At 65.9% G+C, this 55,534-nt stretch carries 54 protein-coding genes and 1 pseudogene (1 of these 55 cut by a window edge); 31 read left to right on the top strand and 24 right to left on the bottom strand.

Going from position 1 to position 55,534, the window contains the following annotated elements:
- The 3 genes in view from Q0R16_RS12765 to Q0R16_RS12755 are tightly spaced (at most 48 nt apart) and all read left to right on the top strand, a layout consistent with a single transcriptional unit that may run on beyond the window.
- Positions 1 to 409, top strand: partial view of a class II glutamine amidotransferase gene (locus Q0R16_RS12765; protein ID WP_295636539.1) — the end only. The gene continues 506 nt to the left of window position 1, outside the view; 409 of the gene's 915 nt are visible here — the last part of the coding sequence; its start codon lies off the left edge, out of view; it ends in the stop codon at positions 407 to 409.
- A gap of 48 nt (positions 410 to 457) precedes the next feature.
- Positions 458 to 826 (top strand): hypothetical protein, encoded by a 369-nt coding sequence (locus tag Q0R16_RS12760; protein ID WP_295636536.1) that lies wholly within the window; start codon positions 458 to 460, stop codon positions 824 to 826.
- A gap of 22 nt (positions 827 to 848) precedes the next feature.
- Positions 849 to 1,046 carry a hypothetical protein gene (locus tag Q0R16_RS12755; RefSeq protein WP_295636534.1) on the top strand — a complete coding sequence of 66 codons (198 nt, stop codon included), beginning with the start codon at positions 849 to 851 and terminating at the stop codon, positions 1,044 to 1,046.
- Between the two features lie 73 nt (positions 1,047 to 1,119).
- On the opposite strand, the gene Q0R16_RS12750 is transcribed toward Q0R16_RS12755, so the two are convergent.
- On the bottom strand, positions 1,120 to 1,776 hold the full coding sequence (locus tag Q0R16_RS12750) for an alpha/beta hydrolase (protein ID WP_295636531.1): 657 nt from the start codon (positions 1,774 to 1,776) through the stop codon (positions 1,120 to 1,122).
- Between the two features lie 159 nt (positions 1,777 to 1,935).
- Here Q0R16_RS12750 and Q0R16_RS12745 point away from each other — a divergent pair, with 159 nt between their 5' ends.
- From Q0R16_RS12745 to Q0R16_RS12735, 3 genes are read left to right on the top strand one after another with little or no spacing between them, the layout of a single operon-like run.
- Complete coding sequence (locus Q0R16_RS12745) at positions 1,936 to 2,991, top strand: aminotransferase class V-fold PLP-dependent enzyme (protein WP_295636527.1); 1,056 nt, start codon at positions 1,936 to 1,938, stop codon at positions 2,989 to 2,991.
- Positions 2,988 to 4,082, top strand: coding sequence for a cysteine desulfurase family protein (locus Q0R16_RS12740; RefSeq protein WP_295636525.1), 1,095 nt, complete (start codon positions 2,988 to 2,990; stop codon positions 4,080 to 4,082). The genes Q0R16_RS12745 and Q0R16_RS12740 overlap by 4 nt, the downstream gene beginning before the upstream one ends.
- The gene (locus Q0R16_RS12735) at positions 4,082 to 4,414 is read left to right on the top strand and encodes a 2Fe-2S iron-sulfur cluster-binding protein (protein ID WP_295636522.1); all 333 of its coding nucleotides are present in this window, start codon (positions 4,082 to 4,084) and stop codon (positions 4,412 to 4,414) included. Before Q0R16_RS12740 ends, Q0R16_RS12735 begins: the two co-directional genes overlap by 1 nt.
- Before the next feature lie 58 nt (positions 4,415 to 4,472).
- Here the strand turns inward: Q0R16_RS12735 and Q0R16_RS12730 are convergent, their stop codons facing one another.
- Complete coding sequence (locus Q0R16_RS12730; protein ID WP_295636519.1) at positions 4,473 to 5,012, bottom strand: type 1 glutamine amidotransferase domain-containing protein; 540 nt, start codon at positions 5,010 to 5,012, stop codon at positions 4,473 to 4,475.
- 112 nt (positions 5,013 to 5,124) lie between these two features.
- On the opposite strand from Q0R16_RS12730, the gene parC reads away from it, so the two are divergent.
- Positions 5,125 to 7,422 (top strand): DNA topoisomerase IV subunit A, encoded by a 2,298-nt coding sequence (gene parC / locus Q0R16_RS12725; protein WP_295636516.1) that lies wholly within the window; start codon positions 5,125 to 5,127, stop codon positions 7,420 to 7,422.
- Positions 7,423 to 7,441: 19 nt separating this feature from the next.
- Positions 7,442 to 8,215 carry an SDR family NAD(P)-dependent oxidoreductase gene (locus tag Q0R16_RS12720; RefSeq protein WP_295636513.1) on the top strand — a complete coding sequence of 258 codons (774 nt, stop codon included), beginning with the start codon at positions 7,442 to 7,444 and terminating at the stop codon, positions 8,213 to 8,215.
- A 40-nt stretch (positions 8,216 to 8,255) separates the two neighbouring features.
- Here Q0R16_RS12720 and Q0R16_RS12715 read toward each other — a convergent pair whose 3' ends face one another.
- Both Q0R16_RS12715 and Q0R16_RS12710 read right to left on the bottom strand, forming a co-directional pair.
- Positions 8,256 to 8,735: a hypothetical protein gene (locus tag Q0R16_RS12715; protein ID WP_295636511.1), complete on the bottom strand. Its 480-nt coding sequence runs from the start codon at positions 8,733 to 8,735 to the stop codon at positions 8,256 to 8,258.
- On the bottom strand, positions 8,732 to 10,831 hold the full coding sequence (locus Q0R16_RS12710; RefSeq protein ID WP_295636509.1) for a protein-disulfide reductase DsbD domain-containing protein: 2,100 nt from the start codon (positions 10,829 to 10,831) through the stop codon (positions 8,732 to 8,734). Before Q0R16_RS12710 ends, Q0R16_RS12715 begins: the two co-directional genes overlap by 4 nt.
- A gap of 126 nt (positions 10,832 to 10,957) precedes the next feature.
- On the opposite strand from Q0R16_RS12710, the gene Q0R16_RS12705 reads away from it, so the two are divergent.
- Entirely contained in the window at positions 10,958 to 12,631 is a 1,674-nt protein-coding gene (locus Q0R16_RS12705; RefSeq protein WP_366857649.1) for an alkaline phosphatase family protein, read from the top strand.
- Positions 12,628 to 13,863 (top strand): UbiH/UbiF/VisC/COQ6 family ubiquinone biosynthesis hydroxylase, encoded by a 1,236-nt coding sequence (locus Q0R16_RS12700; protein ID WP_295636506.1) that lies wholly within the window; start codon positions 12,628 to 12,630, stop codon positions 13,861 to 13,863. The genes Q0R16_RS12705 and Q0R16_RS12700 overlap by 4 nt, the downstream gene beginning before the upstream one ends.
- A 104-nt stretch (positions 13,864 to 13,967) precedes the next feature.
- Here Q0R16_RS12700 and rlmJ read toward each other — a convergent pair whose 3' ends face one another.
- Complete coding sequence (rlmJ, locus tag Q0R16_RS12695) at positions 13,968 to 14,792, bottom strand: 23S rRNA (adenine(2030)-N(6))-methyltransferase RlmJ (RefSeq protein ID WP_295636503.1); 825 nt, start codon at positions 14,790 to 14,792, stop codon at positions 13,968 to 13,970.
- Between the two features lie 207 nt (positions 14,793 to 14,999).
- Here rlmJ and Q0R16_RS19600 point away from each other — a divergent pair.
- A pseudogene (locus Q0R16_RS19600) lies at positions 15,000 to 15,110 on the top strand (short-chain dehydrogenase); the annotation flags it as partial.
- Here Q0R16_RS19600 and Q0R16_RS12690 read toward each other — a convergent pair.
- From Q0R16_RS12690 to hemC, 3 genes are read right to left on the bottom strand one after another with little or no spacing between them, the layout of a single operon-like run.
- Positions 15,111 to 16,034, bottom strand: coding sequence for a hypothetical protein (locus Q0R16_RS12690; protein WP_295636500.1), 924 nt, complete (start codon positions 16,032 to 16,034; stop codon positions 15,111 to 15,113). It lies immediately after the preceding pseudogene.
- Between the two features lie 25 nt (positions 16,035 to 16,059).
- Positions 16,060 to 16,800: a uroporphyrinogen-III synthase gene (locus Q0R16_RS12685; protein WP_295636497.1), complete on the bottom strand. Its 741-nt coding sequence runs from the start codon at positions 16,798 to 16,800 to the stop codon at positions 16,060 to 16,062.
- Positions 16,797 to 17,738, bottom strand: a complete 942-nt coding sequence (gene hemC, locus Q0R16_RS12680; protein ID WP_295636494.1) for a hydroxymethylbilane synthase — start codon at positions 17,736 to 17,738, stop codon at positions 16,797 to 16,799. Before hemC ends, Q0R16_RS12685 begins: the two co-directional genes overlap by 4 nt.
- A 58-nt stretch (positions 17,739 to 17,796) precedes the next feature.
- On the opposite strand from hemC, the gene tsaD reads away from it, so the two are divergent.
- The 7 genes from tsaD to Q0R16_RS12645 all read left to right on the top strand — a co-directional run bounded on the left by tsaD (position 17,797) and on the right by Q0R16_RS12645 (position 25,033).
- The gene (tsaD, locus tag Q0R16_RS12675; protein WP_295636583.1) at positions 17,797 to 18,846 is read left to right on the top strand and encodes a tRNA (adenosine(37)-N6)-threonylcarbamoyltransferase complex transferase subunit TsaD; all 1,050 of its coding nucleotides are present in this window, start codon (positions 17,797 to 17,799) and stop codon (positions 18,844 to 18,846) included.
- Complete coding sequence (locus Q0R16_RS12670) at positions 18,846 to 19,832, top strand: NAD(P)H-dependent glycerol-3-phosphate dehydrogenase (protein ID WP_295636491.1); 987 nt, start codon at positions 18,846 to 18,848, stop codon at positions 19,830 to 19,832. Before tsaD ends, Q0R16_RS12670 begins: the two co-directional genes overlap by 1 nt.
- 8 nt (positions 19,833 to 19,840) lie before the next feature.
- Positions 19,841 to 21,373, top strand: a complete 1,533-nt coding sequence (locus Q0R16_RS12665; protein ID WP_295636488.1) for an oligosaccharide flippase family protein — start codon at positions 19,841 to 19,843, stop codon at positions 21,371 to 21,373.
- 116 nt (positions 21,374 to 21,489) lie between these two features.
- Positions 21,490 to 21,807, top strand: coding sequence for a DUF2251 domain-containing protein (locus tag Q0R16_RS12660; protein WP_295636486.1), 318 nt, complete (start codon positions 21,490 to 21,492; stop codon positions 21,805 to 21,807).
- A 160-nt stretch (positions 21,808 to 21,967) separates the two neighbouring features.
- On the top strand, positions 21,968 to 24,154 hold the full coding sequence (gene uvrB / locus Q0R16_RS12655) for an excinuclease ABC subunit UvrB (RefSeq protein WP_295636483.1): 2,187 nt from the start codon (positions 21,968 to 21,970) through the stop codon (positions 24,152 to 24,154).
- Between the two features lie 403 nt (positions 24,155 to 24,557).
- Entirely contained in the window at positions 24,558 to 24,812 is a 255-nt protein-coding gene (locus Q0R16_RS12650; RefSeq protein WP_295636480.1) for a type II toxin-antitoxin system HicA family toxin, read from the top strand.
- Positions 24,812 to 25,033 (top strand): type II toxin-antitoxin system HicB family antitoxin, encoded by a 222-nt coding sequence (locus Q0R16_RS12645; RefSeq protein WP_295636478.1) that lies wholly within the window; start codon positions 24,812 to 24,814, stop codon positions 25,031 to 25,033. The genes Q0R16_RS12650 and Q0R16_RS12645 overlap by 1 nt, the downstream gene beginning before the upstream one ends.
- Positions 25,034 to 25,039: 6 nt before the next feature.
- On the opposite strand, the gene Q0R16_RS12640 is transcribed toward Q0R16_RS12645, so the two are convergent.
- The 10 genes from Q0R16_RS12640 to Q0R16_RS12595 form a co-directional block, all read right to left on the bottom strand.
- A complete protein-coding gene (locus tag Q0R16_RS12640) occupies positions 25,040 to 26,125 on the bottom strand; it encodes an FAD-dependent monooxygenase (protein WP_295636475.1) in 1,086 nt (361 codons plus the stop codon).
- Positions 26,122 to 27,204, bottom strand: a complete 1,083-nt coding sequence (locus Q0R16_RS12635; protein WP_295636472.1) for a type III polyketide synthase — start codon at positions 27,202 to 27,204, stop codon at positions 26,122 to 26,124. Before Q0R16_RS12635 ends, Q0R16_RS12640 begins: the two co-directional genes overlap by 4 nt.
- A gap of 68 nt (positions 27,205 to 27,272) precedes the next feature.
- On the bottom strand, positions 27,273 to 27,968 hold the full coding sequence (locus Q0R16_RS12630) for a methyltransferase domain-containing protein (protein ID WP_295636469.1): 696 nt from the start codon (positions 27,966 to 27,968) through the stop codon (positions 27,273 to 27,275).
- 7 nt (positions 27,969 to 27,975) lie between these two features.
- A complete protein-coding gene (locus Q0R16_RS12625) occupies positions 27,976 to 28,605 on the bottom strand; it encodes a MarC family protein (RefSeq protein WP_295636466.1) in 630 nt (209 codons plus the stop codon).
- Positions 28,606 to 28,636: 31 nt separating this feature from the next.
- On the bottom strand, positions 28,637 to 29,338 hold the full coding sequence (locus Q0R16_RS12620; RefSeq protein ID WP_295636463.1) for a hypothetical protein: 702 nt from the start codon (positions 29,336 to 29,338) through the stop codon (positions 28,637 to 28,639).
- 44 nt (positions 29,339 to 29,382) lie between these two features.
- The gene (gene folD, locus Q0R16_RS12615) at positions 29,383 to 30,297 is read right to left on the bottom strand and encodes a bifunctional methylenetetrahydrofolate dehydrogenase/methenyltetrahydrofolate cyclohydrolase FolD (RefSeq protein WP_295636461.1); all 915 of its coding nucleotides are present in this window, start codon (positions 30,295 to 30,297) and stop codon (positions 29,383 to 29,385) included.
- Positions 30,294 to 30,587: a YggT family protein gene (locus Q0R16_RS12610; RefSeq protein ID WP_295636457.1), complete on the bottom strand. Its 294-nt coding sequence runs from the start codon at positions 30,585 to 30,587 to the stop codon at positions 30,294 to 30,296. The genes folD and Q0R16_RS12610 overlap by 4 nt, the downstream gene beginning before the upstream one ends.
- 127 nt (positions 30,588 to 30,714) lie before the next feature.
- A complete protein-coding gene (locus tag Q0R16_RS12605; RefSeq protein WP_295636454.1) occupies positions 30,715 to 31,278 on the bottom strand; it encodes a hypothetical protein in 564 nt (187 codons plus the stop codon).
- Positions 31,268 to 32,218 carry an acetylglutamate kinase gene (gene argB / locus Q0R16_RS12600; protein ID WP_295636451.1) on the bottom strand — a complete coding sequence of 317 codons (951 nt, stop codon included), beginning with the start codon at positions 32,216 to 32,218 and terminating at the stop codon, positions 31,268 to 31,270. The genes Q0R16_RS12605 and argB overlap by 11 nt, the downstream gene beginning before the upstream one ends.
- Before the next feature lie 45 nt (positions 32,219 to 32,263).
- On the bottom strand, positions 32,264 to 32,944 hold the full coding sequence (locus Q0R16_RS12595; RefSeq protein ID WP_295636448.1) for a queuosine precursor transporter: 681 nt from the start codon (positions 32,942 to 32,944) through the stop codon (positions 32,264 to 32,266).
- 97 nt (positions 32,945 to 33,041) lie between these two features.
- On the opposite strand from Q0R16_RS12595, the gene Q0R16_RS12590 reads away from it, so the two are divergent.
- Together Q0R16_RS12590 and Q0R16_RS12585 are read left to right on the top strand one after the other, a co-directional pair.
- Positions 33,042 to 34,310 (top strand): nucleoside transporter C-terminal domain-containing protein, encoded by a 1,269-nt coding sequence (locus Q0R16_RS12590; protein WP_295636445.1) that lies wholly within the window; start codon positions 33,042 to 33,044, stop codon positions 34,308 to 34,310.
- A complete protein-coding gene (locus Q0R16_RS12585) occupies positions 34,307 to 34,951 on the top strand; it encodes a DUF2185 domain-containing protein (protein WP_295636441.1) in 645 nt (214 codons plus the stop codon). Before Q0R16_RS12590 ends, Q0R16_RS12585 begins: the two co-directional genes overlap by 4 nt.
- On the opposite strand, the gene mutS is transcribed toward Q0R16_RS12585, so the two are convergent.
- Entirely contained in the window at positions 34,948 to 37,524 is a 2,577-nt protein-coding gene (gene mutS, locus Q0R16_RS12580) for a DNA mismatch repair protein MutS (protein ID WP_295636580.1), read from the bottom strand. The genes Q0R16_RS12585 and mutS overlap by 4 nt on opposite strands.
- A 143-nt stretch (positions 37,525 to 37,667) precedes the next feature.
- Here mutS and Q0R16_RS12575 point away from each other — a divergent pair, with 143 nt between their 5' ends.
- From Q0R16_RS12575 to Q0R16_RS12565, 3 genes are all read left to right on the top strand, one after another.
- Positions 37,668 to 39,302, top strand: a complete 1,635-nt coding sequence (locus Q0R16_RS12575; RefSeq protein WP_295636438.1) for a hypothetical protein — start codon at positions 37,668 to 37,670, stop codon at positions 39,300 to 39,302.
- Between the two features lie 47 nt (positions 39,303 to 39,349).
- Complete coding sequence (locus Q0R16_RS12570; protein WP_295636435.1) at positions 39,350 to 40,972, top strand: hypothetical protein; 1,623 nt, start codon at positions 39,350 to 39,352, stop codon at positions 40,970 to 40,972.
- Between the two features lie 109 nt (positions 40,973 to 41,081).
- Positions 41,082 to 43,346, top strand: a complete 2,265-nt coding sequence (locus tag Q0R16_RS12565) for an NADP-dependent malic enzyme (RefSeq protein ID WP_295636432.1) — start codon at positions 41,082 to 41,084, stop codon at positions 43,344 to 43,346.
- A 121-nt stretch (positions 43,347 to 43,467) separates the two neighbouring features.
- Here the strand turns inward: Q0R16_RS12565 and Q0R16_RS12560 are convergent, their stop codons facing one another.
- From Q0R16_RS12560 to Q0R16_RS12550, 3 genes are read right to left on the bottom strand one after another with little or no spacing between them, the layout of a single operon-like run.
- Positions 43,468 to 44,649, bottom strand: a complete 1,182-nt coding sequence (locus tag Q0R16_RS12560; RefSeq protein ID WP_295636429.1) for an alpha/beta hydrolase — start codon at positions 44,647 to 44,649, stop codon at positions 43,468 to 43,470.
- A gap of 28 nt (positions 44,650 to 44,677) precedes the next feature.
- Entirely contained in the window at positions 44,678 to 45,685 is a 1,008-nt protein-coding gene (thiS, locus tag Q0R16_RS12555) for a sulfur carrier protein ThiS (RefSeq protein ID WP_295636426.1), read from the bottom strand.
- A 39-nt stretch (positions 45,686 to 45,724) separates the two neighbouring features.
- Complete coding sequence (locus Q0R16_RS12550) at positions 45,725 to 46,108, bottom strand: MerC domain-containing protein (protein ID WP_295636423.1); 384 nt, start codon at positions 46,106 to 46,108, stop codon at positions 45,725 to 45,727.
- A 106-nt stretch (positions 46,109 to 46,214) separates the two neighbouring features.
- Between Q0R16_RS12550 and Q0R16_RS12545 the strand changes: the two genes are divergently transcribed.
- The 3 genes from Q0R16_RS12545 (at position 46,215) to rpsI (ending at position 48,457) form a co-directional block, all read left to right on the top strand.
- Positions 46,215 to 47,270 carry a COX15/CtaA family protein gene (locus tag Q0R16_RS12545; protein ID WP_295636420.1) on the top strand — a complete coding sequence of 352 codons (1,056 nt, stop codon included), beginning with the start codon at positions 46,215 to 46,217 and terminating at the stop codon, positions 47,268 to 47,270.
- Positions 47,271 to 47,399: 129 nt separating this feature from the next.
- Entirely contained in the window at positions 47,400 to 47,879 is a 480-nt protein-coding gene (gene rplM / locus Q0R16_RS12540; RefSeq protein ID WP_295636417.1) for a 50S ribosomal protein L13, read from the top strand.
- Entirely contained in the window at positions 47,879 to 48,457 is a 579-nt protein-coding gene (gene rpsI / locus Q0R16_RS12535; RefSeq protein ID WP_295636414.1) for a 30S ribosomal protein S9, read from the top strand. The genes rplM and rpsI overlap by 1 nt, the downstream gene beginning before the upstream one ends.
- A gap of 1,016 nt (positions 48,458 to 49,473) precedes the next feature.
- Here the strand turns inward: rpsI and Q0R16_RS12530 are convergent.
- Complete coding sequence (locus Q0R16_RS12530; protein ID WP_295636411.1) at positions 49,474 to 50,322, bottom strand: metallophosphoesterase; 849 nt, start codon at positions 50,320 to 50,322, stop codon at positions 49,474 to 49,476.
- Between the two features lie 339 nt (positions 50,323 to 50,661).
- On the opposite strand from Q0R16_RS12530, the gene Q0R16_RS12525 reads away from it, so the two are divergent.
- Positions 50,662 to 50,961: a UrcA family protein gene (locus Q0R16_RS12525; protein ID WP_295636408.1), complete on the top strand. Its 300-nt coding sequence runs from the start codon at positions 50,662 to 50,664 to the stop codon at positions 50,959 to 50,961.
- 95 nt (positions 50,962 to 51,056) lie between these two features.
- Here Q0R16_RS12525 and Q0R16_RS12520 read toward each other — a convergent pair whose 3' ends face one another.
- Positions 51,057 to 51,572, bottom strand: coding sequence for a helix-turn-helix domain-containing protein (locus Q0R16_RS12520; RefSeq protein ID WP_295636405.1), 516 nt, complete (start codon positions 51,570 to 51,572; stop codon positions 51,057 to 51,059).
- Positions 51,573 to 51,744: 172 nt separating this feature from the next.
- On the opposite strand from Q0R16_RS12520, the gene Q0R16_RS12515 reads away from it, so the two are divergent.
- The 4 genes from Q0R16_RS12515 to Q0R16_RS12500 form a co-directional block, all read left to right on the top strand.
- Positions 51,745 to 52,143 (top strand): hypothetical protein, encoded by a 399-nt coding sequence (locus Q0R16_RS12515; RefSeq protein WP_295636402.1) that lies wholly within the window; start codon positions 51,745 to 51,747, stop codon positions 52,141 to 52,143.
- A 230-nt stretch (positions 52,144 to 52,373) separates the two neighbouring features.
- A complete protein-coding gene (locus Q0R16_RS12510) occupies positions 52,374 to 53,150 on the top strand; it encodes a hypothetical protein (RefSeq protein ID WP_295636400.1) in 777 nt (258 codons plus the stop codon).
- Positions 53,151 to 53,201: 51 nt separating this feature from the next.
- Positions 53,202 to 53,600 carry a peptide-methionine (R)-S-oxide reductase MsrB gene (msrB, locus tag Q0R16_RS12505; RefSeq protein WP_295636397.1) on the top strand — a complete coding sequence of 133 codons (399 nt, stop codon included), beginning with the start codon at positions 53,202 to 53,204 and terminating at the stop codon, positions 53,598 to 53,600.
- A gap of 116 nt (positions 53,601 to 53,716) precedes the next feature.
- A partial coding sequence (locus tag Q0R16_RS12500; protein ID WP_295636394.1) for a transglycosylase domain-containing protein occupies positions 53,717 to 55,534 on the top strand: 1,818 nt, incomplete at its 3' end.

The raw sequence follows: 55,534 nt of genomic DNA, 5'->3' as shown, positions 1-55,534 counted from the left end.
CGCGCCCGAGGAGATCCTGGCCGCCATCACCCGCGCTTTGGCGATCGTGCGCGAAGTTCGGCGCGCGCACGGCATCGATCGCTCGTCGTCGACCAACCTCATTTTCTGCGATGGCGTAAACCTGGTTGCGGTGCGGTTCACGTTCGATTTCGGCAAGTCGGGCCAGGCGCAGATGCAGGGCACCAACGAATTCCTCAGCATGTGGTACAGCTTCGGCAGCGACTACGGGCTCCACGACAACGAATGGAAGCTGACTGGCGGCGCCGCGCGCGCAGACAGCGTGATCGTCGCCTCCGAACCGCTCACCAGCGATTTCGCCACGTGGATCGAAGTGCCTGAATACAGTGCGTTACTCGTGCGCAGCGACGGAGCCCGCCGCATGGCCGAAATCCACGCGCTGGAAGTGTAACAATAACGCGTCTATGCTGATCGCGGGATCGTAGATGGAGACAATCGAATGAGCATTTTCGACAGCATTCTGGGCCAACTCGGTGGCGGTGATGGCGCACCGATCGATGTGGCGAACATGGCGACAAAGCTTGGTATCAGCCCCGAAACCGCAGAACAGGCCGTATCCGCACTCGCCGTCGCACACCCGCAGGAAGGCGACACGGTCGAAACCGCCGCTGCCTCGACCGGGATCGACCCCGCCGTGCTGCAGCAGATCGTCGGTCACATCGGCGGCGAAGGCTCGCTCGGCCAGTTCGCGACGATGATCGAAGGCAATCCTCAGGCGATGGAAATGGCCGCGGGCCTGCTCAACAAGATCCCCGGCGCTGGCAGCCTGCTGGGCATGGCTTCGGGCTTCTTCGGCAAGAAGGACTGAGCAGAGCACGCGAAATCAGGCCATGCTGGATTTCGCACTCTCGCTGATGATGCTGACCGCGCTGGCGCTGTGCGCCGGCGCGGTTTTCTTATGGCGGCGCGGTGAACGCCAGCGGCCCGCGCTGATGGTGTTCATGGCGCTGATCCTGGGCGCGAACATCGCGATCTGGAGCCTGCCCGATGCGGGTGGTGAAGCGCCCGTGGTAGCGGCAGGGAAGTAAATACGTCCGGCGGCAAGGGTTACCACCCATGCCGCCGGACTCAGGACCTTCCGCTACTTGATCGGCGAATAAGTCATTTGATTGGGGAGTCAGGGGCCAACCGCATATCCAGGTACGTATCAACCGAGCGCATCATCTCGTCGAGTTCGTTCTCGAAGAAGTGGTTGGCGCGGGGGATTTCGTCGTGGTGGATGGTGATGTGCTTTTGCGTGCGCAGCTTGTCGACCAGCTTCTGGACCGCGCCGGGGGTGACCACGGTATCGGCGGCGCCCTGGACCATGATGCCCGAGGCCGGGCAGGGGGCGAGGAAGCTGAAATCGTACATGTTGGCCGGCGGGGCGACCGAGATGAAGCCACGGATTTCGGGGCGGCGCATCAGCAATTGCATGCCGATCAGCGCGCCGAAGCTGTAGCCGGCGATCCAGGTGGTCTGTGCTTCGGGGTGGATCGACTGCACCCAGTCGAGCGCCGAGGCGGCATCGGACAATTCACCCACGCCGTTGTCGAAGCTGCCCTGGCTGCGGCCGACGCCGCGGAAATTGAAGCGCAAGGTGGCAAAGCCGCGTGCAGTGAACGTCTTGTACATCGCTTGCGTGATGCGATCGTTCATCGTGCCGCCCGCTTGCGGGTGCGGGTGGAGGATCATCGCCACGGGCGCGCGCGGGCGCGAACTTGGCTGGAAACGGCCTTCGAGGCGGCCTTCGGGACCGGGGAAAATAACGGCTGGCATACGTTCTAGGACCTTTGGCTTCGCGAAGGTTCGCCGAAAATGCGCAACGGGCGTTGCGACTGGTCGATCCCCGCCATGGTCCCGTATCAGGGACACTATCGGAAAGCTGTGCGCTATATAGAAAGCGATGGCCCGAAAGCAACAATTGCGAGAGTCCGCTTGTCATCCGACCTACCAGCCCGCCCGCACGCGGCAATTTACCTCGACCATGCCGCCACCGTGCCGATCCTGCCCGAGGTGCGCGCGGTGGTGGCCGAGGCGATGGCATGTTGGGCCAATCCGTCGAGCGTCCACGCCGCCGGCCGTGCGGCGCGCGCAGCGCTCGAGGATGCGCGCGGCCGGGTGGCGGCAGCGCTGGGGTGGAGCGGCGCGGTGATCTTCACCGGCAGCGCGACCGAGGCGTTGGCGCTGGGGTGGGGCGCCGGCAAGGGCGCGCATCAATTCGCGTCGGCGGTCGAGCACACCGCGGTGTTGCGCCATGCGGGCGAGTCGATCATCGCGGTCGATAGTGAGGGGCTGGTCGATCCGGATGGCTTACCGCGTGCCGATCTGGTCGCCGTGCAGCATGTCAACAACGAGACCGGAATTATCCAGCCTCTCGATCGCATTGCGGCGGGGGTGCAGGCGGGGGGCGGGCTGTTGCTGGCCGATTGCGCGCAAAGCGCGGGCAAGGTGCCGCTGCCACCGGCCGACCTGATCGCGATCGCCGGGCACAAGCTGGGCGCGCCGCCGGGGATCGGTGCGCTGCTGGTGCGTGACCTTGCGCTGCTCGCGCCGAGCGGCGGGCAAGAGCGCGGCTATCGGCCGGGCACCGAGAATTTGCCGTACATCCTCGGGCTGGTGACCGCGCTGGAGGCGGATCACGATTGGCTGGCGGGCGCCGCGACGTTGCGCGGCTGGCTTGAGGGCCAATTGCGCGAGCTGGGGTTGGAGGTGATCGCCGCCGACGTTGCGCGCGTGCCGACGCTGGGCGCGTACCGGCTACCGGGCACCGCCGCTACTACGCTGCTGATCCGTTGCGATGCGGCGGGTATCGCGATTTCCGCGGGCAGCGCTTGTGCTTCGGGCAGCATCAGCCCCAGCCACGTGATGCGCGCGATGGGCCTGGGCGCAGCGACCGCGCGCGAGGTGTTCCGCGTGTCGATCGGGCGCGAGACCACGCGTGCCGATCTGGAGGCGCTGCTTGCAGTCGTGCGCAGCGTTGTGACACGATGATCTACCTCGATTATCAGGCGACGACCCCGCTTGCGCCCGAAGCGCGCGATGCGATGCTGCCGTGGCTGGGCGGACCTGACACATCAGGTTTTGCCAATCCGCACAGCCCCCATCGGCCCGGTCGTGCGGCAGCAGCGGCTGTCGAGGTTGCGCGCGATCAGGTTGCGGCGCTGCTGCCGCCGGGCGGGCGGGTGATCTTCACCAGTGGCGCGACCGAGGCGATCAACCTGGCGATCATCGGCAGCGGCGCGAAAAGGCTGGCGGTTTCGGCGATCGAACACGCGGCAGTGCTGGATACGGCGCGGTTCATCGATCCCGATTGCACGGTGCTGCCGGTCGATGGCGCGGGGCTGGTTTCGGCCGATGTGCCGATCCCCGCAGGCACCCGCCTGGTCGCGGTGATGCAGGTCAACAACGAGATCGGCACGGTGCAACCGGTGGCGGAACTGGCGGCGCGCGCGCGGGCGATGGGCGCGCTGTTCCTGTGCGATGCGGTGCAGGGCGCGGGCAAGATCGCGGCTCCTGCCAAAAGCCTTGAAGGCGCAGACCTGATCGCGATTTCGGCGCACAAGCTTTACGGGCCGAAGGGCGTGGGCGCGCTGTGGGTGCGCGATGGGGTGGCCTTGCACCCCGTCCAGCACGGTGGCGGGCAGGAAGGCGGCTTGCGCTCGGGTACGCTCAGCCCCGCACTGTGCGCCGGGTTCGGCGCGGCGGCAGCACTGTGCACAAGCCTTGGGACAAGCGATGCGGCGCATGTGGAAAAGCTGTGGGCATTGGCGCGCGCTCTATTCGCCGGGTGGACGCTCAACGGCGATTCGGCCCATCGCTGGCACGGCAATTTGAACGTGCGGCTCAAGGGGCTGGACGTGGGCCGGTTGATGTCCGATTGTCGTAACATCGCCTTCTCGGCGGGTTCGGCCTGCGCCAGCGGGTCGGGACGCCCGAGCCACGTGTTGCAAGCGCTGGGGCTCGACGGGAAAGAAGCGAAGGCATCGATCCGTTTGGGGTTCGGGCGCTATACGAAGGAGAGTGACCTGGAGGCGGCGGCCGCGGCGATCAACGCCGCGGCGCGGGCGCAGGGAGTGTTGTGATGGTGGACGTGGTGTTCCTGACGGCGAATGGTCAGAAGGTGGCGGCACAGGCCGCGCCGGGCACGCGGCTGCTCGAAGTGGGGCAGGCGGCCGGGCTGGCGCTGGAGGGTACGTGCGAGGGGCAGATGGCCTGCTCCACCTGCCACGTGGTCGTCAGCGCCGAATGGTTCGGGAAGCTGGTGCCGGCCAGCGACGACGAGGAAGACATGCTCGACCTCGCTGCCGGCGTTACCCGCACCAGCCGCCTATCGTGCCAGATATTGCTGGACGACGCATTGGACGGGCTGGAAGTGCGCATTCCGGCTGAAGCGCACGACATGCAGCAGGTCTAGCTTTTCCGGGATGTGGGAGCAGATCGCCCCCACATTCAACCCCTCAAACTTTCATTCTTCAGGCATCAACCTCCGCATCCTGCAGCATCTCGATCAACGCCTTGGAAAATGCCGGGATATCATCGGGCATGCGGCTGGTGATGAGGTTGCCGTCGATTGCGACTTCCTCGTCCACCACATCGGCGCCGGCGTTAGCGAGGTCGGTGCGGACAGACGGCCAGCTCGTTACCGTGCGGCCGTCGACGATGTCTGCTTCCACCAGCAGCCAGGGGCCGTGGCAGATCGCGGCGATCGGCTTGCCGGCGTCGTCGAAGTCTTCGACCAGGTCGATCGCTTTCGCCTGCATGCGCATGATGTCGGGGTTCATCTGGCCGCCGGGGATCAGCAACGCATCGAACTGGTCGGCCTCGACTTCGTCCAAAGTCTTGTCGACGGGCACGCTTTCGCCCCAGTTGCCGTGGTTCCAGCCCTTGATCACGCCGGGCTTGATGCTGGCGACAACGGTTTCGAAGCCCGCGGCTTCCAACGCCTTCTTGGGTTCGATCAGCTCGCTTTGCTCGAATCCGTCGGTGGCGATGATGAGAATGCGCTTGGTCATGAAAAATCTCCGCGATAGGCGGGACGTCCCGCTGTCGGGGGGACAATGATCGGGGGATGTTGCCGTTCCGCGTGTTTGCGACAGTCCATCGCGTTGCTAGGGCGGATCGGCCATGGTGAAAACAAAGCCCCCCAGTGACAGCGGTCCCGATCCCTTCGACGCGATCGTCGACGCCCCATTCGATGCGGCCCTCAGCGAGCGCTATCTCGTCTATGCGCTCAGCACGATCACCGCGCGCTCGCTGCCCGATCTGCGCGATGGGCTGAAGCCGGTCCACCGCCGGCTGCTGTGGGCGATGCGGCAATTGAAGCTCGATCCCACCGGCGCCTACAAGAAATCGGCGCGCGTGGTGGGTGACGTGATCGGCAAGTACCACCCGCATGGCGACCAGTCGGTTTACGACGCGATGGTGCGGTTGGCGCAGGATTTCGCGCTGCGCTATCCGCTGGTTCAGGGCCAGGGCAATTTCGGCAATATCGACGGCGATAACGCCGCCGCCTACCGCTACACCGAAGCACGGCTGACGCGCACCGCGATGCGGATGATGGCCGGGCTCGATGAAGGCACGGTCGATTACATCCCCACCTACAACGGCGAGGACGAGGAGCCCGAGATCTTCCCCGGGCTGTTCCCCAACCTGCTCGCCAACGGCTCGACCGGCATCGCGGTGGGCATGGCCACCTCGATCCCAAGCCACAACGTGGCCGAGATCGTCGACGCGACGCTGATGTTGATCGACAACCCGCATGCCGAACACGCCGAGCTGATGCAGGTGTTTCACGGCCCCGACTTGCCCACCGGCGGCGTGATCGTGGACAGCCCGGCGGCGATTTCGCACGCTTATGAAACCGGCAAGGGCGCGGTCCGGGTGCGTGCGCGGTTCTCCACCGGCCGCGACGAGAATGGCGTTTGGGAAGACACCGGCATCGAAAAGCTGACTAGCGGGCAGTGGCAACTGGTCGTTTCCGAAATTCCCTACATGGTGCCCAAGGGCAAGCTGATCGAGCAGATCGCCGCGCTGATCGGTGACAAGAAGCTGCCGATCCTCGAGGACGTGCGCGACGAAAGCGACGAGACGATCCGGCTGGTTCTGGTGCCCAAGAGCCGCAACGTCGATCCCGATCTGCTCAAGGAAAGCCTTTACCGGCTGAGCGATCTGGAAAGCCGGTTCAGCCTCAACCTCAACGTGCTCGATGCGCGGCGCACGCCCGGCGTGCTGGGGCTGAAGTTGCTGTTGCAGGAATGGATCATCAGCCAGATCGACATCCTGCTGCGCCGCACCCGGCATAGGCTCGAAAAGATCGCCGCGCGGCTCGAACTGGTCGGCGGCTACATCATCGCCTACCTCAACCTCGACCGGATCATCGCGATCATCCGCACCGAGGACGAACCGCGCCCGGTAATGATGGCCGAATTCGAGCTGACTCACGTGCAGGCCGAAGCGATCCTCAACATGCGGCTGCGCAGCTTGCGCAAGCTGGAGGAAATGGAACTGCGGCGCGAGCAGAAGGACCTGCTGGCCGAACAGGAGAACCTGCAAACGCTGCTTGACAGCCCGGCCAAGCAGCGCACTCGCCTGAAGCGCGACTTGGCCTCCTTGCGCAAGGAATACGCCGAAGATACGCCGCTCGGGCGCCGCCGCACCACCATCGCCGAAGCCGCGCCCACGCGCGAATTCAACATGGACGCGATGATCGAGAAGGAACCGGTCACGGTGATCCTTTCGGCCAAGGGCTGGGCGCGCGCGGCCAAGGGACACATGGCGCTCGACACCGATTTCAAGTTCAAGGAAGGCGATGGCCCGGCCTTCGCGCTCCACGCGCAAACCACCGACAAGCTGCTGATCGCGCTCGACAATGGCCGCTTCTACACGATCGGCGCCGACAAGCTGCCCGGCGCGCGTGGCTTCGGCGAACCGATCCGCACGATGCTCGATATCGATCCCGCCGCGCAAGTGGTGGCGGTCACGGTCTATCGCCCCAAGGCGCAACTGCTGCTCGCGGCCTCAACCGGGCGCGGGTTCGCGGCCGAGGCCGACGAACTGCTCGCCGAAACCCGCAAGGGTCGCGGCGTGGTCACCACCAAGCCCGGCGTGAAGCTGACAGTTGTCCGCGAAATCGCGCCCGAGCACGATCACGTCGCGGTGATGGGCGACAACCGAAAACTGGTTGTCTTCGCCTTGAGTGAGTTGCCGATCCTTGCGAAGGGCCAGGGCGTCACGCTGCAACGCTACAAGGACGGCGGCATGGCCGATGCAGTGACGTTCCGGCTTGAAGATGGACTGTCCTGGGCGATGGGCGGCGACAGCGGGCGCACGCGCACCGAGAAGGACATGATGATGTGGAAGGTCGCGCGCGGGGCTGCGGGACGGCTGCCGCCGAACGGGTTTCCGCGGGACAACAAGTTTTAAAGCATGAGAGGATGCCGCGATGACCACTCCCCGCTACTCACTCGCTGGCCGCGTGGCTCTGATCACCGGGGCCTCCTCCGGTCTCGGTGACCACTTCGCGCGGCTTTACGCAGCGGCGGGCGCCACGGTGGTGATCGGCGCACGGCGGATCGAGCGGATCGAGGCGCTGGCGCGCGAGATCGAGGCCGCCGGCGGCAAGGCGCTGGCGGTGGCCATGGACGTGACCGACGAGGCCTCGGTCCAGGCCGCGTTCGATGCCGCTGCTGGCGGGCCGGGTGTGCCCGATGTGGTCGTGGCGAACGCTGGCCTCGCTGAAGCGGGGCGTTCGATCGATCTCGACATCGCGCGGGTTCGCACCGTGATCGACACCAACTTCACCGGCGCCTACCTCACCGCGCGCGAGGGCGCCCGGCGGATGATCGCGGCGGGAACCAAGCACACCGGTGCGGGCCGTGTGATCCTGATCGGCTCGATCACTTCGATGATGACCGGCCAGGGCGATGCCGCCTACGCCGCCACCAAGGCCGCGATCGCGCACCTCGGCCGCCAGTTCGCGCGCGAATGGGTGCGGCAGGGGATCAACGTCAACGTCATCCACCCCGGCTACATCCGCACCGAAATCGACGGCGAATGGTTCGACAGCGAAGGCGGCGCCAAACAGGTCGCAAGCTGGCCCCGCCGCCGCATGACCGAAATCACCGCGCTGGATGACCTGATGCTGTTCTTCGCGTCGGACGCCTCGGCCCAAGTGACGGGCACGGATATCGCGGTGGATGATGGGCAGAGTTTGTAGGCAGATTTTCCGCGTTCTCGAAAATTTGCGGGGCGCATCGCTATTCTGGTGATGCATCGTCAATTCGCCCACGCTTTTGGAAGATTCGTAGCGCGTCCGTCGCTCCGTCAATCAAGCGCTGCCACACGGGCGTTCCAATGAGAGTTTCGATTGTGTCTGGCATAACGTCGGGAGTTTCGTCAGCGACGGAGTTCCAAATACCATGAAAACGCTCAATAGCGCTTTGCTCAGCAAGACTGAACTCGGGTTCCGAATACCAGTCGAAGTCAGCGTCCGGGACGTGGTCCTCCCACAGATTAATCATCTCGTTTGGAATGTGGGCGATTGGAACGCGCCGCTCAAATTCGCGCTGCTGATCCGGTGACGAAGCCAGTTCTAAGTAGTCGATGATGTTGTTGCGGATTCGCAGCTTAAGCTCCCGAGGCGATATCGATCTAACCATGAACGCCTCGCCTTCAACACTTTCCAAACACCCGGGATGCAAGGGCGATGGCCCTTGCCCGCCGGAGGCCACTTTCACCCCTTCGCCAGCCCCGCCAGCCCCGCCAGCAGATCGGGTGTCAGCACTTGCGGCAACTGCTTCGGCTCGCCGCCGCCGTTCGGGTACCACAAGTACAGCGGCACGCCGCCGGCCCCCTGGCTGGTGAGGAAGCGGGTGATCGCGGCGTCGCGGCGGGTCCAGTCGCCGATCAGGACGGTGACGCCGGCCTTGGCGAAGGCGTCGCGGGTGGCTTCGCGGTCGATCGAGGTCTGTTCGTTGACCTTGCACGACAGGCACCAGTCGGCGGTGAAGTAGAGGAACACCGGCTTGCCCGAGGCGCGCGCCTGCGCGAGCGCGGCTTCGCTGAACGGCCTGGCGCCGATCAGGCTGGCTTCGGCGGCGGGTGGGGTGGCGATTTGCGCGGCGCCGTAAGTGGCAAGCGCCAGCGGCAGCACCATCAGCAGGTAGCGCGAGCCGAGGAGCCCGCGCTTCTGTTCGCGGCGCATCGCGTAGAACCCGGCGAGCATCGCCAGCGCCAACGCTATGCCGATCGCAACGAATGTCGGCCCACCGCTCCGCCACGCCAGCCACAGCAGCGCCAGCACGGTCAGCCCCATCGGCACCGCCATGGCCTTGCGGAATTTGTCCATCCAGCCGCCCGGCTTCGGCAGCATCCGGCGCAGCGCGGGGATGAAGCCGATCGCCAGGAACGGCAGCGCGAGGCCGAAGCCGAGCGCGCCGAACACCGCCAGCGCCGCGTACCACGGCAACAGCAGCGCCGCGCCGACGGCCGCCGCCATGAACGGCCCGGTGCAGGGGGTGGCGGCGAAGGCGGCCAGAAGCCCGGTGCCGAACGCGCCCATATGCCCGCCGCCGCGCTCGAACGAAAGCCCGGGCAGCTCGAACAACCCGGCGAAGTTGGCGGTGATCGCCACCGCGAGCAGCAGCAGCGCCAGCACGACGCCGGGTTGCTGGAGCTGGAACGCCCAGCCCACCTCCTCGCCCGCGGCGCGCAGGCCCAGCATCGTCGCGCCCAAGGCCACGCAGGCCAGGATCACGCCCGCCGCATAAGCCAGCCCTTCCGCACGCGCGGTCGCTTCGTCGCCGCCCCGTGCCAGCGCCAGCGCCTTGAGGCTGAGGATCGGGAACACGCAGGGCATCACGTTGAGGATGAGGCCGCCCAGCATGGCGAACAGCACCGCCCACCAGAAGCTGCCCTTGGCCGGAGCGGTTTGGGTGCTGACCGGGGTGCCGCCATCGGGCACCGCGCCGGGGTTGGCGGTGAGTTCGACACCGCCCGCGCCCCCGCCGAGCGACAGCACCGCACTGACCGCTTGCGGCATGGCGCTTGGCGGCACTTTTGCGCGGGGCACTTCGGCAATCAGCAGGTCGTCCTTGCGCGAAAAGGACTGTGGTGCGGCGTAATCGACCAGCCCTTCGCTGGAAAGGAACAGCTGCGGTGCTTCCACCTTGGCAGCGCGCGGAAAGGGGATGGCGATGCGCAGCGTCGTCGGCGTCCACGCGAAGGCGGCGGGCCGGTCGAGCGGGGCGGGCAGCGCGGCGCGCCAGGCGTTGAAGCGCGGATCGGCGGTGCCTGTGCCGATCGTGATCGTGGCGTTGAGCGCCGCGCGTTCGGGCACGCAGATCTGGAGCGTACAGGCGAGCCAGTTCGCCTGCGCCGAGATTGCGAGCCTGCTGCCCGGCGCGGCATTGGCGGGCACGGTCAGCGGCACCAGCACCGCATAATCGTGCTCGTAGACGTGGTTCATCAGGCCGGAGATCAGCAGCGTCTGCGGCACCGGGAAGCGCATCGCCCCGGTCTTCGCGCCGTTGGGCAAGGTCCAGTCGAGCGTCAGCGCCAGCCCTGCATCGCCCGGGTTCGACCAATAACCATGCCAGCCGGCCTCGGGCTGCATCAGCACCGCCAGCGTGACTGTGCCGCCGGGCGCCACCGACCCCTCGGCCAGCAAAGTGGCGTGGATGTGCGACGGGCCGGCGCCACCGCCGGGCGGGCCGAATGCGCCTTGCGGTGGGGCCGGTTGGGCGTGGAGCGGCGCGGCCATCAGCGCGAGCAAGCCCGCGATCAGGGCGAGCAGGCGAAGGGCAGGGCGATACGGGATCAATGCGCGGATCATGACGGTTTATGGACGCTCCAGACCCCTTGCGCACCCCGGGCCTTGGTGCAATGCCGGCTTGGAGGCCGGTCTAGGTTCGCACGCGTCGCAAGTCCAGACCGCTGCCCAATTTCGGAGATTGATCCTTTGATTCGCAAGAACCGGCTCGCCGCTTTGTTCGCCTCTCTGGCCGTGCCGCTGGTGGCTTGTGCATCGGCTCTCCCTGCTCAAGCCAAGCCAGCACCTGCACCGCTGCCCGCACCCAAGCTGGTGCTGGCAATCGCGGTCGACCAGTTTTCGGCCGACTTGTTCGCGCAATACCGCGAACATTACACCGGCGGCTTCGCGCGGCTCCTGAAAGGCGCGGTCTATCCATCGGGCTTCCAGTCGCACGCGGCAACCGAAACCTGCCCCGGGCACTCGACCATCCTCACCGGCGTTCATCCGGGCCGCGCGGGCATCGTGGCCAACAACTGGTACGACCTTTCGGCCAGTCGCGCGGAAAAGCGCATCTATTGCGCCGAGGACGAGAAAGACCCCGCCAGCACATCGGGCAAGCCGGTGGTTTCGGCCGTCCACTTGCGCGTGCCCACACTGGGCGAGCGGATGAAGATGCAGTGGCCGGCCAGCCGCAACGTGGCGGTTTCGGCCAAGGACCGCGCGGTGATGATGATGGGCGGACACCAGATCGACGCGGCTTATTGGTGGCTGGGCGACAAGTTCGTCACGCTCAAGGGCCGCGCGCCGGTGCCGGTGGCGGTTGCCGAAAACGCCATGGTGGGCGCGCTGCTCAAGAAGGGCGCACCCGCCTTCACGCCGCCAGCCTATTGCGCCGCGCACGATCGCGCATTGAAGGCGGGCGAAGTCGAGATCGGCACCGGCCGCTTTGCTCTGAAGGCCGGGCAGAATGACGCCTTCCGCGTCTCTCCGCGCATCGATGCCGCCACGGCAGACCTCGCCGTGGCGCTCGCCAGCGACATGAAGCTGGGCAAGGGCGCTGCGCTCGATGTCCTTTCGGTCAGCTTTTCGGCCACCGACTACATCGGCCATGCATACGGCACGCAAGGCGTGGAGATGTGCATCCAGATGGCGCAGCTCGATGCCACATTGGGCAGCCTGTTTGCCCGGCTCGACAAGCAAGGGATCGATTACGTGGCGGTGCTGACCGCAGACCATGGCGGGCTGGATACGCCCGAACGGCTCGACGAACAGTCCTTGCCCGACGCCACCCGCGTTGACGTGGGGCTGACCCCGGGCAAGCTGTCCGCAGCGCTGGCGGCAAAGCTCGGCTTACCTGCCGCCGCGGGCCTGGTTTCGTCCGACGGGCCTTTCGGGGATTACTACGTCAGCCGCGCATTGCCAGATGCGGTCCGCGCCAAGGCCATCATCGAACTCGCCGCGCTACTCGGTTCGAGCACGCAGGTTGCCGCGGTGTTCACGCACGAGGAACTGGCGCGCACGCCACTGCCTGCCGGATCGCCGCAGGACTGGACGTTGAAGGACCGCGCGCGCGCCTCGTTCGATCCCGAACGGTCGGGCGACGTGGTGTCGCTGCTGCGCCGCGTGGTCGTGCCGATCCCGCGCGCTGCCCCCGGCTATACCGCCACGCACGGATCCCCGTGGGATTACGATCGCCGCGTGCCGATGCTGTTCTGGCGCAAGGGCATGACCGGGTTCGAACAACCGGCGCCGGTCGAGACGGTCGACATCGCGCCGACGCTGGCCGCGCTGATCGGGCTCAAGGTGGCAGAGGCTTCATTCGACGGGCGTTGCCTCGATCTTGATGCGGGGCCGGGCAACACCTGCCCGGTGGCAAAATGAGCGTACCAGCATCCCCGCGCGATGCCGTCATCCTGGGCGGCGGGCTGGTCGGCATGACGCTGGCGATCGCGCTGGCCAGGCAGGGCATGACCACTCACGTCGTCGACGCCGCAGACCCGTCGGACACCACCGCTGCCGATTTCGATGGCCGCGCCTCGGCGATTTCGACCGCGAGCTGGAACCTCTACACCAACCTTGGCATGGCCGATGCGCTGGTGGCCAAGGGCTCCCCGATCGACGCGATCGCGGTGACCGACGGCATGAAGCCTGGCCGCATCGACTTCCGCCCGACCGCCGAGGAAGGCTCGCTCGGCCGGATGTTCGCCAACCGCGATTTGCGCCTCGCGATGTACGCGGTGGCGGCCGGGTGCCCCGAAATCACCTTCCACACCCGCGCCAAAGTGGTCTCGCGCGAACGCGATGCGCATGGCGTGAAGGTCACCCTGGCCGACGGGCAAGTGCTGGCGGGCGCGCTGCTGGTCGGCGCCGAAGGCCGCGCCTCGCCCACCCGCGACGAGGCCGGGTTCACGCCCGCGAAGTGGTCTTACGGCCACCGCGCGATCATTTCGGGGCTGACGCACGAAAAACCGCACGGCAACACCGCGTGGGAGATCTTCTACCCGGCCGGGCCATTCGCGCTGCTGCCTTTGCTCGATGATCCTGACTCCGGGCCAGACGGCAAGCACCGTTCGGCGCTGGTGTGGACCGTGGCGGAAACGAACGCGGCGGGCGTGCTCGCACTATCCGACCGCGCGTTCCTGGCCGAAGTCGAAAAGCGCATGGGCGACATTTTCGGCAAGCTCGCGATCGGTGCGGGGCGATCATCCTACCCGCTCAACTTTCACCATACCGCGCGCGTCACGTCTGACCGGCTGGTGCTGGTGGGCGATGCCGCGCACGGTATGCACCCGATTGCGGGCCAGGGCCTCAACCTGGGCTTGCGCGATGTGGCCGCGTTTGCCGAAGTCCTGGCCGAAGGCGCGCGGCTGGGCCTCGATCCGGGCGATGCGCAAACGCTCGCCCGCTACGAACGCTGGCGCGCCAGCGACACGCTGATGGTCGCCACCGCCACCGACGTGCTGACCCGGCTGTTCGGCCTGCCCGGCAAGCTGCCCTCGGCCGTCCGCCGGCTGGGCATGGGCGGCGTGCAGCGCCTGCCCACGCTCAAACGCTGGTTCATGGACGAAGCGCGCGGAATGAGCGGGGACTTGCCGGAATTGCTGCGCGGATAAGGCAGATGCCTTCGCGTTCGGCAGCGATCGAATCTGGCGAGATGCCTTGTTTGCAACCTGCAGCGCGACAATTCCTGCTTGGCGAAAAGGGGGGCAATGAGGGGTTATAACCAATCGGTCGTGATCTCGCCGCTATGCCCCTCCGGCGCCAGCGCGGCGCGCAGGGCTTCCAGCAGAGGCGGCAAGACCTGCGTGAAGGCGTAGGGCGGGTTGACGATATAAAGGCCCGCGCCATTGTAGATGCCGGGCTGATCGCCATCGTACAACCAATGCTCCACCCGCAGCAATTTCGGGATGCCGAGCTTGCGCAACTGCTCGCTCCACTGCCCATGTGTGGCGCGGTCTTTCAGCGGATACCAGATCACCGTCACGCCATGCGCCCATTTGCGGTGAGCGGCGGCGAGAGTGGCGGTGATACGTGCGCGTTCATCGGGCTGCTCGTACGGCGGGTCGACCAGCACCACGCCGCGAGACGTTCTGGGCGGAAGCATCGCCAGCCAAAGCTCGTAGGCGTCGCGCTCATGCACGGCAGCGGTTGTGCCGCGCATCGCGCCGCGCAGGGTATAGGCGTCCTGGGGATGCTTTTCGTTGAGGATCAGGAGGTCCTGCGGGCGCAGAAGCTGCGCCAGGATCCGCGGTGACCCGGGATAGAACTGCAGTTCGGCCCCGACATTCACCGCCTGGACGACGGCGCGGTAGTCGTTCAGCAAGGGGTTCGGGTTGGTCAAGGCTTGCAGCACGCCCTGCGTGGACTCGCCGGTGCGTTGGGCCTGCTCGCCGTCAAGGTCGTACAGCCCGCAGCCGGCATGGGTGTCGACCAGGGTCAACGCGCCCGGTTTGTGCTGCTGGGCCCGCACGAGGGCGATCAGCAGGCAGTGCTTCACGACATCGGCGCTGTTGCCCGCATGGAAGATATGGCGATAATTCATTGCGATTCAAAACCCTGACGATCCGCCTTCATGCGAGTTTCCGAGCGCGATTGCCGATTGCGAGGCCATCGAAGTCCCCAATCCGGTGCCCATAGATAATCGGGCGAAAACCCGCAAAGCCCTTCTGAACGAGGCTTCGAGCCCGCGTTGCGATCGTCACCGATATCGACGAAGCTGCAGGCGCAGAAGCCGCCGTCAAGATCGGGTGTCGGTTCCACAAGCTCGATGCTCGCGTCGGACGAGGCGACTTACGTGACGGGCAGCGAATTCAGCATCGATGGCGGGTTGCTGGCCGGATCGGCCGCGTCGCCCGGTTGATCAGTAACTCGATCCCGACGCGGGGGGTGTGGGAGCGGGTGCTGCCGATGGTTGCGGCGTGCCGGCTGCCACGCGCGGCGGCGGTCCGGCGGGTTGCGTGGCGCGAGCGAGCGGGGATGCCGAGATCACCGCGCTGGCCTCGATCATGTCGAGCGCGCGGGTGGCGATCTGGTAATCGCGTGCCTGCCCCAGCCAGGTGCGCGCGGCGGCGCGGCCGGGGAGCTGGTTGACTTCGCCAACCGCCATGTCGACGCGGCCGTTGACCAGGTACAGCCGCGCGCGTTGCAGCCGCGCTTCGGGATCGGGCGCCAGCCGGTCGTTGCGGCGGATCGTGAACAAGTCGCTGGTTTCGCGGCGCACCCACGACCAGCCGCTTTCGGCCGGTGCGCCCTTGAGCGTGGGGGCGAGGCGTTCGAGTTCGGCGGACAAATAGCTGAGCGTGACCGGGCGCGCGGCGGCGGCAATCACGCGCTCGACCGCGTCGGGCTGCGCAACCGCGAAGCGCAAGCGCAACTGATTGGCGAGGTAGCCCAGCGGCTCGCCGCGCTCGACCGCGCGGCGCGCGGCCGCGGCGACCATGATCGATTCGGCGTGGGTGGCGTTGCCCGCGGCGGCATCGGCCGCGCGGCTGAGCGTTTCGATCCGCTGTTCGAGCGCGGCGATGCGTTCGTTGTCCTGCGCCAGCCCGGCGGCGGTGCGTGCGGCAAGATCGGCCTGTTCGGCCAGCGGGTTCGTTGCGCTGGCGAGGGCGGCGGGTAGAGGGGATTCGGCGCGGTTGGCGAAGGACAGGTCGAGATGCCAATACCCCATGCGCAGCGTCATCACCGCCACGCCCAGCGCGATCACCAGCACCAGCGCGGCAACGAGTGCGCTGAACGCACGACTGCGCCGGGGGCGGCCGTCCGCCGCTCCGTTCGTGCTCACATCGATACCTGGCATGACGTCTCGCTCAGCGCTTATTCCCGCGATCGGCCCCGCGACCCAAACCTGTCTGGCACATTTGCCTGGCCAGCGCCAGCAGCGCGAAATCGCTGCGTTGCGGTGCCACGGCCACTGAAGCCCATCCCGTATCGACCATTTCGGCAATGCGCGGTGCGAGGCAAGCGAGCATGATCGCGCTGCGGTCGATGCGGTTGCGGCGGCATTCCGCAGCGAAATGCCGCGCGGCTTCGCCCGAATGGAGCAACACCAGCGCGGGCGGGGCGAGCAGGTGCACGAGGTCTGGCGGGAAGGCGCGCGTGGCCATGCGATAGACCACGCGGGTGTCGATTTCGACGCCCGGAGCGGGGTGGAGCGGCACATGCGCCTCACCCGCGAGCCGCACGTACTGGCCGGGGGGAAGCTGGCCGACGAGCACGTCGAGCCCGCCTTCACCGGTGCCCGCCACCGCGAAGCCGGCGGCGCGCGCGGCCTGTGCGGTGCTCTCGCCGACCGCGTGAACGGGGAGCGTGTGCAGAGCCTCCAGGCCCGGTCCGCCGAGCCGGAACAACGCGGCACTTCCGGCGAGCAGTGCGGTGTACGGCTTGGGGTCGGGCGGCGTCCAATCGACCGGCTGGCTTTCGAACAGTGCGAAACCGTGGATCGCAAGGCCGAGCGCGCGACCTTGCGCCAGCGTTGCCGACAGGCCGGGTTCGGGCCGGATCGTGACAACCGGCAGCGGCAGCGGCGCCGCGTCCGGTGTGGCTGTCATTGCGCAGGTCCGGCGAAATGCCGGCGGATCGCGTCCGAGGCGCGTTCCAGCAATTGCGCAGCGAGTGCGGCCGGGCCGGTGGTGTCGGTTGCGGCGAAGGTCGCGGCGGCTTCGACGCGTTCGGCACCATCGGAGCTGTAGATCGCGGCGCGCATGTGCAGGCCGGCACCCTCGGCGCGCGTCAGCACCGCGATCGGGCTGTGGCAATTGCCGCCCAACGCTTCGAGAAGCCCGCGTTCGGCGCGGATCGCGGCGTGGCTGGGGGCATGGTCGATCGCGGAAAGCCAAGCGACCACATCGGCGCGCGCGGCCAGGCACTCGATGCCGATCGCGCCTTGTGCAGGCGCCGGCAGCCAGGCTTCGGCATCGAGCGGGGTGCCGACGTGGCTCTGGCCCAGGCGTTCAAGCCCGGCGGCGGCGAGCAGCGTGACATCGGCCTCGCCCGTGGCCAGCTTGCCCAGCCGGGTGGCGACGTTGCCGCGAAACATCACGATCTCGAGATCGGGCCGCAAGTTGCGCATCTGCGCGGCGCGGCGCGGGGCGCTGGTGCCGACACGTGCGCCTTGCGGGATCGCGGCCACGCTGCCCGCGCCCACCAGCACGTCGCGCACATCGGCGCGAGGCAGGATCGCGGCGATCATGAAGGCTTGCGGGCGCTGGGTTTCGACGTCCTTCATCGAATGGACCGCGAAATCGATGCGGCGTTCGTGAAGCGCGGCGTCGAGTTCCTTGGTCCACAGCGCTTTGCCGCCGATTTCGGCGAGCGGGCGATCCTGCACGATGTCGCCGCTGGCCAGCACGGTAACGACCTCGATCGCTTCGGGCGGCCAGCCGTGCGCGGCGCAGAGCCGGTTGCGGGTTTCTTCGGCTTGCGCCAGCGCCAGCGGAGAGCGGCGGGTGCCCAGCCGCAAAGGATGATCGGGGTGTGGTGCGTTCATGGTCGGCTTGCGATAACCGGCAATGTCGTTCAGGGAAACCCCCGACTATGTGGACATTATGGCGCTGATCCTCGGCATTGAATCGAGCTGTGATGAAACCGCCGCCGCGGTGATCGACAGCGACGGGGCGTCGCTGGCGACGCGTGTGGTCGCGCAGATCATTGCCTCGCAGGATGAAGCGCACCGGCCCTACGGCGGCGTGGTGCCCGAAATCGCCGCGCGCGCGCATGTCGAAGTGCTCAGTCCGCTGATCGGGCGGGTGCTGGCGCAGGCGGGGTTGCGGCTGGACCAGATGGACGCAATCGCCGCCACTGCCGGACCTGGCCTGATCGGCGGGGTGATGGTCGGGCTGGTGACGGGCAAGGCACTGGCGATGGCGGCGGGCAAGCCGCTGATCGGGGTGAACCATCTGGAAGGCCACGCGCTGTCGCCGCGGCTGGCCGATCCGACATTGGACTATCCGTACCTGCTGCTGCTGGTTTCGGGCGGGCATTGCCAGATCCTGGAGGTGCGCGGCGTCGGCCAATATCGCCGGCTGGCGACGACGATCGACGATGCGCTGGGTGAGGCCTTCGACAAGACCGCCAAGATCCTGGGCCTGGGCTATCCGGGCGGCCCGGCAGTGGAGCGGCTGGCGCGCGAGGGTGATGCGAAAGCCGTGCCGTTGCCGCGACCGCTGCTGGGCTCGGCCGAACCGCATTTCTCCTTCGCGGGGCTGAAAAGCGCGGTGATGCGCGCCAAGCTGGCGGGTGTGCACCGCGATGCGGACATCGCCGCCGCGTTCCAGCAGGCGGCGATCGACTGCGTGATCGACCGCTTGCGGGGGGCTATTGTGCGCACTTCTGGCATGACAGCGCTGGTGGTTGCAGGCGGGGTGGCAGCAAACCAGGCGTTGCGCGGTGCTCTCGAAACATCGGCGAACGAAGCTGGGCTGCGGCTGGTGGCGCCGCCGCTCATGCTGTGCACCGACAACGCGGCGATGATCGGCTGGGCCGGCGCCGAACGCCTTGCACTGGGGCTGATCGACCCGCTCGACATGGCCGCTCGCCCGCGCTGGCCGCTCGACGCCGCCGCCGAAGCGGTGCGCGGCGCGGGGGTCAAGGGTTGATGGGCCGCGCCGCGATTGGTGTTGTGGGCGCTGGAGCGTGGGGGACCGCGCTGGCGCAGATGCTGGCATCGGATGGGCGCGACGTGGTGCTGTGGGCCCGCGAGACGGAACTGGTCGAAGCGGTCAACACCTCGCATCGCAACCCGCTGTTCCTCCCATCCGCAACGCTGTCTCAGTCGATCCGCGCAACCGGTGATCTTTCCGAACTGGCTGCGCTACCAATCCTGCTGATCGTCACGCCCGCGCAGCACCTGGGCGTAACCTTGCGCGCGCTGCCCGGTTTTGCCGGGGATCTGGTGCTATGCGCCAAGGGCATCGAGGCCGGCACCGGGCGGCTGATGGCCGATGTCGCGCGTGATGCCGCACCGTCCGCGCAGCTTGCCGTGCTGTCCGGGCCGACATTTGCGCACGAAGTCGCGGCGGGATTGCCCACGGCAGTTACGCTGGCGTGCGGACATGGCGAGGCCCAATGGCAGCGGCTGTCAGCCGCCATCGCGCGGCCGCAATTTCGCCCGTATTATTCCGACGACATGATCGGCACCGAGATCGGCGGCGCGGTCAAGAACGTGCTGGCGATCGCCTGCGGGGTGGTCGACGGGCTGCGGCTGGGCCAGAACGCGCGCGCTGCGCTGATCGGGCGGGGCTTTGCCGAGATGCAGCGCTTCGGGCTGGCGCTTGGCGCGATGCCCGAGACTTTGGCGGGGCTTTCGGGGCTGGGTGACCTGGTGCTGACCTGCTCCTCCACCGCCAGCCGCAACTATTCGCTGGGCAAGGCGCTGGGCGAGGGCGCGAGCGCGGCCTCGGTCATGGCCGATCGCACCACCGTGGCCGAAGGCGCGTTCACCGCGCCGGTGTTGGCAGAGATCGCCCGCCAGCGCGGCGTGTCGATGCCGATCGTCGATGCGGTACGGGCGCTGCTGGCAGGCACGATGCCCGCCGGCGAGATGGTCACGGCGTTGCTTTCGCGCCCGTTGCGCGCAGAGTAACGGCACCCATGACGATCATCGCCCCCGCCAATGAACAGACCGATATCGCCGCGCTTGCGCGTGGCGGACGAACCAATGTGTTCGGCTTCCTGCTGCGCCTGGCCGCGCGGTTGCCGTTCCTGTTCATTGCCGGGCGGCTTTACGGCGCCGCCGCGCTCGGGCGGTTTGCTGCGGCGATCATCGTCGTCGAATTCGCCGCGCAGTTCGCCACGCTGGGGCTGAAGCGCGGGTTGGCGCAGGAATTGTCGCGCCGGACCCGGCCGAGCGCCAACATCGTCGCCGATGCGCTGCTGCTGTCGGTCAGCGGCGCGGGCGTGCTGGCGTTCGTGCTGTGGCTGTTCCCCGAGCCGATGTTTCCACATGGCGGATCGACCCTGCTCGAACACCTGCTGCCGATCACGATCCTGCCGATGGCGATCGGCGACATCGCGCTGGCAGCGCTGGCCTATCGCTTCGACGTGGGCGCCACGGTGCGCGCGCGCGCGGTGGTGGAGCCGTGGACGCTGTCGATCGCGGCCGGCGCCTTGTACTACGTCAATTCCACCGATGGGCTGGCGATCGCCTACATGCTGTCGATCTTCGGCGCGACCGCGACCGCGCTGGTACCGCTGGTGAAAAGCTATGGCCTACCCAAACAGTGGCGGCCCGATGTGCTGGGCTTGGGCCGGCTGACGCTCGCCAACCTGCCGCTGGCGGGCGCCGATGCGGTCGAATGGGGCACGCGCAAGCTCGATATCGCGATTCTGGCGCAGTTCGCGCCCGCAGAGGCGGTGGGCGTCTATTATGTGGCGCAGCAGATCGCCAGCCTGCCGCAGAAGCTCAAGAGCAGCTTCGAGCCGATCCTGGGGCCTGTCATCACGCGCAACCTGGCCGAGAACAACCTGCCGGCAATCGCGCGGCAATTGTGCCAGGTGGGCTTCTGGATCACCGCCGCGCAAGCCGGCATCGCGCTGGCGCTGGGCATTCCGGCCAAGGCGGTGATGGGGCTGGTCGGCCCGCATTTCGTGGGCGGCACCGGCGCGGCGGCATTCCTGCTGCTGGCCGAAGTGATGGCCGCGCCCGCGGTGGTGAGCGAGGCCGCGCTGATCTACATCGCGCCGGTGCGCAACCTGATCATCAGCCTGGGCACGATCGTGGTGCAGGCTGGGCTGACGGTGGCGTTCATCCTGTTCCTGCGCTCGCTGCCCGACTGGGACCTGCCGCCGTGGATGGCGGTCGATGCCGCGCACTTGCCGTTCTACCAGGCGGCGGCGGTGGCGGCGGCGCTGGCGCTGACGCTGGCGCTGGCCTCGGCGGTCAAGTCGCGGCTGGTGCGCTATTTGCTGGGCGGCAAGGTGAGCAACTGGCGCTGGGCGCTGGTGGCCGCTGCGCTGCCGACGGCGGCAATCGGCTGGGCTGCGCACTGGCTGCCTGAGTGGCTCGAATTGCTCGCGGGCATCCCGGCGATGCTGGCGTGCTACATGGCGATGATCTGGAAACTGGGCTTCGGGCCGGAGGATCGGGTGCTGTTCAGGAAGGCGGAGGCTGTGGTGGCGGGGTAGGTAGGGCTGGGCGGTCCAAGGACCGCGGCTACCGGCACTTGATTGGGGGTTGGCATCAGCGAATGGGCGCTTGTGACACCGTTGCGGATATCCCGGCAGGCGCGCATACTTCGGCCATGGTCGACGTTTATGAGAGCTCTGTTGAAGCAGCGGGTCGGTTCGGGTCCGTTTTCGAAAGGGACGAAGAAACCGCTTTTTTCTACTTGCTGGATTTGCACAAGCGAGAGGGCAATCAGATCGTTGGCACGTTCAGAGCCGATATCGTCAATAGCATGCCCGTTGATGTGCCCGTTTCAATCAGGTGGAACTCCTCCGGTACGGCTACCGGATTATTTGTAAACGGTCGCCTTCTTGCGATCTTTGATCTCCAAGCAGATGAGTTGAAGGCCCGCTACGCTAATGGCGGTGACGATGACCTATTTCGAAGCCACTAAACGGCAGCTTCCCTATCTCTCAACGTCACCCTGAACTTGTTTCAGGGTCCATCTCTCCCAATCCACGATCAGTGCAGGCGGCACGCTGGATGCTGAAACAAGTTCAGCATGACACCCACTCCCGGTTGCGGAACGCAAGCGGAACGCACATATCTTCGCCATGTCCGAACTCGTCATCCGCCGGGGGCTTGCCGAGCCCGATACCACCTCCACTTTCGTCCCCCACCGCCCCGCGCGGCCCGACAAGCCCGATGGCGGCAAGCGCTTCGTGGTGCGGTCGGAGTTCGAGCCGGCGGGGGATCAGCCCGATGCGATCAGGGACATTGTCGCGGCCGCGAGGGAGGATGATCGCACGCAAGTGCTGCTGGGCGTGACCGGGTCGGGCAAGACATACACGATGGCCAAGGTGATCGAGGAACTGCAGCGCCCCGCGCTGATCCTGGCGCCCAACAAGCTGCTCGCGGCGCAGCTTTATGGCGAATTTCGCAGCTTTTTCCCCGACAACGCGGTCGAATATTTCGTCAGCTATTACGATTATTACCAGCCCGAAGCCTACGTGCCGCGATCGGACACCTACATCGAGAAGGAAAGCTCGGTGAACGAGGCGATCGATCGGATGCGCCATTCGGCCACCCGCTCGCTGTTGGAACGCGATGACGTGATCATCGTCGCGTCGGTGTCGTGCATCTACGGCATCGGCTCGGTCGAGACCTATTCGGCGATGGTGTTCGACCTGAAGAAGGGCGAAACCGTCGATCAGAGCGAGTTGATCCGCAAGCTGGTGGCGCTGCAATACAAGCGCAACGACGTGGCCTTCGCGCGCGGCATGTTCCGCGTGCGCGGCGACAATCTCGAAATCTATCCGAGCCACTACGAGGACATGGCCTGGCGCGTGTCGTTCTTCGGCGACGAGATCGAGGCGATCCACGAATTCGATCCGCTGACCGGCAAGAAGGGCCAGTCGCTGGAAAAAGTGCGCGTTTACGCCAATTCGCATTACGTGACCCCCGGCCCGACGATGAAGCAAGCGGCCGATGCGATCCGTTTCGAGCTGGAAGACCGGCTCAAGGAACTGCACGAGGAGGGCAAGCTGCTGGAGGCGCAGCGGCTGGAACAGCGCACGCATTTCGATCTGGAGATGATCGCCGCCACCGGCAGTTGCGCGGGGATCGAGAACTATTCGCGCTTCCTGACGGGCCGTCTGCCGGGCGAACCGCCGCCGACGCTGTTCGAATACCTGCCCGACAACGCGCTGCTGTTCATCGACGAAAGCCACCAGACCGTGCCGCAGATCGGCGCGATGGCCAAGGGCGATCACCGTCGCAAGATCACGCTGGCCGAATATGGCTTTCGCCTGCCGAGCTGCATCGACAACCGCCCGTTGCGCTTCAACGAATGGGACGCGATGCGCCCGCAGACGGTGGCGGTTTCGGCCACGCCCGGCAATTGGGAGATGGAGCAAGCGGGCGGGGTGTTCGCCGAACAAGTGATCCGCCCGACCGGACTGATCGACCCGCCGGTGTTCATACGGCCCGTGGAAGACCAGGTGCAGGACTGCATCGAGGAATGCCGCAAGGTGGCGCTGGTGGGCTATCGCACGCTCGTCACCACGCTGACCAAGCGCATGGCCGAGGATCTGACCGAGTTCATGCACGAGGCGGGGTTGCGCGTGCGCTATATGCACAGCGACGTCGAAACGCTCGAACGCATCGAACTGATCCGCGATCTGCGGCTGGGCGTTTACGATGTGCTGGTGGGCATCAACCTGCTGCGCGAGGGGCTGGATATCCCCGAGTGCGGCCTCGTGTGCATCCTCGATGCCGACAAGGAAGGGTTCCTGCGCAGCGAAACCAGCCTCATCCAGACCATCGGCCGCGCCGCGCGCAACGTGGACGGCCGCGTGATCCTCTACGCCGACCGGATCACCGGCAGCATGGAGCGCGCGATGGCCGAAACCGACCGCCGCCGCGAAAAGCAGCACGCCTACAACCTCTTGCACGACATCACCCCCGCCTCGATCAAGCGCGGCATCGCCGACATCATCGCCGACACCGCCAGCCGCGACGGCGTGCTGGTGGAAATCGAGGATGACGGGGTGAACAATCTCGTCGGCCACAACTTGCGCGCTTACGTCGAGGACCTGGAAAAGCGCATGCGCGCGGCGGCGGCGGACCTCGAGTTCGAAGAAGCCGGGCGGTTGCGCGATGAAATCCGGCGGCTGGAAGCGGGCGAGCTTGGCTTGGCGGGAGAGCAGAGCAAGGCGCCGAATGTGGGGAGGAGCAATGAGGGCAAGCCGGGGACGCGGAAGACGAGGTATGGCAAGAGCCAGAAGAAGTGGGGGAAGTGATGGCGGTGCTAGTTGTTGTGATCCGCTGGGGTCCGGAGGAAACGGACCGCTCGCATTTTTCTAAGGCACTGGCGCAATATGCCCGATGCGAAATTGCAGAAAATTGTTGGCTCATTGACACAAGTTTGGACTTGGCGATCGCGAGAGGTGAACTATCATCAAGGCTCGGCTTTGATGACCTGTTGTTGGTGGCTGAGATTTTCTCAGACTGTCAATTCCATCAGGGTGGCCGACCAGAGGAGTGGGCTCAGTCAGCAAATCGCCGGTGGGGAACAAGGGATCGAAAATGGATCTTTGAAAGACTCTTTGGCCGATAGTTCTTGGTGATTGCAGAGTCCGGGAAAAGCAGTTTGACAGAGATGTGTGGTTGATACCTGTAGTGTGGCCGAAGGGGATCAAGCCCATGACCAAGCCCGCCAAACTCTACACCCTGCTCCTGCAATCGACCGATCGTTCGATCGATTTTCGCGATTTCATCGCAATGATCGAAGCGTTCGGTTTCACGCATATTCGCTCCAAGGGCAGCCATCGGTCCTACGCGCACCCGCAATGCGATGCGCTTCTGGTCCTCCAGCCCAAAGGCAAGGACGCAAAGCGCTATCAGGTCCGCGAGTTTCTTGGTATTGTCGAGGCGAATGGTCTCAAGTTGGACAAGTGATGCAGCACCGCTACCATATCAACGTCTTCTGGGCCGCTGACGACGATTGCTGGATCGCGGATGTGCCCGATCTCAAGCCATGCTCGGCGCATGGCGAAACGCCCGAAGAGGCCATTGCCGAAGCGCAAGTCGCTATCGAATTGTGGATCGAAACTGCGATCGAGCGTAGCCTGCCGATACCCGAGCCGCGCTACCGTCCGGCTATCTACGCTGCCGCCTGAACGCGGCTAACTCACCCGCGTCAGCCGCCCCGCCAACCCGGTCGCGCCGGGGATGGCGGCTAGCCGGGCCAAGACGCTGGCTCCGCTCGGACGGACCGACAGCTTCGTAACCAGCCCAGCCGTCCGCACCGGCCCGGCAATGTGCGCACCAAACCGCCGCTGGTATTCGGGCGCGGCCTCTGCGCCGCCTTTCACCCAAGCGTCCACCGCTGCCTCTGCGCTGGCCAGTGCGATGCCGATGCCTTCGCCGGCGAATGAGGGGATGCAGCCGGCCTGGTCGCCCAGGCGGAACAGGCCCGGCAGCGTTTCGCGCGCGCGCCAGCCGTAGGGGACGTGGCCGATGGCGTCGAATGCGGCGTCGTCGGGCATTTCCGCAAGTCGTTCGCGCAAGATCGGGTGCGTGGCGAAAAGTTCTGCAAACAAACCGGCGGGCTTGCCACCGGCGCGGGCGAGGCGGCTCTTGCGCACCGCCATGCACAAGTTGGCGCTGGCGCCGTCCTGCAGCACCACGCCGCAATAGCCGCCTTCGAACATGTGCATTTCGATCCGCTCGTCGAGCGCGCGGGCGAGGGCGGGGGTAGCCGCCAAGCGCAGCCGGATGCCCACGAACGGATCGGGCCCGGCCGCATCGCGCGGACGGCTGGCGCCGCGCGTTTCATGCTTGCCGCTGGCGAGGAACACCGCCGAGGCGGGGATTGCCACGCCGCTTTCGTCGAACGCTTCGGCGCCATCCATCCTGACGGTAGCGTGGCGCACTTCGGTGCCGAGCGCGATTGCCCGCTCGATCAGCGCAGTGTCCATCGCGTAGCGCGAGAGGCCGAGCGCGGGGTAGGGCAGCGCACGAACCGTCTCGCGCGTGCCGTCGATCAACGCAAGCCGCGTCACGCGGTGCCCGCCGATCGCATCGGGATCGACCCCCAGCGCGCGTAGCCGGTCGAGCGTGCGCCAGCTCAGGAACCCGCCGCACAAGGCATCGCCGATCGTGCGGTTGCGCTCGACCAGCAGCGCGGGGGTGCCCGCCATCGCCAGCCGGATCGCCGCCGCCGCACCCGCCGGGCCGCCACCGATCACGAGAGGGCGGGCGCTGCTCATGTTCGTGAAAACGCGAAGCCTTCGGCGGCAAGCCCCGGCCCGAACGCCATCGCCACGCCGTTGGGGTTTCCGTCTTTCGCCATCAATCGCGCGAGCACGAACAGCAGCGTGGCCGAACTCATGTTGCCGTTGGCCGCCAGCACGGCGCGCGAATCGGTGAGCGCCTCCGGATCGAGGCCTAGCCCGTGCTCTACCGCATCCAGGATCGAGCGTCCGCCGGCGTGGACCGCGTAGTCGATCTCACTCGCTCGCTGTCCGCCCAGAATATCGAGCCGCAATCCCGGATCGTGCAGCGCGGTGTTGATCCGGCCCGGAACTTCCCCCGAAAGCACCATTTCGAACCCGGTATCGCCGATGTTCCACTGGATCAGCGCGTCGCTGTCGGGCAGTGCGGCGGTGAACAGGCGATCGATCCTCAAGCCCGATGGTTCCGACGAAACCAGCGCCGCCGCGGCGCCATCGCCGAACAGCAAGGCCGCCAGCAGTTCCTCCATCGTGCCGCACGCACCCAGATGCAGCGATGACAGCTCGACACACACCACCAGCACCCGCGCCGCCGGCTCGGAGCGCGCGATGTGATGCGCCACCCGCATCGCGGCTACGGCGGCGTAGCAACCCATGAAGCCCACCAGCGTGCGTTCGATATGCGGATCGAGCCCCAGCTTGCGGATCACGATCTGGTCCACCCCCGGCGCAACAAAGCCGGTGCAACTGGCGAGCACGAGGTGCGTGACGCCCTCGATCGACACCTGGCGCTCCAGGTCGCGGATCGCGGCAATCGCCAGATTGGGCGCGGTGGCGGCGTAAAGCTCCATGCGGCGGGCAGTGCTGGGTGCGATGTTGCCGTGATAAAACCCGCCCGCATCGACCGGCGATCCGCCATCGGGTGAGCGCGGCAGGACCGACCAGCGGTGTCCGATTCCGGCGCGGCCGGCCATGCGCTTGAACAGTGCGATCTCGCGCGGATCGGCCAGCCGCTGCTGCGCCCATGCGATGTACGGCCCATGGATATCGTGATCGGGCACGGCAGTGCCGATCGCATGGATATGCGCGTGGTGTGAGGCCGTGCCCGATGGCATCAAATCGTTATCCTTATTGCAACCTGTATGGACCGTGGCGGCTCAACGCGCCAGATGCCCCGAAGGGTTCAGCGCACGCGTTCGACCGTCAGCCGGAAGGGGAAGCGCCGCGCGATCGCGACAGTCTCCGGATCGATCCCCGCGCGCGCCAGGATGGCGGGCCATTCGCGCGGGCGGTATGATCGTGCGATCGACAGCGTGCCGTCTTCGCGCACGATGCGGTGGACGCCTAGCACGCGCGCCAGCAGCGGGTAGCCGCCGTGCGCAAAGCGGTGGCGGTGGAGGTCGCTGACCAGCCAGCCGGCGCGCGCTTCGGCGTCCATATGGCGCAGGAACTGGTCGAGCTGCGCGTCGGCCATGTGGTGCGCGACCTGGCTGCTGATGATGAAATCGAACGCTTCGGGTTGGTCGAGATAGTCGCCGGTGCGGTATTCGATGGCCGGATCATGCGGCACAGCAGCGAGCGCCACTTCGGCACTCAGCGGGTTGAGATCGACGCCCACCAGCCGCGCAGCGATCCCGCGCTTGCCGGCCCAGTGGGCGATTGCCCGCAGCATGTCGCCCTGTCCGAACCCCACGTCGAGCAGGCTGAACGCGCGGCGCGTCCCGATCGCGCGATCGAGGAAGGCCAGCGTGGGCCAGGCGGTGAAAGTCCAGCGGTTGATCTTCGCCAGATCGCGCAGCACCGCCGCGTACACTGCCGGATCGATATCCTCCGCATCCATCTGCTCATCAGCGATGGTGCGGTTCGCCAGTGAACTCATCGCGCGCTCACAGCACGTTCTTCAAACCGTCGATCACGTATTGCGCGGCCAGCGCCGCCAGCAGCACGCCCAGCAGCCGGGTCAACACCGCTTCGCCTTGCGCGCCGACCAGCCGCATCAGCGAGCGCGCCGCCAGCAGCGCCAGCAGCGTCAGCACCATCACCGCAAACAGCGCCGCCAGGATCACGCCCATTGCTTCGGGCCCGGTGCTGCGGCTCATCAACAGCATGACCGTGGCGATCGAGCCCGGCCCGGCGATCATCGGCATTGCCATCGGGAACACCGAAACGTCGTCGATCGGCGGGCCTTCCGTGTGCGCAGCCTTGACCTTCTCGGCGCGCTGCTCGCGGCGCTGGGTGCGTTTTTCGAAAACCATGTCGAGCGCGATCAGGAACAGCATGATCCCGCCGGCGATGCGAAACGCGTCGAGCCCGATGTGCATCGCGCCCAGCAGCGCCTGCCCGAACAGCGCGAAAGCCACCAGGATCAACCCGGCGATCACCGTGGCGCGGATCGCCATCGCGCGCGCCTGCGCGGTGCTCGCGCCCGCGACCAGCCCGGCATAGATCGGCGCGCAGCCGGGCGGATCGATCACCAGGAACAGCGTGACGAAGGCGGAAATGAAAAGATCGTACAAGGGCTTGGTCGCAATCTGGATGAGGTGAAGTTCAGCGGGCTTTGGGCATGACGCTGGCGTGGAGCACATCGCGCATCGCGCCGTCCTTGCGCAAGTGCAGCGTGAAATCGCGCGCGCCGGCGGTATCGATCGTGGTGGTCCAGGCGAGCGACCGGTCATTCGAAGTAGCGCTCAGCGGGTCTGCAAACGCCTGCGGGCCGGTCAGCGGCTTGCCCTTGGCATCGCGCAGGTCATCCTTGTGGTCGCCGCGATGTCCGGGCGCGGGGCAATCCGCCACTACGCCGTCGATCGCGTCGGGCTCGGCCAGCGGCTGCGTCAGCGCATCGCCCTGGTCGAGCACCCATCTGTAGCCGCCGTCCTTCTGGCGCTGCCACACGGTGATGAAATAGCCCACAGAGTCAGGCCTTTGCCACGCCCCGCGCGTGACCGCGATCGATCCGTCGCAGCTCGACCACACTTTGTGCGGCTGCCACTTGACCGCGACCGGCGGATCCTTGCGGTTCTTGAGGTACTCGGCAACCAGCACCGGCCCGGGCGCGAACATCTTGGCGCCCTTGGCAGCGGTGGTGCGAAACGCGGTCCACTGGCCCTTTTCCTGCGCCAGCGCGGCAAAGCCGATCTCGGCCGCGATCACCCCGCCGGGGTTGGCGGTGGGGCGCAAGGTCTGGCGCGGCGCGGCGACGGCGGCGGTCGAGAGGGCGAGCAGGGTTACGGTGAGCGCGATCCGGTTCATGCGGGTGAGCATAGGGCCGGCACGCGCGTGGCGCCACCCCGGCGCTAAAGTTCGGAAGGCGCGTCCAACCCCGCATTGCGGTAGGCCGCCACCAGCGCATTGCGCAACAGCACCGCGATCGTCATCGGGCCGACTCCACCCGGAACCGGAGTAATGGCGCCCGCCACCTCGCGCACGCCGGCGAAATCAACGTCCCCGACCAGTTTGCCCTTGGGCGACGTCTCGGTCGGCGGAAGGCGGTTGATGCCGACGTCGATCACGGTCGCGCCGGGCTTGATCCAATCGGCCTTGACCATCTCGGGCCGGCCCACCGCGGCCACCACGATATCGGCGCGGCGCACCACTTGGGGGAGGTCCTTCGTGCGGCTGTGCGCGATCGTCACGGTGCAGCTTTCGCCCAGCAGCAATTGCGCCATCGGCTTGCCGACCAGGATCGAACGCCCGATCACCACCGCGTTGAGGCCCGAAAGCGAACCGAGCCGGTCTTTCAGCAGCATCAGCGAGCCCAGCGGCGTGCATGGCACCAGCCCGGGCAAACCCAACGCAAGCCGGCCGGTGCTGACCGGGGTGAGCCCGTCGACATCCTTGGTCGGGCTGATCCGTTCGACCACCGCCTGCTCGTCGAGGTGCCCCGGCAGCGGCAACTGGACGAGAATGCCATCGACCGCGCCATCGGCATTCAATTGATCGACCAGCGCGATCAGGTCCGCCTGCGTGGTGTCGGCGGGCAACCTGTGTTCGAAGCTGGCCATGCCGCATTCGACCGTGGCCTTGCCCTTGGAGCGGACATAGACCTGGCTGGCGGGGTCTTCGCCGACCAGCACCACCGCCAGGCCGGCCTTGCGGCCCGACTGCGCTTCGAACGCGGCGGCGTGGATGGCCACTTTCGCGCGCAGGCCGGCGGCGAAGGCCTTGCCGTCGATCAGCGCTGCGGTGCTTGCAGGGAAGGCATCGCTCATTCGAATTGCGTTCCCAGGTACGACAGGATGATCAGCACGATCTTGATCATGACCAGCAGCACGATCGGCGAGAAATCGATGCCACCTGTGGGCGGCATGAACCGGCGCACCGGGCGCAGGATCGGGGTAAGGATGGCGTCGAGCGCCTGCATCAGCGACGACACGAGACGGTTGTTCATGCTCACCACGTTGAACGCCACCAGCAGCCCCAGCACGAAGCTGACCAGCACCACCGTGGAAATCACGTTGGCGAGCAGCACGAGAATCGGAATAAGTACCTGGTTGATCATGGTGGTCCCTTGCGCACACGATGCGAAGTTGGCGCTCTAGAGCATTTTGCCTGAACGCGAAATCACCCCAAGGCGCGGTTGACGGCTGGCGTTTGCGGTTGGTCGATCGGCGGGGCGTGCAGGAGGTTCAGGGCGTGACCGACGATTTCTCGATATGCCAGCGCAACTGTTCCGCGCTGGCCCCATCGACGTCGTTGACCCGGCGCATCGACACCTGCCCGGCGATGCGGCGGGCGCCGTCGGTGATCGTGACCGGCGCGGTGTAGAACAGCGATCCGGCGCCGGCATCGCCAAGGCCGATGTCGATGGTGACGCGCGACTGTTTCAGCACGGACCAGCGCTTGGCGAAGGCTTGCGGCGAAAGCCCGCTCACCGTGCCGTGTTCGCCCCAGAAGCCGCGCACTTTGGCCCAGTCGCGCGCCTCGACCGCGTGGCCCCAGGCGGCGAGCACTTCGGCGGGGTTGCGCGATTGCATCGCATCGGGCGCGGGCGCGGGCAAGGCGACCGGGACCGGCTCGGCACTGGGTGCGGGCTTGGGCGGCTTGGGTGTGGACGAAGGTTCGGTGAAGGTCGATTCGCTGGCGATCGGGTCCTGCGCCGCGCGCGATGTGGGCGCGTCGGCTGGCGCGGACGCCTGGCATCCGGCCAGCGCGAACAGCGCCAGGGCGAGCGTAGCCCGATCAGCGCGCACCCGAAGCATCCTCCGCCCGGATCAGCGTGCCAGCGCCTTGCGAGGTGAAGATCTCGAGCAGCATCGCGTGCGGCACCCGGCCGTCGAGCACCACCGCCGCCTCGCACCCGGCCTCTACCGCCGCGACGCACGTCTCCAGCTTGGGGATCATCCCCCCCTGGATCGTGCCGTCGGCCTGCAACCGCGCGATGTCGCTGGGGCGCAAGTCGGTCAGCAGCCGCTTGTCCTTGTCGAGCACGCCCGCCACGTCGGTCAGCAGGAACAGCCGCGCGGCTTTCAGCGAAGCAGCGATCGCGCCCGCCATCGTATCGGCGTTGATGTTGTAGGTGTGCCCGTCTGTCCCCGCGCCGATCGGGGCGATCACCGGGATCAGCCCGGCATCGCTGGCGGTGTGGAGGATCATCGGATCGACGTGTGACGGTTCGCCCACGAAGCCCAGGTCGATCACGCTTTCGATGTGGCTATCGGGGTCCTTGACCGTGCGTTCGACCTTGGTGGCGGTGACCAGACCCGCATCCTTGCCCGAAATGCCCAGCGCCTTGCCGCCCGCCGCAGCGATCCAGCCGACCAGTTCCTTGTTGATCGCACCCGACAGGACCATCTCGGCGATCTCGGCGGTGGCCTTGTCGGTCACGCGCAAGCCGTCGATAAAGTGCGATTCGACGCCCAGCTTCTTTAGCATCGCGCCGATCTGCGGGCCGCCGCCGTGGACCACCACCGGGTTGATGCCGACCGCTTTCAGCAGCACCACGTCCTCAGCGAAATTGCGCGCGAGTTCGGGATCGCCCATCGCGTGGCCGCCGTATTTGACCACGAACGTGCGCCCGGCATAGCGTTGCAGGTAGGGCAGCGCCTCGGTCAACGTCTCGGCCTTGGCGAGCATCGCGGGATCGAGCGCGGCCGCGCTGGGCGGGGCGGCGTGGAGTTTTTCGGTCGTCATCGCCGCGCCTTTACGCGGTTGGCGGGGATTGTGAAGTGGCGAGCGTCAGGCTGGCCTGCGGTCGAGATAGCGCCCCAGCTTCACAAACAGCCAGATTCCCGGCGGCACCATGATCGTCGAGAGCAGCAGCTTCGAGATGATCTGCCCCTCCATGATCGATCCGATCGGCAGGTCCTGGCCGTAAAACGAGATCGTGATGAACAGCACGGTATCGATCACCTGGCTCAGCATCGAGGCGATCCACGCGCGCAGGATCAGGAACTTGCCCTGGCCCCCGGCGATGCGCGAGAACAGATAGACGTTGAGCGTCTGCGAGGTGCCGTAGGAAATCAGCCCCGCGAACTGCATCCGGGCGCCCTGGCCGAGCAGGCGGGCAAACGCGTCCTGGTCCTTCCAGAACGGCGCGGGGGGCACGACGTTGATGACGAAGGTCAACAGCACCATCGACACGATCAGCGGCACGAACCCGAACCGCACCAGCCGGTTGGCGACATCGCTGCCGAACAGTTCAGACACCGCGCTGGCCATCACCACCAGCAGCAGGAACGCGAAAATCCCCGATTCGACCGCAAGATCGCCCAACAGCGGCCAGTGCCCCAGCGAAGCAAGCTTGGTGCCCAGCACGCCCGCAAGCACGCACAGCCCGCCGTACAACAGCGAAAACGCGAAAAGCGACTGTGGCATTTGGCGGGGGATGACGGGGGACGGGAGGCTGGCGTCGTTCATCGCCAATCGTTAGCCCGCTTTTGACCACGCGCCAAATCGCCATTAGGACCATGCGGATCTTCTCCACGATCCCGTCAAATCGGAGCCAAGTTCCCGGATGCGCATCCTGACCAGCCTTGCCGGCATGGCGATCATCCTGGGGCTCGCCGTCCTGCTTTCGTCCAACCGCCGTGCAATCCGTTTGCGCGTGGTGGGCAGTGCCTTTGCATTGCAAGCCGCGTTCGCCGCACTTGTGCTCTACGTGCCGCTGGGCAAGTCGATGCTCGAGGGCGCGGCTCGCGGCGTCGAGGGCTTGCTCGGCTATGCGCATGCCGGCGTGGACTTCCTGTTCGGCCCGCTCGCCGCGCCCGAGATCGGCGGGCATAGCTTTGCCATCTCGGCGCTGCCGGTGATCATCTTTTTCGCGGCTCTGATCTCGATCCTGTATTACGTGGGGATCATGCAACTGGTGATCCGCTGGATCGGCGGGGGGCTGGAGAAAATCACCGGAATCAGCAAGATCGAATCGCTCTGCGCCGCGTCGAACATCTTTGTCGGGCAGAGCGAGGCGCCGCTGGTGATCCGGCCTTATCTCGCCGCGCTGAGCCCGTCGCAACTGTTCACGGTGATGACAGTCGGCATGGCAGGCGTCGCAGGTACGATTCTGGCAGCCTACGCCAGCATGGGCGTGCGCATCGATTACCTGGTGGCCGCCGCGTTCATGTCGGCGCCGGGCGGTATCCTGATGGCCAAGCTGGTCATGCCAGACGAACCGCCCGCGCCGGTGGGAGCGGCAGGCGATGCGCTGACCAACCCGCACGATCCAGCCTCGCTACATCCTTCAGCAACGGTCGAGGACGAGGAACGCCCCGCCAACCTGATCATGGCCGCCAGCCAGGGCGCGCAGACCGGCGTCAAGCTGGCGGTCGCGGTCGGCGCGATGGTGCTGGCGTTCGTGGCGCTGGTGGCGCTGGCGAACGGGATCTTCGGCTGGCTGGGCGGGCTGGTGGGCTTGCACGGGCTGTCGTTCCAGCAAGTCGTCGGCTACGTCTTCGCGCCGATCTTCTACCTGCTCGGCGCGCCGAACTGGACCGAATCGCTCGCCGCCGGCGGCCTGTTCGGCACCAAGCTGGTGCTCAACGAATTCGTGGCGTTCATCGAACTGGGCAAGGACACCGCGCTGTCGCAGCAGACCGTGGCGCTGGTCACGTTCGCACTGTGTGGCTTCGCCAATTTCTCGTCGATTGCGATCCAGATGGCGGTGACCGGCGGATTGGCGCCAAACCAGCGGCCGGTGATCGCACGGCTAGGGATGAAGGCTTTGGCCGCTGGGTCCTTGAGCAACCTGATGAGCGCGGCGCTGGCGGGGTTGTTTTTGAGCTTGTGAGCGAAGCGTTTCCCTTCCATTTGCGCGACGCCGACGAGGCGGCTGCCGAATCGCCGTACACGTTCTTCATACCGCTCCGCGAAGAGCGCGTTCAGGTCGACGTTGGCGATCTCGTCAAACTCGGCTTCGAGTACGAATGGCAGACCGAGGAATACGGTGGAGAGCGCATGTGGGTGCGGGTCACCAGCAGGACCGGCCTGTCATTCGCGGGCATTCTTGACAATGAGCCGTTCGAAAAGGGTTTGGTGCTCGGACTTCCTGTCAAATTCGGCATCGAAAAGATCCTGAGTATTCTTTGGGCGAACCCGAACGCGCATCCGTTGGTCGAAGAAGAAAAAGGCTATTGGGAACGGTGCATGGTGGACAGCTGCGTCATCGACGACGGCGTGCCCGTTCAATACCTCTATCGGGAGGAACCGGAGCCGCTCGAAGAAGGGGAAACATATCCCGACAGCGGTTGGCGAATTCGGGGTCAATTTGACCATGCCAGTGCGCCACAGCTTGATGATCGCAAAATCAGCTATTTGGCTTTGGGAGCGGTGCTGAACCGCGATGACAGCTTTCTCGCGCTGCTGGATGCCGAAGTTGGGTCTGCCTTTGAGCGCAATTTCCAAACCGGCGAATACTTTCCCGTCGATTAGCCATCCGCCTCGCGTTTCAATTCATAAAGCGCGTCCAAAGCCTCCCTCGGGCTGAGCGAGTCCAGGTCGAGCGCGCCCAGCCGCTCGCGCAACGGATCACGTTTCGCCTCTTCGGCCTGCAAGGCGGCGGCAAACAACGGCAGGTCGTCCAGTCCCGCCGCCAGGCCGCCGGTCGCAGCACGGCCTTTTTCCAGCTTGTCGAGCACCGCCTTGGCGCGGCGCAACACCGGCGCCGGCACGCCCGCCAGCCTCGCCACCGCCAGCCCATAGCTGCGATCCGCCGGCCCCTCGGCCAGTTCGTGGAGGAGCACGAGATCGCCCTTCCATTCGCGCGCGCGGACGTGGTGGAGGCTGAGCGCGTCGCAGGTTTCGGCGAGGCGTGACAACTCGTGGTAGTGCGTGGCGAACAGGCAGCGGCAGCGATTGACCTCGTGCACCGCCTCGGCGACCGCCCAGGCGAGCGCGAGGCCGTCGTAAGTCGAGGTGCCGCGGCCGACTTCATCGAGGATTACGAAGCTGCGCTCGGTGGCTTGCGCCAGGATCGCGGCGGTTTCGACCATCTCGACCATGAAGGTCGATCGCCCGCGCGCGAGGTTGTCGGCGGCGCCGACGCGGCTGAACAGGCGGTCGACGAGGCCAATCCGCGCCGATGTCGCGGGCACGAACCCGCCGGCTTGGGCAAGCAGCACGATCAGCGCGTTCTGGCGCAGGAAGGTCGATTTTCCGCCCATGTTGGGGCCGCCGACCAGCCACAGCCGATCGGTACCGGACAGCGCGCAATCGTTGGCGACGAAGCGGTCGCCCTGTTTGGCCAATGCGGCCTCAACCACCGGGTGGCGGCCACCTTCGATGGCGAGCGCCCCGCTGTCCTCGATCTGCGGCAGCGCCCAGCGGCCTTCCGCCGCGCGCTCGGCTTGCCCGGCGCAAACATCGAGTCGGGCGAGCGCGGCGGCGGTCGCGGCGATTGCCTCGCGCGCCTTGACCGCTTCGGCGACCAGTTCCTCGAAGTGCGCTTCCTCAGCCGCGAGCGCATGGCCGCCCGATTCGGCGATGCGGCTGGCCTCCTCGTGGAGCGCCAAGGCATTGAACCGCACCGCGCCGGCCATCGTCTGGCGGTGGGTGAAGCCGGACTCCGAGGCCATGAGCTTGTCGGCGTGGCGCGCGGGGACTTCGATGAAGTAGCCGAGCACGCCGTTGTGACGCACTTTCAGCGCGGGCACGCCGGTTTCGTCGCGGTATTTCGCCTCCAGCGCGGCGATGGCGCGGCGCGAATTGCCCGAGGCGCGGCGCAGTTCGTCGAGCGCGGCGTCGTAGCCCTCGGCGATGAAGCCGCCCTGGCCGCGCTCGGTCGGCGGGGTGGCGATGAGCGCGCGTGCGTACAGGTCGATCAGCGCGCCGTGGCCGCCCAGCGCGTGTGATTGACCGGCGATCAGCGCCGGTCGGTCAGCCCGCCCCGACAGGATCGCCCCGATCCGCCGTGCGCCATCAAGCCCGTCGCGCAACTGGCCCAGATCGCGCGGACTGCCGCGCCCAGCAACTACCCGGCCGAGCGCGCGGCCGATGTCTGGCAAAGCACGCAAGCCACCGCGCAGATCGCCGCGCAGCAGCGGATCGTCGTGCAGCCAGCTTACCGCTTCGAGCCGCTGGCGAATCGCCCCGGCATCGGTCAGTGGCGCCGAAAGATCATCAGCCAGCGCCCGCGCGCCCGCTCCCGTCACGCAGCGATCGATCGCATCGAGCAGCGAACCCGCGCGCTGTCCGGTGGTGGAGACCAGGATTTCCAGGCTGGCGCGGGTGCTTTCGTCCATCGCCATGTGCCCTCCCGCCTCGCGCGCGACCGGGGGCAGCAGCAGCGGAAGCGCGCCGCGCCCGACATGGTCGAGATAGGCCACCAGCCCGCCCGCCGCGCCCAGCATCGAGCGGGTGAACCTGCCGAACCCGTCGAGCGTGGCGACGCCGTGGATGGCTTTCAACCGCGCCTCGCCCTCATCGCTGGCGAAGGCGTGCGTCGGCCGCGCCACTGTGTGCGTGGGTGCTTCGGCCCAGCCTTCGGGCGCGACCAGTTCGCTAGGCGCCAGCCGGGCCAGCGCGGCGGCCAGGTCATCGGGAGCGCATTCCTCGAGCTCCATCCGCCCGGTGGAGATGTCGCACGCCGCCAGCCCGATCGCGCCGCGCACCACGCACACCGCCGCCAGCACATTGGCGCGGCGCGGCTCCAGCAAGGCTTCCTCGGTCAGTGTGCCGGCGGTCACGAACCGCACGATGTCGCGCGCCACCAGCGCCTTCGATCCGCCGCGCTGTTTCGCCTGCGCGGGGCTCTCGACCTGCTCGGCGATGGCCACCCGGCACCCGGCACGGATCAACCGCGCAAGGTAGCCCTCGGCCGCGTGAACCGGCACGCCGCACATCGGGATCGGCGCGCCACCGTGCGCACCGCGGCTGGTCAGCGCGATGTCGAGCACTTGCGATGCGGTGCGCGCATCGTCGAAGAACAGCTCGAAAAAGTCGCCCATCCGATAGAACAGCAGGCAGTCCTGGGCCTGCGCCTTGAGCGCAAGATATTGCGCCATCATCGGACTTGCGGCATTGGCGGATTCTGGGGGCGATTCAGTGGGCGTCACCAGCTCGGGGCTAGACCAAACGCCCGTGTTTCTCAAATCCCCCCCTTCTTCTATCCACCCATTCGGCGTCCGATATCGACAGGTCCCGCAACCCCATGCCGCAGCGCGATCACCTTTGGCCCGCGCGGTGGTATCGCCGCTCGCTGCCATGGCTGAGTGCACCGGCGATCGTGCTGTGGGTACTGGTGCTGTGCCTGCCGTTCGCGCTCGTCACGATCCCGCCGCTGGTCGATCTGCCCGGCCACATGGGCGCCTCTGCGATCGAGCTGGCCGGCCCCGAAAGCCCGCTTGCGCGCTATTTCAGTTGGCGCTGGATGTTCGCGCTCAACCTGGGCGGCGAAGTGCTGATGAAGCTGATTGGTGAGCACTTCGGCATCATCGTGGCGGGCTGGGTCAGCACCGTGCTGGCGGTGGCGCTGTTCGGCGCAGGTTTGCTGGCCACGGTGCGGGCGCTCAATCCGCGCGGTGGGTATGGCGTGGCGTGGGCGCTGCTGTTCGTCTTCAGCTTTCCGCTGCTCACGGGGTTCCTGAACTACATCCTCGCCACCGGGCTGTCGCTGTGCGCGTTTGCCGCCTCGATCCGGCTCGAGCACCGACCGCGCCTGCGCGTGGCGATGCTGGTTGTGCTCCAGCCGATCGCGCTGATCAGCCACGCCATCGGCGGAGTGCTGCTGCCGCTGCTGATCGGTGCCTATGCGCTCGGCCGCGTGCTCGACGATCACGAACCCGCGATCACCGAAATGCGCCGCGACTGGCACCGACCCAAGCGCTGGCGCATCCTCGATCCGCGGCTGGCCCCGCCGCTGCGCACCTTCGTGGCGCTGGTATGGCCGCTGGTGGTATCGGTCATGACGATCATCGTGTGGAAGGTGCTCGCGCCCGGCCACAGCGGGCTCAACAAGTGGCGGTGGGACCAGAAGGCCTGGTCGTTCGTGCTGACCTTGCGCGATCAGTCGCTGATGCTCGACGTGGCGACCACGCTGATGGCGGTGATCATGATCGTGCTGGCCCGGGCGATGGGCGCGCGCTGGACCTGGGTCCAACTGCTGCCGGGGCTTAGCGTGTTCGTACTGTTCGTGGTGATCCCCAGCGATATCAACGGCAGCGCCTTTGTCGACATGCGGCTGCTGCCGGTGGCGGCGATGCTTCTGCTGGGCTTGCAGGACTGGAGCTTCGCGCCGCCCGATCGAGCGCGGTTCGTGGCCGTTTCGGGCGCGGTGCTGCTGGGGCTGCGGCTGGTGGTGATCGGCGCAAGCTTCGCCGATTATGCCGAAGACTACAAACGCCAGCTCGGCGCGCTCGGCAGGGTGGCGCAAGGCAGCCGCATACTTGCCTTCGTGGAACACAGTTGCGTCGAAGAACGCTGGCGCAATACCCGCCGCGATCACCTTGCCAGCCTCGCCAGCGTCTATCGCGAGGCCTGGGTCAACGACAACTGGGCGGTGCCAGGGCTCGACATGCTCCAGCCGAAGTTCCGGCCGGCGCGCTATTTCACCGCCGATCCATCCGAATTCGTGTGGTCGCCCGGCTGCCAGGGTGGCCGGCTGCGCAGCGTCGACACCGCCTTGAAGCGCGCGCCGATCGATCTGGTCGATTACGTGTGGCTGATCGACACCGGGCTGCCCAAGCGCCCCGATCCGCGCTTGCGCATCGTCTGGCAGGAAGGCCGCAGCGTGCTTTTTGCGGTAAAACCCTTGGGTTTTTCGGCGTGGACGCTAAGTCAGCTTTAGAAAATGATACGCCGCGATGATCCGGTGAACTTCGGAGAAGTCTTGGTATGGCTGTATCGCATTCGGATCATCGCGCTTCATCGGCTTTCTCCTTGACCCGATCGGCCCCACTCACAGCCGGGCCAGCTTCGCACCTGCCGTGGCTGAAGGCTCCGGTCATTGCCCTGTTTGCGATCCTGACCTGTTTGCCGTTCGCACTCGTGGCCCTGCCGCCATTGATCGATCTGCCAGGCCATATTGCGGCCGCTTCGATCGAAAACGCGGCGCCTACCAGTTCGATCAAGCACTATTTCGAATGGCGTTGGGCTTTCTCGTTCAATCTTGGCGGCGTGCTGTTGTTGAAAGCGCTGGTCCCCCTGTTCGGGCCGATCCGCGCCGGCTGGATCTGCGCGGTATGCGGTGTCTTCCTGCTTGCCGTAGGCTGTCTTGCCATGATCCGCGCCGTCAATCCGCGTGGTGGTTACGGCGTCGGCTGGGCGATGATCTTCGTCTATAGCTATCCGGTCCTGTGGGGCTTTTTGAACTTCATCATCGCAGAAGGCCTGGCGCTATGTGCCTGCGCGGTCGCAATCGGTTTGCAGAACCGGCCGCGTTGGCAGGCGGTGTTTCTGGTTGCCGCCCAGCCAACGCTGTTGATCTGCCACGCTATCGGAGGAATTCTGCTGCCGGTCTTGTTCGGTGCCTTCGTGCTCGGGCAGGAAATCGACCGGCGCTTGCCGCAGTTTCGGCAGGGCGTTGGCAAGCGTGCACTTTGCGTTCGGATCGGAGCCGAATGGATACGGCGCTGCTGGCCGCTGCTTGCTTCTCTGATCACCGTGGCGGTTTGGCGATTGACCGCCACGGGCCCGGGTGAGGGCATCGGGTGGTGGTGGCGCTCGAAGGCCGATGCGCCATTGCTGGTTCTGCGCGATCAATCCATGATACTCGACCTGACGACTGCGCTCATGTCGATCGTGCTTGTTTTTGCCGCAAGCCTGTTGGGCGCAAAATGGACGTTTCGGGGCAGTCTGCCCGGCTTGTCCGTGCTGGCAATCTTCCTGTTGGGGCCGTTCAGTATCGGCCATTCCTACATGATCGATTCGCGCCTGCTGCCGGTGGGCATCATGCTATTGCTCGGCCTGCAGGATTGGTCGGGCCCACGGATTCGAGCGGCCCGGATCGTCGGCATCGTCGGTGGAGCCTTGTTCCTGACCAGGTTGGCCGTCACCACCGCCAGCTTCCCGGTCTATGCCCAGACGTTCGATCGCAACCTTGCCGCAACAACGCACATTGCGCCCGGCAGCCGGGTGCTGGCTTTCGTCAACTGGGATTGTTGGCGGAGCGGCTGGCGCCTGTCTCGCCTCTACCACATTTCCAGCCTGGTAGTTCCGTTGCGTGGCGCCTGGGTCAACGATATCTGGGCAGTTCCAGGCCTGGACATGGTCCAGACCCGGCTCAGGCCCGGACGCTATTATACGTCCGATCCGTCTCAATTTCTGACTTCGCCGAAGTGCCTGGCGACGCCTGGTGTGCACAACGTCGACTCAGTCATACGCAACGCGCCGATCGAGAAGGTGGACTATCTCTGGTTTATCGAGACAGGTCCGCCGAGCCGGCCGGATCGCCGTTTGCGGCTTGTCTGGAGAGACGGGGAAAGCACGCTTTTCGCTGTAAATCACTTGGGTTTTTGAGCTTTGGCGCTAAGTGATCAGTGGCGGGAAGCGAATCTGTCGCAAAAAGGTTGAATGAAACTCGAGCGACGCATCATTGCATATCGGGGGAACCCCGGGGGGACTGCGCATGGCCGATGAAGACAACGTCCGTTTTACCGAACGTGAAGCGCTGTTTTTCCATTCCACCGGACGCCCGGGCAAGATCGAGATCATCGCCAGCAAGCCGATGGCGACGCAGCGCGATTTGTCGCTCGCTTATTCGCCCGGCGTGGCCGTGCCCGTGCTCGCAATCGCCAAGAACCCCGCCGATGCCTACGAATACACCGCCAAGGGCAACCTCGTCGCGGTGATCACCAACGGCACCGCGATCCTCGGGCTGGGCAATCTGGGCGCGCTCGCGTCAAAGCCGGTGATGGAAGGCAAGGCGGTGCTGTTCAAGCGCTTTGCCGACGTCGATTCGATCGACATCGAACTCGACACCGAAGATCCCGACAAGTTCATCGAAGCCGTCGCGCTGATGGAGCCGAGCTTCGGCGGCATCAACCTTGAAGACATCAAGGCGCCCGAATGCTTCATCATCGAACAGGCGCTGAAGGAACGCCTCAAGATTCCGGTCATGCACGATGACCAGCACGGCACCGCAATCATCTCGGCCGCCGGGCTGCTCAACGCCTGCTTCCTGACGGGCCGCGAATTCAGCACGGTCAAGGTCGTGGTCAACGGCGCTGGCGCGGCGGCAATCGCCTGCACCGCGCTGATCAAGGCGATGGGCGTGCGCCACGAAAACGTGCTGATGTGCGATCGCAAGGGCGTGATCTATCGCGGGCGCGACGGGATCGACCAGTTCAAGTCCGCGCATGCGGTCGACACCGATCGCCGCACGCTCGAAGAAGCGCTCGTCGGCGCCGACATCTTCCTGGGTTTGTCGGCCAAGGATGCGTTGAAGCCGGAAATGATCGAGAAGATGGCGCCGCAGCCGATCATCTTCGCGATGGCCAACCCCGATCCCGAAATCACCCCGCCCGATGCCAAGCGCGTGCGGCCCGATTGCATCGTCGCCACCGGGCGTTCGGACTATCCGAACCAGGTCAACAACGTGCTCGGCTTCCCGTTCATCTTCCGCGGCGCGCTCGACGTGCGCGCCACCGCGATCAACGATCACATGAAGATCGCCGCCGCGCGCGCCATCGCCGAACTCGCGCGCGAGCAAGTGCCAGAGGAAGTGGCCGCGGCCTACGGCGGCAAGTCGATGCAGTTCGGGCACGATTATATCATCCCCGCACCGTTCGATCCGCGGCTGATGGAAGTCGTCTCGTCCGCCGTGGCCAAGGGCGCGATGGATTCGGGCGTGGCGCAAAAGCCGATCGCGGATTTCGACGCCTATCGGCACAGCCTGAAAAGCCGGCTCAACCCCACCACTTCGGTGCTTACCCACGTCTATGCGCAAGCCAAGCTCAACCCCAAGCGCGTGGTCTTCGCCGAAGCTGAAAACGAAATCGTGCTGCGCGCCGCCATCCAGTTCCGCAGCGGCGGTTACGGCGAACCGCTGCTTGTCGGGCGCGACCAGGTGGTGCGCGCCAAGCTGGTCGAACTGGGCATCGAAAAACCAGACAGCTACGAAATCCACAACGCCGCGATCAGCCCGCACGTGCCCGCGATGGTGTCGATGCTGTACGAACGGCTCAAGCGGCGCGGGTTCATGGAACGCGACGTGCGCCGCATGGTCAACCAGGACCGCAACGTTTTCGCCTCGGCGCTGGTCAAGCTCGGCCATGCCGATGCCATGATCACCGGCCTCACCCGGCCCTTCGCGCAATCGATGCGCGAAATCCGCCGCGTGCTCGATCCCGCGCCCGATCAGGTGCCCTTCGGCATCCACCTGATGATCGGCAAGAACTACACCGTATTCCTGGCCGATACCACGATCAACGAACGCCCTACCGCGTCCGAACTCGCGCACATTGCGCGCGGCACCGCCGAAGTGGCCAAGCGCCTGGGCCACGAACCGCGCGTGGCGTTCCTGTCGTACTCCACCTTCGGCAACCCCTCGGGCCGCTGGCTCGAAAGCATCCGTGACGCCGTCGCGATCCTCGACGCCAACCCGCCGGGCTTCGAATACGAAGGCGAAATGGCCCCCGACGCCGCGCTCAACCCGCTGGTCATGGCCAACTATCCGTTCAGCCGACTTTCCGCCCCCGCCAACGTGCTGGTCATGCCCGGCCTGCAATCGGCCAACCTCTCGGCCAAACTGCTCCGCGAACTGGCCGGCAACGCCACCATCGGCCCGATGCTGATCGGCATGGAAAAGCCGGTCCAGATCGCCGCGATGACCTCGAACGCTTCGGACGTGCTGACGCTGGCGGTGCTGGCGGCGGCCGGGGTAGCGGTTTGATGTTTTGAAGGGGTGACCCGGGGGAGGGCGGCCGCAGACCTCCAAGACTTGTCGACATGATTTCAGGGCCTCACGGGCAGGCCCGAATTATTTGCGTCGTTGCGAAAGAGGTCGATCGAAATTATCGTCGATCGGCTTTTTGTAGCCACTTTGCCATGTCATCGAGCGGTTTGCTCTCCATCGGCAACAGGCTATCATTCTGCGCTGATTCCGCCCGGCCCAGCGAGTGACCCAATTCAGGGTATAAGATCATCGTCACGCGTTGCCGTACATCAGATCGAGCAACGAACGCGCGTGCCGCTGCGGGATCGATCATTGAATCATTCATACCCTGCAGAATCAGGATGCGCGCAGTTGTCGCAGCGAAGGCATCCGAGACCCCTCTAAGCGCGCGCGACGACGATGACATTCCGAGTCCGCTGTCAGGTCCGTCGGCGTACCACGAAGCGATGACCGGATCTGCTTCCGCGAACGCGATGCGCCCGTCACCGTTGCGATCCAGCAGCGGATTGACCCGTTCTCCCGGCCGAAAACCGCGAAACATCCGGACGAAGATATGGGCCAGGTCTCCGCCGGGACCTGCGTCGGCACGCGCTATGGCGTCTGCGTCCAGGGCGCCATCGGTGGCAAAGCGCATCAAGTAAGGTCTGCCGATCCGGCCATACTGGGCCTGCGCGACATGGGCCGCAGTATCGACGACCGGCGCAATCAAAACGATAGTACGAACCGTGCTGTCGTTCGACGCGACCGCCATTGCGGTCGTTGTTCCTTCGCTCCACCCGACAAGGCCAAGTTGCAGCTTACCTATGCCCGCTCGGCTCCGCACGAAATTCAGCGCCGTCTTCCCGTCCGCGGCGAAATCCACGCCGTTCAAGGCATCGAACTTGGCCCTATCCACGCTCGTCGGCCCCGTCACGAACCGCTTGTTGTAGCGAAAGGATACATAGCCCGCGCACGCGAGCCGACCGGCAATTTGCAACATCGGTCGTGACACGATCTTGCCCCCCACGCCTTCGATCGCACCATCCCGATCGGCGACGTCCGACCCCGGAAAGAGCACTAGAGCGCCACGCCGCGCCATGCCAGCCGGCGGTGTCACAATTTCGGCAGGACTATCGAAGCCGGGGAGCGGCAGGCTGACCGTTTGTCGAACAGGCACGCATGCAGTCGCCGCAGCCGGGTGCGAGATAGCAATCATCAGCGATGCAACCGCGATGTGGAGGTAGAACCGCATGACCACAATCCCCAAGGCCTTGGTACCTTGCAGTATCGCAGCCGTGCAATCCAATTCAGATGATGCCATTTGCTCAAGCAATGCAGAGTTTCCCTTTTTAAATCAACCCCGCCAACGGACTGCTAGGATCGGCATACTTCCGCGTAGCCATCCGCCCCGAGCGATACGCCTCGCGGCCGGCTTCCACCGCCAACTTCATCGCCCGCGCCATGCGGATCGGGTCCTTGGCCTCGGCGATGGCGGTGTTCATCAGCACGCCGTGGCAGCCGAGTTCCATTGCGACGGCGGCGTCCGACGCGGTGCCGACGCCGGCGTCGACCAGCACGGGCACTTTCGCGCCTTCGACGATCAGCCGGATCATCACCTTGTTCTGGAGGCCGAGGCCTGAGCCGATCGGCGCGCCCAGCGGCATGACCGCGACCGCGCCGCAATCTTCCAACTGGCGCGTGGCGATGGGGTCGTCGGCGCAATAGACCATCGGCAGGAAGCCTTCTTTGGCAAGCACTTCGGTGGCCTTCAGCGTTTCGCGCATGTCGGGGTAGAGCGTGCGCGCTTCGCCCAGGACTTCGAGTTTGACGAGGTCCCAGCCGCCGGCTTCGCGCGCCAGGCGCAGCGTGCGGATGGCGCTGTCGGCATCGAAGCAGCCGGCGGTGTTGGGCAGGTAGGTGATCTTTTTGGGGTCGATGAAGTCGGTCAGCATCGGCGCCTTGGGGTCGGTGACATTGACGCGGCGTACGGCGACGGTGACGATCTCGGCGCCCGAGGCGGCGACCGCGGCGGCGTTCTGGGCGAAATCCTTGTACTTGCCGGTGCCGACGATCAGCCGCGAGCGGAAGCGGCGGCCGGCGACTTCCCAGGTGTCGTCATCAACGACCGGGTGGTCACCTCCGCCGACGAAGTGGACGATCTCAAGGACGTCGCCCTCGGCGATGGCGATCGTGGCCAGTTGCGAGCGCGGGGCGATTTCGCCGTTGCGTTCGACCGCGACTTTGGCCGGATCGAGCCCGAGCGTGCGGACCAGATCGGCGACGCTGCCGGGGGCGGCGCGGTGTGGTTCGCCGTTGACGGTAAGGGACAGGGTTGCTGCTGCGGGGTTGGTGGCCATATTCAGGCTCTTACCGAACCCGCCCCCGATCGCAAGTAATCAGCAGCCGCGCCGCAGATTGCGGATGTGCGCGGTGGCGAGCAGGCCCACGCCGCCGATCGTCAGCACGGCTTCGGCGGTGCCGTGCGGTGCGATCAGCCCGGCGGCCATCAGCGCCAGCCCGGTGCCGCCCAATATCAGCAAATCGGTGCGGCGGTGGCGATGCGCGGCAAAGCCCAGCGTAACCACGCCGATTGCCACGGCCATGACCAGCCCGATGCGGTGAATCGCCGGATTGAGCAGTACTTCGCCCGCGCCCAGGCTGCCGATGCCCAGTACGCTCACCAGCACCAGCCCCGCGATGCAGTGAACTGCGCAGAGCCCGGACAGCAGCACGCCTGCCTTGTCGAGTCGCGAACGGTCGGTGGAGGGCGGGATGCTCATGGAGGTCGATATATGTGATAATATAACATTGCGCAACTGGTCCGACGGTCATGTCCCTCAAACCAGCTTGCGATTCGGACCCGTCGGACGCAGAGCAAAGGCCATCATGGCCAGCCTCGCATCCCCCACCGCCCCGTCAATCCGCCAGTCGCAGCCGCTCGCGATCGCGCGCTGGCTGTTCGCAGTGGCGGCGCTGATCGTGGGCATCGTGGTGGTGGGCGGGATTACGCGGCTGACCGAATCGGGGGTTTCGATCACCGAATGGAAGCCGGTCAGCGGCATTCTCCCGCCGCTGGGCGATGCGGCGTGGCAGGTCGAATTCGCCAAGTACCGCCAGACGCCGCAGTTCATCGAGGTGAACGGCCCGGCGGGGATGACGCTGGCGACGTACAAGTTCATCTTCTTCTGGGAATGGGTCCACCGGTTGCTGGCGCGCAGCATAGGCGCGGCCTTCGCGCTGCCGCTGGCGTGGTTCGCGGTGCGTGGTAGCATTCCGAAAGGCTACGGCCCGCGGTTGGTGGGGCTGCTGGCGCTGGGCGGGTTGCAGGGCGTAGTCGGCTGGTGGATGGTCAAATCGGGCATATCGCACGACGTGAAAGTCAGCCACTTGCGGCTGGCAACGCACTTGCTGCTGGCGCTGACGACGATGGCGGGCGTGGTGTGGACCGCGCTCGATATGCGCCGGCTAGCACGCGGTGAGGCACCCGCAAGGGTCACGGGCTTCGGTGCGCTGGCGATCGCGCTGCTGTTCATGCAGCTCCTGCTCGGCGCGATGGTGGCGGGCTTGCGTGCGGGCCATGTCGCCAACGACTGGCCGCTGATGATGGGCAGCCTGTTTCCGGCCGGGATCGACTGGGCGCAGGGATCGCTGCACGCATTGTTCTATGATCCCTACCTGCTCCATTTCCTCCACCGCTGGTGGGCTTGGGCGGTCGTCGCGGCGCTGTTGGTTATGGGACGCAAGCTCAAGGCAATCGGCGCGCGGCCGTCCTCGATCGCGATCCACAGCGCGTTCGGGGTGCAGGTGCTGCTGGGGATCGCTACGGTTATGAGCAACGTCTCGATCCCGCTGGCGGTGTTGCACCAGTTGACCGGCGCACTGCTGGTGATCTCCACCGTGTGGGGTGCGCACGAGCTCGGTCGCACCCGCGCATCCCGCTGAAGGTATTATTTTACCTCTCGGCAAACGCGCCGTTTTGCTTGACTTATCGGGCCTCGTGCAACACTAGCGCCACCTCGCTCCGATAGCTTCGTGCTCTCGGCCAAAGTTTTACAAATAGGGAACCGAGCCATGAAGGCGCTCAGCAAGGTCACCCGGTCGATCAAACCGGCCGAAGTGGTAAAGAACTGGCATCTGATCGATGCCGAAGGCCTGGTTGTCGGCCGGCTCGCGGTGGTCATCGCCAACCGTCTGCGCGGCAAGCACAAGCCCACCTTCACCCCCCACGTCGATTGCGGCGATCACGTTGTCGTGATCAACGCCGACAAGGTGCGGCTGACGGGCAACAAGCTTGGCCAGAAGATCTATTACAAGCACACTGGTTACGCCGGCGGCATCAAGCAGGTCACCGCGGAAAAGGTCCTCCAGGGCAAGTTCCCCGAGCGTGTGATCGAAAAGGCGGTCGAACGCATGATCCCGCGCGGCCCACTCGGCCGTGCGCAGATGCGCGCGCTGCACCTCTACGCCGGCGCCGAGCATCCGCACGCGGGCACCCAGCCCGTTGCGCTCGACGTTGCTTCGATGAACCGCAAGAACAAGGTGGGTGCGTGATGCCCGATACCAACAACACCGATTCGGTTTCGAGCCTGGCCGATCTGGCCGCGCTGACCGCCAACGCCCCTGCTGCTGACACCGGCGCGACCGACACCGGCGCGACCGACACCGGCGCGACCGACACCGTCGCAGCACCCGTCGTCCGCACTGGACCCGCCGCGCCGATCCGCGACCGCGAAGTCGACGCGCAGGGCCGCTCCTACGCCACCGGCAAGCGCAAGGACGCGGTCGCTCGCGTCTGGATCAAGCCCGGCAGCGGCAAGATCACCGTCAACGGTCGCGATCAGGACGTGTACTTCGCACGCCCCACGCTGCGCCTGGTGATCAACCAGCCGTTCCAGGTCGCCGATCGCGACGGCGCCTACGACGTGATCTGCACCGTCAAGGGCGGCGGACTCTCCGGCCAGGCCGGCGCCGTCAAGCACGGCATCGCACAAGCGCTGTCGAAGTTTGAACCGCTGCTGCGCAGCACGGTCAAAGCCGCCGGCTTCCTGACCCGCGATCCGCGCGTCGTGGAACGCAAGAAGTACGGCCGCGCCAAGGCGCGCAAGAGCTTCCAGTTCTCGAAGCGCTGATCTTTCAGCCTTTGGTTCCAAAAGGGGCGGTCCGGGAACGGGCCGCCTTTTTTGGTTTCGGGCTTGGGGGAAGGTTGAAGGTGCCTCCGGCGGGCAAGGGTTACCACCCTTGCATCTGGGTTGCGGATTGTTGCAGACTAGCGCTCGTTGCGCAGCGGCAAGAGTTTGAAAGCCGCTTTGCGGCAAGGCACTCTGCAGGTGTAGTGCATCCATGTGGCCAGCGTTGAGAGGCTACCAACTGAATGCGCACATGGCTTTCTTGCACCCCGACAACGAATAGCAGTTTGTGTGTTCGGTCAGGAGCGGCCTTTGCGGGAAGATAGGCGCGGTTAGCTGCCGTTGGTCTTCGCTGTAACTTCTACGACCCACCGGACAATCCAAGCAGCAGCAAAAGTAAACAAGATAGCTAATGTTATGTAACGCCGACCTTTTATCCACCACCACTCTGGATTTTTATTCACAAGGATCACTCCCTTTGACCATTTCCATAATCTGACTTTAGCATGTGGTGTTAAACTCGCAATGTTGTCGTGTCCGGTCAGGCCGCGTTCGTTGCAGATGGGCAGCAAACGGACCTTCGTTCGCCAGATTGCCCAATGGCGGCTTGCAGGTCCGCGTGGCGACCGGCGCTGCGGCAGGAATGAGCGTGGGTGGCGGACACCCCGGTGTTAATGGACGAAGATTCTTTGTTCGTTCAACTTCGTCGCCCCGCACTCGATGCGGGGCTTGGCTTTCCTTCGGAGCGTTCGTTGTCGGGAAGAGCCGCAGAAGGTTATCCATGCCCCGTGTCAAGCACGGGGCGACGAGCGGTTGCTGGGCTGGCGGTGCGCGCGAACTGAAGCGATCTCCGAACGTTTGCAACGTTGTGGCGTCCGGAAACCCTGCTTTGCGAAAGCCAACTCCCGTTAAATGCCATGGTCGCGCATTGTAGCCTTGGTGCGATCGCCACGGAAGGGGGTAGGGATGCAAGGGCGATGGCCTTTGCCCGCCGGAGGCATCATAACCTCTTAAACCCCTCAATAAACCGGCGGATCAACCTCCGGCACCGCATCGACCAGCGCCACAGGCTCGCCCGGCTTGCGCGGGGGCATCGCGTCTTCGGGCACGTCGTCGATCATCATCTCGCGGGTAGGGACGTATTCGAGGTTGCGCACGCGCACGCGGATCGTGCCGTCGGCGATGAGCAGTTCGTTGAAGCTGGCGGGGGTGGAGCGGATGCGTTTGGACAGCGTGCCGGCGCCGATCATGCGGACGGGGCCGTTGCGGGTCTGGTGCTGCATGTCGAAGGGGTCGTGGACGTGGCCCGACAGCACGGCGAGCACCGGGCGTTTGGCCAGTTCTTCCAGCGCGTTCTGGCCGCCGCGGGTGAGTGCGGTGCCGTGCGTGCCGGTTTCGACGAGCGGGTGGTGTGCGGTAACCAGCGCCTGGGTGCCGGAGGGGAGGGCGTCGATGCGGTCGAGCGTTTCGCGCAGCGCGTCGCCGGTGATCCAGCCTTTCGACCAGTTGAGCCGCCATTGCGCGCGCGCGGTGGTTTTCAGCGGGACAATCGCCACATTGGGCAGCGAAATAGTACGTTCGATCAGCGATTCGATGTCGCGAAAGCGGCGGTAGGGATCGACGAAGCGTTCGGGCAGGTTGAAGTAGGGCAGATCGTGATTGCCGACTTCGACGGTGACCGGAAGATCGAGGCTGGAAATCCAGGCGGTGGCGGCGGCGAATTCGCGGAAGCGGGCGCGCATGGTCAGGTCGCCGGTGATCGCCACGGCGTCGGGGCGTTCGTCGGCGATACGCTCTTTCACCCAGGCCAGCATGGCGGTGTCTTCGAGCCCGAAGTGGATGTCGGAAAGGTGAAAGATGCGCGGCATCGCAGTCCTTTAACCGGGGTTGGATGCACTGGCGAGATATTCAGAGCGCGAATCGGCCGATTTGGTTCCGCCTGCAATCACCTTGTCGTTCACCGACCGAACTTGGCGGTTGGTCGGGCGGGCGAGTCATTGGTCGGCCCGATGCGATGGCCGATCGAAGCGCGCGAGTCGGCGGCACGGGCGTGGGGTAGAGCGAACTCGGCAGCGGCGGTCGGCCCAATATCAGGCCATCTGGCCGAACCCCCCACCAGCCATCTGGTCCCCCGCTTCAGGGTCACCGTCGCTGCCATAAGAATACTGCGACCCCTGATCCACTGCGACTCATGAAAGGATTTTCCCATGACCCATGCCCTTATCGCCGCCGGCCTGGCCGCCCTGTCCATCGCCCATCCCGCTGCCGCTTCGACACGCACCGTGTCTTACGTCGATCTCGACTTGTCGACTGCGCATGGCCGCGTGGCGCTCGATGCCCGCGTGCGCAGCGCTGCCCGCCAGGTCTGCGAAGTCGGTGCCGCCAATGTTTCGCTTGCCGAACAGACCGCCAATCGGGCCTGCATGGCGCACGCAGTCTCGAGCGCGCAACAGCAGTTCGCCAGCATCCAGGCGCGCCGGACGACCAGCACCGACCGCCTGCGTTGAATGTCCAGGAATTGGCCACCGCCAGCCCCCGCAAGGGGTGCGGTGTCCTGCGGCCCGAAAGCGTGCTTCAGCCCCACGCTTTCGGGCCGATTTTCTTAAGCGACGGCGGTTGGCCGGCCTGCTGACGAAGCGGCTGAACCTCGTGCGATGTCTGCATCGACTTCGGCCCGCGTGCGCCACTTGAGACCATCGTGCGGCAGCGCGCGGCCATCGTGCGCGTGGATGCCGATCGCGGCGATCGGCATGCCGTCACGTGCGTCGCACAGTACCGGATCGGATACGCAGCCCATCTCCCACTTTTCGCCCCATTGGCGCAGCGAGAGCATCGCGGGCAGCAGGTCATAGCCCTTGTCGGTCAGGCGGTATTCGATTCGGCGCCGATCATCGGCGCAATGTTCGCGCTTGAGAATGCCGGCTTCGACCAGGCGCGACAGCCGATTCGACAGGATGTTTCGCGCGATTCCGAGTTCTTCCAGGAATTCCTCGAAGTGCCGGACTTTGTTGAAGGCGGCGCGCAAGATCATGAAAGACCAGCGTTCCCCCATCGCTTCGAGCGCCATCGGCAGCCCGCACTGGCTGAGTGCTGCAAGCGGTTCGCGGAGTTTGTCCATCGGCATCACCTCTATCCCGGGCCACGGTGTATCGCATCCCGCAATTCAATGTAAGTTTCTAGTTGCAACTTGCAATCTAATCCATTAGGTATCGATTCGCAACGGGAAAACGAACGCCATCCTCTCCACCGACGATCCCCGTGCAGACACAACAAACAAGGGACATTTCACCATGACTGCGACCCTCTCCAACCGCACCACCAACGGTTTCCGCACCCTGACGATCGCGCTTGCTGCGCTGGTCGGCACCGCTGCCGGTTTTGCCGGAACCACCAGCCCCGCCCACGCCGAAACTGGTGCCTACTACACCGCCAAGCTGGCCACCCCGGTCAAATCGCTTCAGCACATCGCGCTGGGTGACACCGTGTGGTCGTGCGAAGGCGGCGAATGCCATGCCCCACGTGACGGCTCGCGCACCGTCATCACTTGCGAACGCCTCGCCACCAAGCTCGGCGGCGTCGCCAGCTTCACCGCCCAGGGCGGCGAAATGGGCGCGGACGAACTGACCAAGTGCAACAAGAAGGTTTCGGGCGATCGCGTCCAGCTCGGCAGCGCCGCCGCCAAGCGTTAACAAGCTCAACTTTCCTCCCCTCAGCGCGCGCCTCCAGACCCACCCAGTCCCGGCGCGCCAATTCAGGGCGGATCACCGTGTACCCGCATCCCGGCCTGGACCCGGACATGCGGGCAGCCACGGCGATCCGCCCGATTTGTTTGTGCCGCAGCCCCGATTTGTTTGTGCCGCAGCACAGTCGCCTGCGAAAAACCCTTCACGGTCGGCCAGCTATGGTTATACCTCAAGCCATGCTCACCAGATTGTTCGGCCCCGCCTCTTTCGGCCCCGCCTCTTTCGTCCTCGCCTTTCTCGCACTCGCCACCGCAGGCCAGGTCACGATAGCCCAGGCGGCGCCACCCGCGGCGCCACCTGCATCCCCGGTCGGCCCGGCGCCCGACTTCTCGCGGCTGACCGAAGACCACAAGGCCGCGCTGCGCTGCGCTGCGGCGTTCGCGGTGGTCGCCACCGAACAACAGCGCGGTGAAAAGGAAGCGCTCGCCTATCCGCCGTTGGCGTTGCGGGGCAAGGAGTACTTCGTGCGCGTGGCGGCGCAAGTCATGGAACAGGTCGGGCTCAGCCGCGACGTGGTGCGCGGCTTGCTGGTGCAGGACGTGGCCGAAATGCAGCAGCAGGCCGGCGCCATCTCGGACCCTGCGGCCGAAGTGCGGCTGGTCATGCGTCCGTGCCTCGATCGGCTGGAAAAGCTGGTGGCCCCGCTCAAGACCCCCGATCTGCTTGAATGCAGCGCAATTCTCACGCTCGCCGCCGCCGAAGTCCACGCGCGCGAAGGAATGTCGCCGACGGCGTCAGACCTGACCACGCTCGCCACCGTGCTCACCACCCGCGCGCGCGAGGCGCAGATCGCCAAGGGCAGAAGCGGCAATGAAGCCGATACCGCGGTCGAACTCGCGCGCGAAAAGATGGCTGCGACAACCGCGCCCGGTGCGGCTGGCGGCGGGGCCGATCAGTATGACATGGGGCATTGCTACGATCTGTCGAAGCCATCGGCCAAATCGCACTATTGAGTGCGCGCGCGCAGCGCCCATATTGGCGCCATAATCCGCACGGAGAACGACATGCCCGACAAGATCCAGCTCACCGACGCCGCATGGCGTGAGCGGTTGAGCCCTGAACAGTTCCAGGTGCTGCGCCAGGCCGGCACCGAACGCGCGTTCACCGGCAAGTATGAAAAGAACAAGGCGCCCGGCGAATATCTTTGCGCCGGCTGCGGCACGCCGCTGTTCACCTCGGACAGCAAGTACGACAGCGGATCGGGCTGGCCCAGCTTCACCGCGCCGGTGGACGAGGACGCGGTCGACGAACATCGCGATGTCAGCCACGGCATGGTCCGCACCGAAGCGCGCTGCGCCACTTGCGATGGTCACCTGGGCCACGTGTTCCCCGATGGCCCGGGACCGGAAGGCTTGCGTTACTGCATGAACAGCGCGTCGCTTGCGTTCAAGCCGAAGGAATAACACGCCCGATTGCGGACACCCCGTCCGTTCGGAAAGTTTTGGTTAATATGGCATTGCTATTGGCCTAGTACACGCGACGGGTGCCACTTGGCGCGCCGAGGGACATTGACGCAGCCATGGCCAGACGGGATTTCCCCAACCGCAGTGGCGCGGGCACCCCGCCGCCTCCCCCTTCCGGCAAAGCGCCGCGTGGCTTGGCGACGCGCGGGCAGGCGTCGAAGTATTCCGGCTGGCGATTGGCGTTGCGGCGGGTGTTCGTGTGGGGCGGCGCTGTGGCCCTGGTGGCGGTGATCGGGCTGGTGACCGCGGTGGTCGTCACCGCGCGTTCGCTGCCGGGGTACGAAACGCTCAAATCCAGCCAGGCCGGGCGCACGATCGTGGTGCGCGCCTCCGATGGCTCGGAAATCTTCGCATTGGGGCCGAGCTACGGCAAGTGGCTGCCTTATGAGCAAATTCCCGCGACGATGCGCGCGGCGATGGTCTCGGTCGAGGACCGGCGCTTCCGCGATCACTGGGGCGTGGATCCGCTGGGCATCGCGCGCAGCTTCATGGTGCGCGTGCAATCGGGCCGCTGGCGGCAGGGCGGATCGACGATCACCCAGCAGTTGGCGCGCAACGTGTTCCTCAACAACAACCGCACGTTCGATCGCAAGATCCGCGAAGCGGTGCTGGCGCTGGCGCTCGAACAGAAGTTCAGCAAGGACCAGATCCTCGAACTGTACCTCAACAAGGTCTACTTCGGCGGCGGGGCCTATGGCGTCGATTCGGCCAGCCGCAAGTTCTTCGGCCATGGCGCCGAACGGTTAAGCCTGGGCGAATCCGCGATCATCGCCGGGCTGGTCAAGGCGCCGTCGCAATATGCGCCCAGCGCCGATGCCAAGGCTGCGGTCGGCCGCGCCTCGGTCGTGCTCGATACGATGCAGGATACGCACGCGATCACCGCCGAACAGGCCGTCAACGCCGATCTGCAAGGCGTGAAGTTCAACCACGAATCCGGGCAGAATTCGGCGCGTTACTTCACCGATTGGGCACTGCCGCAGCTCGATCTGCTGCTGCCCGACAACGATCGCCCGATCGAGGTGTGGACCACGCTCGATCCTGCCATGCAGCGCGCCGCCACCGATGCGGTGGCGAAGAACGCGCCCAATGGTGCGCAGGGCGCTCTCGTCAGCGTGGACCGCGACGGCGCGGTGCTGGCGATGGTGGGGGGCACCGATTACGTCACCTCGAACTACAACCGCGCCACCAACGCGGTGCGCCAGCCCGGATCGGCGTGGAAGCTGTTCGTTTACATGGCTGCGCTCGAGGCCGGGTACAAACCGGGCGATCGCGTGGTCGACGCGCCGGTCACGATCGACGGGTGGAGCCCGCGCAATTCGGGTGGGAAATACGCCGGCGCGATCGACGTGCGCACCGCCTTTGCCTATTCGAAGAACACCGTGGCCGCGCAACTGGGCAGCGAAGTCGGGTTCGGCGCGGTCGCCAACATGGCGCGGCGCTTTGGGATCACCACGCCGATCAACACGCTGCCCTCGATGGTGCTGGGCACATCCGATGTGCGCGTGATCGACATGGTCCGCGCCTTCGCGGCGGTGTCGAGCAAGGGCGCGCTGGTCACCCCTTACGGCATCCGCAAGATCACGACGACCGAAGGCCAGGTGCTCTACACGCACAACCCCGAACCGCCGCAGATCCTGGTCGCGCAATATGTCGCGGCCGAAATCACCGACCTGTTGCAAACCGCGGTCAACATCGGCACCGGCCGCGCCGCGCAGATCGGACGGCCGGTGGCAGGCAAGACCGGCACCACCACTTCGGACAAGGACGGCTGGTTCCTGGGCTTTTCCAGCGGGATCACCACCGGCGTGTGGATGGGGCGTGATGATGCGCATGCGGTTCCGGGGCTTCAGGGCGGCGCCGCGCCGGCGCGCGCC

Source organism: Novosphingobium sp. (assembly GCF_025351285.1).
GTDB lineage: Bacteria > Pseudomonadota > Alphaproteobacteria > Sphingomonadales > Sphingomonadaceae > Novosphingobium.
Note: the sequence above shows the minus strand (reverse complement) of the source record. Positions and strands in the feature narration are given on the sequence as shown.

Excerpts from the sequence above, each read along its gene's own strand:
- Q0R16_RS12520 (WP_295636405.1), bottom strand. The coding sequence starts at position 51,572 with ATGGACAAACTCCGCGAACCGCTTGCAGCACTCAGCCAGTGCGGGCTG.
- Q0R16_RS12515 (WP_295636402.1), top strand. The coding sequence starts at position 51,745 with ATGACTGCGACCCTCTCCAACCGCACCACCAACGGTTTCCGCACCCTG.
- Q0R16_RS12685 (WP_295636497.1), bottom strand. The coding sequence starts at position 16,800 with ATGACAGCCACACCGGACGCGGCGCCGCTGCCGCTGCCGGTTGTCACG.
- Q0R16_RS12640 (WP_295636475.1), bottom strand. The coding sequence starts at position 26,125 with ATGAGCAGCGCCCGCCCTCTCGTGATCGGTGGCGGCCCGGCGGGTGCG.
- Q0R16_RS12735 (WP_295636522.1), top strand. The coding sequence starts at position 4,082 with ATGGTGGACGTGGTGTTCCTGACGGCGAATGGTCAGAAGGTGGCGGCA.
- thiS (WP_295636426.1), bottom strand. The coding sequence starts at position 45,685 with ATGGCCACCAACCCCGCAGCAGCAACCCTGTCCCTTACCGTCAACGGC.
- Q0R16_RS12660 (WP_295636486.1), top strand. The coding sequence starts at position 21,490 with ATGGTCGACGTTTATGAGAGCTCTGTTGAAGCAGCGGGTCGGTTCGGG.
- msrB (WP_295636397.1), top strand. The coding sequence starts at position 53,202 with ATGCCCGACAAGATCCAGCTCACCGACGCCGCATGGCGTGAGCGGTTG.
- Q0R16_RS12560 (WP_295636429.1), bottom strand. The coding sequence starts at position 44,649 with ATGGCATCATCTGAATTGGATTGCACGGCTGCGATACTGCAAGGTACC.
- Q0R16_RS12575 (WP_295636438.1), top strand. The coding sequence starts at position 37,668 with ATGCCGCAGCGCGATCACCTTTGGCCCGCGCGGTGGTATCGCCGCTCG.
- Q0R16_RS12595 (WP_295636448.1), bottom strand. The coding sequence starts at position 32,944 with ATGAACGACGCCAGCCTCCCGTCCCCCGTCATCCCCCGCCAAATGCCA.
- Q0R16_RS12630 (WP_295636469.1), bottom strand. The coding sequence starts at position 27,968 with ATGAGTTCACTGGCGAACCGCACCATCGCTGATGAGCAGATGGATGCG.
- Q0R16_RS12755 (WP_295636534.1), top strand. The coding sequence starts at position 849 with ATGCTGGATTTCGCACTCTCGCTGATGATGCTGACCGCGCTGGCGCTG.
- Q0R16_RS12670 (WP_295636491.1), top strand. The coding sequence starts at position 18,846 with ATGGGCCGCGCCGCGATTGGTGTTGTGGGCGCTGGAGCGTGGGGGACC.
- Q0R16_RS12730 (WP_295636519.1), bottom strand. The coding sequence starts at position 5,012 with ATGACCAAGCGCATTCTCATCATCGCCACCGACGGATTCGAGCAAAGC.
- parC (WP_295636516.1), top strand. The coding sequence starts at position 5,125 with ATGGTGAAAACAAAGCCCCCCAGTGACAGCGGTCCCGATCCCTTCGAC.
- rlmJ (WP_295636503.1), bottom strand. The coding sequence starts at position 14,792 with ATGAATTATCGCCATATCTTCCATGCGGGCAACAGCGCCGATGTCGTG.
- Q0R16_RS12565 (WP_295636432.1), top strand. The coding sequence starts at position 41,082 with ATGGCCGATGAAGACAACGTCCGTTTTACCGAACGTGAAGCGCTGTTT.
- Q0R16_RS12710 (WP_295636509.1), bottom strand. The coding sequence starts at position 10,831 with ATGATCCGCGCATTGATCCCGTATCGCCCTGCCCTTCGCCTGCTCGCC.
- argB (WP_295636451.1), bottom strand. The coding sequence starts at position 32,218 with ATGACGACCGAAAAACTCCACGCCGCCCCGCCCAGCGCGGCCGCGCTC.
- uvrB (WP_295636483.1), top strand. The coding sequence starts at position 21,968 with ATGTCCGAACTCGTCATCCGCCGGGGGCTTGCCGAGCCCGATACCACC.
- Q0R16_RS12635 (WP_295636472.1), bottom strand. The coding sequence starts at position 27,204 with ATGCCATCGGGCACGGCCTCACACCACGCGCATATCCATGCGATCGGC.
- Q0R16_RS12665 (WP_295636488.1), top strand. The coding sequence starts at position 19,841 with ATGACGATCATCGCCCCCGCCAATGAACAGACCGATATCGCCGCGCTT.
- Q0R16_RS12700 (WP_295636506.1), top strand. The coding sequence starts at position 12,628 with ATGAGCGTACCAGCATCCCCGCGCGATGCCGTCATCCTGGGCGGCGGG.
- hemC (WP_295636494.1), bottom strand. The coding sequence starts at position 17,738 with ATGAACGCACCACACCCCGATCATCCTTTGCGGCTGGGCACCCGCCGC.
- Q0R16_RS12610 (WP_295636457.1), bottom strand. The coding sequence starts at position 30,587 with ATGATCAACCAGGTACTTATTCCGATTCTCGTGCTGCTCGCCAACGTG.
- mutS (WP_295636580.1), bottom strand. The coding sequence starts at position 37,524 with ATGATGGCGCAATATCTTGCGCTCAAGGCGCAGGCCCAGGACTGCCTG.
- Q0R16_RS12510 (WP_295636400.1), top strand. The coding sequence starts at position 52,374 with ATGCTCACCAGATTGTTCGGCCCCGCCTCTTTCGGCCCCGCCTCTTTC.
- Q0R16_RS12570 (WP_295636435.1), top strand. The coding sequence starts at position 39,350 with ATGGCTGTATCGCATTCGGATCATCGCGCTTCATCGGCTTTCTCCTTG.
- rplM (WP_295636417.1), top strand. The coding sequence starts at position 47,400 with ATGAAGGCGCTCAGCAAGGTCACCCGGTCGATCAAACCGGCCGAAGTG.
- Q0R16_RS12740 (WP_295636525.1), top strand. The coding sequence starts at position 2,988 with ATGATCTACCTCGATTATCAGGCGACGACCCCGCTTGCGCCCGAAGCG.
- folD (WP_295636461.1), bottom strand. The coding sequence starts at position 30,297 with ATGAGCGATGCCTTCCCTGCAAGCACCGCAGCGCTGATCGACGGCAAG.
- rpsI (WP_295636414.1), top strand. The coding sequence starts at position 47,879 with ATGCCCGATACCAACAACACCGATTCGGTTTCGAGCCTGGCCGATCTG.
- Q0R16_RS12720 (WP_295636513.1), top strand. The coding sequence starts at position 7,442 with ATGACCACTCCCCGCTACTCACTCGCTGGCCGCGTGGCTCTGATCACC.
- Q0R16_RS12650 (WP_295636480.1), top strand. The coding sequence starts at position 24,558 with ATGACCAAGCCCGCCAAACTCTACACCCTGCTCCTGCAATCGACCGAT.
- Q0R16_RS12750 (WP_295636531.1), bottom strand. The coding sequence starts at position 1,776 with ATGCCAGCCGTTATTTTCCCCGGTCCCGAAGGCCGCCTCGAAGGCCGT.
- tsaD (WP_295636583.1), top strand. The coding sequence starts at position 17,797 with ATGGCGCTGATCCTCGGCATTGAATCGAGCTGTGATGAAACCGCCGCC.
- Q0R16_RS12760 (WP_295636536.1), top strand. The coding sequence starts at position 458 with ATGAGCATTTTCGACAGCATTCTGGGCCAACTCGGTGGCGGTGATGGC.
- Q0R16_RS12525 (WP_295636408.1), top strand. The coding sequence starts at position 50,662 with ATGACCCATGCCCTTATCGCCGCCGGCCTGGCCGCCCTGTCCATCGCC.
- Q0R16_RS12545 (WP_295636420.1), top strand. The coding sequence starts at position 46,215 with ATGGCCAGCCTCGCATCCCCCACCGCCCCGTCAATCCGCCAGTCGCAG.
- Q0R16_RS12620 (WP_295636463.1), bottom strand. The coding sequence starts at position 29,338 with ATGAACCGGATCGCGCTCACCGTAACCCTGCTCGCCCTCTCGACCGCC.
- Q0R16_RS12590 (WP_295636445.1), top strand. The coding sequence starts at position 33,042 with ATGCGCATCCTGACCAGCCTTGCCGGCATGGCGATCATCCTGGGGCTC.
- Q0R16_RS12645 (WP_295636478.1), top strand. The coding sequence starts at position 24,812 with ATGCAGCACCGCTACCATATCAACGTCTTCTGGGCCGCTGACGACGAT.
- Q0R16_RS12530 (WP_295636411.1), bottom strand. The coding sequence starts at position 50,322 with ATGCCGCGCATCTTTCACCTTTCCGACATCCACTTCGGGCTCGAAGAC.
- Q0R16_RS12550 (WP_295636423.1), bottom strand. The coding sequence starts at position 46,108 with ATGAGCATCCCGCCCTCCACCGACCGTTCGCGACTCGACAAGGCAGGC.